Raw genomic sequence first — 57,671 nt, forward strand, 5'->3', positions numbered from 1 at the left:
AAATCGGTTGATATCGTAGAAAAAAGTCAGCTAAAAGCTGATCTACCAGTATTTTCTCAAGGGGATACTGTCTTGGTTGATTACCTTGTTAAAGAGGGGACAAGAGAGAGATCTCAACCTTTCGAAGGGGTTGTAATTGGAATCAAAAACAGAGGCCTTAATTCTTCATTTATAGTTAGAAAAATTTCTAATGGAGTGGGGGTGGAGAGGACTTTTCAATCACATAGTCCATTGATTAAATCAATTAAGGTAAAAAGAAAAGGTAAAGTAAGACAATCGAAACTCTTTTATCTAAGAGAAAGATCGGGAAGATCAGCTCGTATTAAAGAAAAAATTTGAAGAGTCATGAATAGAGATGAAAGGCAAATTCTTGATGCCTTTATAGATACTATTTGGATAGAAAAAGGTCTCAGTACTAATACTCTTAACTCATATAAAACTGACGTTGAAAAATATCTAAACTGGATAAGCAAGAATGCGTTGTCTTATAAAAATTTAACGCGATCAAATATCCTAGAGTATTTAGCATTTCTCTTTGGGCAAAAAAAAGAAGGCAAGACAGTTGCAAGAAATTTATCTTCTCTAAAAGCTTTTCACACTTATTTGTTACAAAAAGGTCTAGTTAAAAACAATCCTTGTGAAAAAATCGAAAGCCCAAAATTTGTAAAATCACTCCCTAAATCTTTGTCTGAGAGTCAAGTTGAAAACCTACTCGAAGCACCTGATATAGATTCATTTATAGGGTTAAGAGATAAAACAATGATAGAAACTCTCTACTCCTGTGGTTTGAGAATTTCTGAACTAGTAAATCTTGAATTAATTCATGTAAATTTAAGACAAGGCGTAATAAGAGTTCTTGGAAAGGGTCAAAAAGAGAGATTAGTTCCAATGGGACAAAGATTAGTTACTTTGATTGAAATGTATAGCAATAAATTGAAAGAAGAAAAAATTGGAGAAACCTCCAATTATCTTTTTTTGTCAAAAAATGGAAACAAAATATCAAGACAGGCGTTTTGGCATAGAATAAAAATTTATGCTGACAAAATTGGTCTTAATCAATCAAAAATATCCCCGCACGTTTTGAGACATGCATTCGCGACCCATCTTTTAAATAATGGCGCTGATTTAAGAGTAGTTCAACTTTTACTTGGCCATAGTGACCTTAATACGACGCAAATTTATACTGAAGTTGCAAAACAAAGGCTACAGAATTTACATTCATCACATCACCCAAGAGGATAAATGCGATATTTATTAATTTTATTTTTAATTCTTGCATCTTGCAGCAAGACACTTCAAGGTCAAGAGTCTTTGATCATTAATCTAGAAAAAGTCATTCCAGAAGAATTATCTATAACTTCCTTCATTAAATCTGACTTAGAAAGTTTCTATGAAGTCGAATTATCCGACGGAACATTCTTTTATTACAGTAACGATGGGGAACATTTATTCCTTGGTGACTTATTCCGTATCGAAAATGATAATTTATTAAATTTATCTTATGCTCGTGAGAAAGAAAAAGTATTTTCAGCTTTAAGTGATCTTGATAAAAATTCCGCAATTAAATTTCCTTCTCAAGACAAGAAGTATGAAGTTTTTATATTCACGGATGTTGATTGTGGTTACTGTAGAAAATTTCATAGTCAAATTCAGAGTTACTTAGATTTAGGAATAGAAGTTAATTACCTCTCTTTTCCTAGAGAGGGACTTAATAGTGAAACAGCTAAAAAACTTGTAACTGCTTGGTGCTCAGACGACAAACAAGCTGCGATAACAGAGTTAAAAAATGGAAAAGAACTGCCTTTTCAAAATTGCGATTCAAATCCTATAGAAGAGCATTATAATCTTGCAAGGAGAATAGGTATTACTGGAACACCAACTATTATTACTAAAACTGGAATCAGTATACCCGGACTTATGGAAGCAAATGAATTAATGGAATACTTAAAATAAGTTATGAATGAGTTAGATAAAACTTTTGCATCAATTGACAGGCTTCCACCTTACATTTTTGAGCAAATTAATGCTTTGAAAATGGAGGCAAGAAGAAAGGGGGAGGATATCATTGATTTCAGTATGGGCAATCCAGATGGAGAGACTCCCAAATCTATCGTTGATAAAATGACTGAGACTGTTCAAAGAGTTGATACACATAGATATTCTCAATCAATAGGTATACCCAAATTGAGATTAGCAATTACCGATTGGTATAAAAGAAAATTCGGAGTTACTTTAAATCACGATACCGAAGCTATAGTAACTATTGGCTCCAAAGAAGGTCTAGGGCACTTAGCAATGGCAACTGTTGATAAAGGAGACATAATTTTAGTTCCTAATCCTGCATATCCAATTCATCCATTTGGATTCGTAATATCGGGTGCAGATATAAGGCATGTGCCTATAGGACCTAATATAAATTTTTTTGAAAATTTAGAAGAAGCAATTAAAACTTCTTTTCCTAAACCAAAAATGCTTTTGTTGAATTTTCCAAGCAATCCTACTGCATTGTGTGTTGAGAAAGATTTCTTTGAAAAAGTTATTGAGATAGCTAAAGAACATGGTATTTGGGTAGTTCATGATTTAGCTTATGCTGATTTATGTTTTGACGGATATAAAGCTCCCTCTATTTTAGAAGTTGAAGGTGCTAAAGAGATTGCCGTTGAGTTTTTTACTCTTTCTAAAAGTTACAATATGCCGGGATGGAGAATAGGCTTTTGCTGTGGGAATTCAGAATTGATCAAGGCACTAGCCAGATTAAAATCTTATTTCGATTACGGGCACTTTACTCCTATACAAGTTGCTGGAATTGAAGCACTCAATAATGGCGACGATTATGTTAAAGAGATATGCAAGACTTATGAAGTAAGAAGAAACGTTCTTTGTGACGGATTAAATGCGCTTGGCTGGGAGGTTGACAAACCAAAAGCTACAATGTTCGTTTGGGCAAAAATACCGAAAAAATTTGATATGAAATCAATGGAGTTTTCCGAACTTCTTTTAAAAGAATCAAAAATAGCAGTATCACCAGGACTAGGTTTTGGTGTTTACGGAGATGATTATGTTAGATTTTCCCTAATTGAAAACGAACATAGAACTAAACAAGCTTTAAAAAATCTAAAGAAGATATTTTAGTTAGATGGAAAAAATAAATATCGCTCTATGTGGGACAGGGAATGTTGGCTCATCATTTATTGATTTAATTTTACAAAGTAAAGAAAAAATCAAATCTAACTACAATGTTGAACTCAATCTGAATTTAATAGGATCTCGTAAAGGCAAAATAAATAATTCAGATTTCAAAGGAAAAATTGAAACGGACATTTTAAAAGTTCCAACGTCACATGAAGTAGATATTATTGTCGAGTTGATCGGTGGAACAGAAATTTCTTATGAACTCGCAAAGCTGAGTTTGAAAAACGACAAGCACTTTGTTACTGCAAATAAGTCTTTGATTGCCGAGAAAGGTCAAGATTTGTTTAAATTAGCTTCAGATAGGAATCTACATATAGGTTTTGAAGCCTCTGTGGGAGGGGGTATACCAATACTGAGGACCATTAGAGACGGTTTAATATCCAGCAAAATTAATTGGTTCAAAGGAATACTTAATGGAACTTCAAATTATATTTTGTCCAAAATGTATTTAGAAAAACAAACCTACGAGGATGCTTTACAATCGGCTCAAAAACTAGGTTTCGCCGAACCTGATCCATCATTTGATATAAATGGAACAGATGCTGCCCAGAAAACAGCTATTTTATCGTTCCTATCTTTCAGCGGGAAAATTTCTCCTCAGGATATTTATTTTGACGGAATAAAACATATCGAGCCCATTGATATGGAATATGGGAAAGAACTTGGATATGTGATTAAACCAATATCAATTGGATTTAACGAAGAAGAAAAATTGCTTTTAGGCTCTTTCCCCGCGTTTATTCAACAGGATGAAATTATTGCGAATGTAAATTTTGAAACAAACGTAATAGAAGTTAATTCAAAAAATACTAACTCTACAGCTTTTCAAGGACCCGGCGCAGGAGGGTATCCTACTTCAAGCTCTGTGATGAATGACATTTTAGATATAGCTAATGGAAAAGTTTTTGATTATACAAACCTTATGAGAAATGTCGAAGTTAATAGTTTCGATGAATTTATAACGAAAAGATATTTGAGATTAATGGTTAAAGATGAACCTGGAGTAGTTGCTGAAATATCAAAACTGATAGCTGAAAAAGATCTATCAATTGATAATTTAATTCAGAAAGAAAAAAACAAGACTGAAGATATAATTCCAATAGTCATTATGTTGGGAGAATGTAAAGAAAGCCTTGTAAGTTCGCTTATTAACGAATTAGAGAATTTGAATCAGGTAAAAGGCTCTATTCAACACATTAGATTTATTGAATAAATATGTTGTATTCCAGCACAAGAGGAAGCTCTCCTTCTGTCAATTTTCTTGAAGTTCTTACCTCAGGAGTTGCTCCAGATGGAGGATTATATTTGCCTGAAGAAATTCCTCTATTCAATAAAGATGAATTGAAAAGCTACAAAAGTCTTACTTACAATCAGCTTGCTTTAAAACTTCTTCATCCTTACATGGATGATTTCTTAGAAATAAATGAATTAGAAAAAATAATTGAGGACGCTTATTCTACTTTTCGCATTGAAAACGTAGTGAGAATAAATAATCAAAATAAGTTTGGAAATATTCTTGAGTTATTTCATGGACCAACTTTTGCTTTCAAGGACGTTGCGATGCAACTTCTGGCAGGACTTCTAAATAAAGCTTCCGAAAAAATCGATAAAAAAGTTGTAATTCTTGGGGCTACTTCAGGTGATACGGGCTCAGCTGCTATAGAAGCATGTAAAAGATATTCAGATTTAGACATATTTATTTTTTTCCCAAATAAGAAAATTTCAGAAGTTCAGCAAAGACAAATGACAACATCAGGAGCAAAAAATGTTAATACAATTGCATTGGACGGAGATTTCGACGATTGTCAAAAATATGTGAAACAACTTTTTTTGGATCAAGAAAACTTCCCAGGCTTAAGGTTCGTTTCAATAAATTCAATTAATTGGACAAGAATAATTTCTCAAAGTGTTTATTTTTTTTACGCTACCTATCTCTTAAATAATAATTACATAGCCTCAATTCCATCAGGTAATTTTGGACATGCTTATGCCGGTTGGCTAGCATCCAAAATGGGTTTGGATTTGCAAGGCATTCACATAGCTACTAATAAAAATGACATTCTGCACAGATTAATTTCTTCTGGTATATATCAAAAAAATGAAACCATGAAATCTTTGGCTCCGAGCATGGATATTTCAGTCGCAAGTAATTTTGAAAGACTGATGGTTGAGGTTTTAAATAACGACAGAGATGTTGTTTATGACTTAATGAAGAAATTTCCAGAAAATTCCATAGATTTTAACGAATTCCAAAAATGGAAAGAAGTTAAAAATTTTTTCCTAAGCAGTTCAACAACAGACGATGACATAAAGAAATGTATAAAAAAAATAGTTTCAGAAGCGCATTATTTTTTAGATCCTCATACAGCTACAGCCATAGATGGAAAAAGTTCATTGAAAGTAAATCAAAAAGAGATTCTTACTTTTGCTACAGCACATCCAGCCAAATTTCCAGAGGCCTTTGAGGGCATTCATGGCTTTAGTGAAAATATTCCTGATTCTTTAAAAGAGATTTTTCAAAAAGAAGAGAAATTAATTAATATTAAAAATGACTACCAAGAAGTAAGTGATTATATTTCATCAAATTTTTCAATTTAAACGATATGAGCGATAAGTCCTTACAAGAAAGATTAAGCACGGCAAGAGATGAACTTAGCGATCTCAGGGGGTTTCTTTGACTACGATGCAAAAAATCTTAGGCTTCAGGAACTCAAAAAAGAGTTTGAAAATCCTGAGTTATGGAAGAATCAAGAAAAAAGCCAAACTTTAGGAAAAGAAAAGGCTAGTTTAGAAAAATTAATTGATGCTATTGATGACCTTGATTCTGCTTTGAATGATTTAAGTGAGCTTCATGTAATTCTAGATAAAGAAAACGACATAGATGAATTAACTTCTATTTCTGAGGATTTGAAAGATTTAGAAAGAAAAATTTCAAGTCTTCAATTTCAGAGAATGTTTTCAGGAAAAAATGATTCCAATAACGCTTTCTTGGATATTCAGGCTGGTTCAGGAGGCACAGAGGCCCAAGATTGGGCTGAAATGTTATTAAGGATGTATTTAATGTGGGGCGAAAAGAAAAAATTCAAAACAGAATTAGTAGAGGTCTCTCCTGGAGAGGTAGCAGGTATAAAGAGTGCTACGATAAGATTTGAAGGAGAGTTTAGTTATGGTTGGCTTAGAACTGAAACTGGAGTTCATAGATTAGTTAGAAAGTCTCCTTTTGATTCAGGAAGTAGAAGGCATACTTCTTTTGCATCTATTTTTATTTCTCCTGAGATAGAAGATAGCATTGAGATAAATATTGATCCATCTGATATTAGAATCGATACTTATAGAGCTAGTGGAGCCGGAGGCCAGCATGTTAATAAAACAGATTCAGCAGTTAGACTGACTCATGAACCGACTGGAGTGGTAGTCCAATGTCAATCAGATAGATCGCAGCATAAAAATAAAGATAAGGCCATGAAACAGCTTAGAGCTAAACTATATGAGTTAGAATTAAATAAGCAGGATGAAGAAATGAAGAATTTAGAAGATAGTAAAGCTGACATTTCCTGGGGCAGTCAAATAAGGTCGTACGTTTTAGATTCAGGAAGAATTAAAGATTTAAGAACAGGTACGGAAACAGGAAACTGTTCAGCAGTTTTAGATGGAGAGATAGATATCTTTATAGAGGAAAGCTTAAAAGCTGGAGTTTAAAATGTCAGATATTCAAGACGAAAATCATTTAATTGAAGAAAGAAAAAAGAAACTAAAAGAACTTAAAAAAAGTGGCATAAATTATCCAAATTCTTTTAGAAGATCAAATCTATCTATCTCTTTGATTGAAGATTACTCAGAGTTTAGCAAAGAGGAATTGACCGAAAAAAACATATCTGTTTCTGTGGCAGGAAGAATTATGTTGAGACGAGTTATGGGCAAAGCCAGTTTTTCTACCATCCAAGACATGACCGGCAGAATTCAACTTTATTTACGACAAGACGCTATCGATAATTATGAGCTTTTTATAGACTGCGACCTTGGAGATATTGTCGGAGCAAAAGGAGTTTTATTTAAAACCAATACTGGCGAACTCTCCATTCAAGTCAATGAATTTAATTTATTAACTAAATCTTTAAGACCGCTGCCGGAAAAACATCTTGGATTGTCTGATGTAGAGACAAAGTATAGGAAACGATATTTAGATCTTTTAACAAATTCAGAGTCTCAAGAAGTCTTTGAAATTAGAAGTAAAGTGGTAAATGAAATCAGACAATTCTTGATAAAAGATAATTTTATAGAAGTCGAAACTCCGATGATGCATCCAATACCAGGAGGCGCAACAGCCAAACCCTTCGTCACTCATCACAATGCTCTTGATATGGAGCTATTTTTAAGGGTAGCTCCTGAGCTTTACCTAAAGAGACTTGTAATCGGAGGCATGGAAAAAGTTTTTGAAATCAATAGAAATTTCAGAAATGAGGGCCTTTCAACAAAACATAATCCAGAGTTTACTATGCTAGAGTTTTATACCGCTTATGTGGATTATAAATTTCAAATGGATTTTGTCGAAAATATGCTCCGAACCATAGAGAAAAATTTAAACGCTAGTAATTCAATTTTTTCAAATAAATTTCACAGGTTTTCTATGGATGAATCAATCGCTAATCATAATACAATCGATATTGAGGAATTAGCTAATAAAGAAACTTTAGTTAGTTTTTGTGAAAAGAAGAAAATAAAAATAAACAAGTCCGATCAAATTGGAAATATAAAAAATGAAATTTTTGAAGCAACTGTAGAAGATAAACTAATTGAACCTACATTTATTTATAATTATCCAATTGAGATATCTCCTTTATCAAGATCTCTGGATGAAGATAATTCAGTTGCAGAAAGGTTTGAGCTTTTTGTGAACGGGAAAGAATTAGGAAATTCTTTTTCAGAGTTAAATGACCCGGAAGAACAAGCAGCACGTTTCGAGTCACAGGTTAAAGAGAAGGATGCAGGAGATGAAGAAGCTATGCATTTTGATAAAGACTACATAGAGGCTTTGGAGTATGGCTTGGCACCATGTGCTGGAGTAGGAATTGGAATAGATAGGTTAGTAATGCTCTTTACAGGACAAGAAAGCATTAGAGATGTTGTCTTGTTTCCTCAACTAAGAAATAAGTAATTCTAATCTAGGCCTATCCAGCTACCATGAAATCCAAAAGGCACTCTTGAAGGCAATATGACCCTTGCTAAAGGGGCTTCTGAAAAATTTTCCGCGTCTAAAATAATAAATTCACTTTTATCCTTTTCTTGATCATAAACAAAAGCAACAACAAAACCTTCATCCTCTGAAGCAGCATTCATTTTTGGAATGAATACCGGCTCAGCACCTTTTCTCAAATCTCCTAAATCATGTACTTCGTTAGTGTCATTCAAGAAATCGTATTTGAATAGATTATTCAATTGACCGTCGTTCAAAACATAACCGAATTGGTGTTTTTTACCTTCTAATTTGGGATGAATCCTGGCAAATTCCATAGGCCTGTCGTCAAGAATTTTTTCACTGCAGGTTCCCTTGCTGACATCAATTTCCCATCGGGTAAGATAAGGTTTTTTCCCAAAGGGTAGAGGATTATTAAAATCAAAAAGTTTTTCGTAACGACAAAAATCTAAAATCACTTTCCCAGTATCGTCTTCATAGGAATTGACTACGTGGAAAAGAAAACACTTGGGTACATCTATCCAGTTAACTTCAAAAGAATTCCTATTTAAAAGTCCAACCCTTGGTTGATAGTTATCGTCCCATATTACTGGATAATCTGACCCATTTTCTTGTCCTTCTCTTCTTCCAGTATTAAAAGTTACGGGCAAATCAAAAATGAGAACATAATTTTTTGTGATAGCACAATCATGAATCATAGGGCTAGATTGCAATTCTATTGGTAGATCGGTTGATATCTCACCTAGATTGTTAACAACACGATAATGAACTTGATTTGCCCCAGCAATATATTCTGAAAAGTCATAATTAATAGAATGTAATTCATTTTTGGAGGCATCAAATTTTGGATGAGCAGTGAATCTTTTTGTTTCTGTTCCAGGGAAAGGAACTTCATCGGTAAAATTTAAATCCGAATCGAGTATTACTGGAGATGAGCCTCCTTCAACTAAGGCATAGATTTTTTCGGCATGTTTCAGCACATGAGTATTTGGCCCAAAGCCAAATGGAGATAAAACGTATTTATTTTTGTACCATAAGGCTTTACCGTCCTGAATTTTCAGTCCATGAATCATTCCGTCACCGAAGAAAGGGTGATAATTTTTATGATCTATTGGTTCTTTGGGATTAGGTCCGTTTCTGAGAAACAAACCATTTAAATCTTTTGGAATTTCGCCAATAACATCCAGATTTTCAGAAGCAGACTCCTCGACAGGATACCAGTTGCCTTTTAAAAAAACGTTTTCACTCTCTCTTAGATTTCTCATAATAGTTCCTTAACTGCTTCTTTTTCTTCTAACAACTCTTTAGTAGTAATTTCTAATTTTTCTATTGCATAAGAATTTAATTCTATGTTTTTAACAATTTCAATTTTACCATCTTCTTTTGTTTTTAAGGGAAATCCATAAATTATTCCTTCCGGGACTTTATAACTTCCATCACTTAAAATTGCAGCGCTAAAACAATCTCCTTCTTTTGTCGGAGTTGATGAGGCGATAACAGTTTCTATTGCAGCGTTAGCTGCAGAAGCTGCTGAAGAAGCACCTCTTGCGTCGATTATAGCCTTTCCACGTTGTTGGACTGTTTCGATAAAGTCTTTTTCAATCCATTGTTTATCTTTGATAAGCGATGAAACTTTTTCTTCGCCTACTTTAGCGTTATCTAAATCAGGATACATTGTGGGACTGTGGTTCCCCCAGATTATCATTTGACTTATTTCTGATATCGAAATATTTAATTTAGATGAAACTTGAGCCTTAGCTCGGTTTGCATCGAGAGCAGTCATCGCCATCCACGTTTGGGATTCTTTTTTTGCATGAGTCATTCCAATTAGAGCATTTGTATTGGCAGGATTTCCTACGACTAAAATTTTTGCATCAGGTTTACCATTTTCACCTATAGCTTTTCCTTGTTCTGTAAAAATTCCACCATTTATCTTTAAAAGATCACCGCGTTCTTCTATTTTTTTACCATTTATAGTTATGCCTCGAGGAATACTTCCAACTAGCAAAGCCCAGTCCACATTTTCTGCAGCTTCATAAATATCTGAATATGCTTCAACTTGGCCAAGAGTGTCGAAACCACAATCCTCGAGCTCCATTATGGTACCTTTTAATTTCTCAACCACTTGAGGAATTTCAACTAATCTCAAATTAACAATAGTGTCGCCACCAAAGGTCTCACCACTAGCTAGCCTGGGAAGGAGTGCATAGCCAATTTGTCCAGCAGCACCCGTAACTAAAACATTAATTTCTTTTTTCATAATATATTTGGTTTAAAAACGTTTTTGCCCGAAATACTAGTTACCACTCCCTTTTGTCCTAGCATTTCTTTTTTAATCATCATTTTTAGAAGATTCTCATCTTTTGGTGTATTTGCAATAAACCTGGATTTATCCTCCAATTCGCCGACGACAATACCATATTCTAAGTTTTTTCTCCCCTGAATAATTGTGTAAGACAAAATTTTACCAATTCCATCAGGACAAAAGTTTAAATTTTGAATTTCTCTCGAATTAATTTCTTTTTGAATATTTTCAAAGCTTTCACTCCAATTTATTTCTTTCGGAGATTTTGTTGAAAAAATGTTGATTGCATGCTTTGTTAAAAACCAACTATTTGCAGTAATCATTCCATATTTATTTGGATTCTCTCTTAATTTCCTCACCATTTCGATAGTAGAAAACATTGTGTAAGCATTACCTGGACCACCAAAGTAGGGAAGTCCTCCGGTTACCGTCAAAGGACGCTTGTCATTTAAATCAATATTTAGTTCTTTCAAAGCAATTTGTACTGCTGATGGAAAACAAGAATATATATCAAAATAAGAAATATCAGATATTGAAATATCCGCTTGAGATAACACTTCACTTCCACATTTTCTAATTGCAGGGGACTCATCTAGCTTAGGTCGTTTAGATACATTCCAGACATCGTTTAATATACAAGAGCCATGAATATAAATTTTTTTATTTTTAGGAATTTTTAATTCATTTGAGAGTTTTTCAGACATTATCACAATCGCAGAACCCATATTTACTCTGATCATTGAATTTAAATACTTTGTGTAAGGAAATCCTACAAGCCTGTTTGACTCGGTTACGGTTTCAATTTCCATTGGCGACCTGAATTTGGGAAACCAAGAACTAGGATTTTCAGATGCTACCTTAGAGAACTTACTGAACAATTTTGCGCATTCACTTAGATGATCTTCGCTAGTTTGAGATTTACTTGCTCTCAAAGAGTTGGCAAAAAGAGGATATACATTTGAGGGTAAGTCCATGTGATGATCTTTTTCCATCTTTGAAAATCCCTCTTTATTTATGCCTATTAATTCTGGTTCTCCACCCTGTGTATCTTTCCAATCCAATGACCTTCCAGCTTTCAGCTTTGAAATCATCGTATCAAGCACTTCACCTCCAGAAATGAGAGCGCAATTACATTGATTTTCATAAATTTTTTTTGATATTTCTTGAATAAGCACTTGAGGAGCATTACCTCCCATTCCAGAGTAAAGTTCGTCGATATTCTTTTTTACTCCAAGCTTCTTTGCAAGAGAACGAGGAAAATTGTTGTATTCGAAGCTCGATTGATTTGTAGCTGTTGAAAAATCTACTGAAAATCTAATTACAGCAATTGAGTCAATATAATCTTTAATGTTTTCAATGCCCGTATCATTAAGAGCGAGTTCACTGGCATGGGTTAGAAAAGATAATGGATCAGGTCCGTCTTCCTTATTTCTATCAATAATATCGGCTACACCAACTATTACTGGTGTATTATCTGATACTTTTAAACTACTCATTTTTGATTTATTAAATTAAAAAATAGAAGTAATATTACTCTTTTAAAAAATCAATTGAAAAAAATAAACCTAATTAGGAGAAAATTATGTCTATAAGATTTGATGGGAAAGTTGCGATCGTAACAGGAGCCGGCGGAGGTTTAGGAAGGTGTCACGCTTTAGATTTAGCCTCAAGAGGGGCGAAGGTAGTTGTAAATGATTTAGGTGGATCTGTTGATGGAACCGGAGGGTCTTTGTCAGCAGCTGAAAAAGTCGTTGAGGAAATTAAAGCTGCAGGGGGCGAAGCCATTTCAAATGGAGCAAGTGTTACAGATATGAGCCAAGTTGAAGAAATGGTTAAGCAAACTATGGACACTTGGGGAAGAATAGATATTTTGGTAAATAATGCTGGAATACTTCGCGATAAAAGCTTTTCTAAAGTTACCGATGAAGACTTCAGACTAGTTTTGGAAGTTCATTTAATGGGGACTGTCAATTGTACAAAAGCAGTTTGGGACATTATGAAAGAACAAAGTTATGGAAGAATTTTAGTTACGTCCTCATCTAGTGGCGTGTATGGAAATTTTGGCCAAACAAATTATGGTGCAGCTAAAATGGGAGTTCTTGGTTTGATAAACACACTAAAACTAGAAGGAGCAAAATATAATATCAAGTGTAATGGGCTTACCCCAGTTGCGGGAACAAGAATGACAGAAGATCTAATGCCACCAGAAGTTTTAGAGAAACTTCAACCCGATTGTGTAAGTCCAGCAGTAACTTTTATGGTTTCTGAAGATGCTCCAACCGGAGTTGTTATGGCTGCTGGGGCTGGGGTTTTTGCAAGAATAATGACTTTTGAAACAATGGGTATAAACTTAGGAACTGGCGATGAAATGAACGCCGAGAATATTGCTGAAAATTGGGAAAAAATTTCAGATATGGCAGATGCTAGGCCTTGCACTGAAGGTAATAGTCAAACTGTGAAAATCTTTGAATTGATAGGCAAATCTTAAGATTTTTAGATCTTAGGGCCACATTTTGTTGATCGATTTCTTTTCAGAACGTCTGTCCATGTTGGCTCACTAATTTTGCTAGTTTTTTAGGAAAATCGGTAATGATTCCATCAACTCCTATTTTTAATAATTTTTTCATAAATCTTTTGTCATTTACTGTCCAAGTAAGGACGAAAATGTCTTCATTTTTTAGATTTTCTACTAATTTGATAGATTGCTTTGAGTCAATGTGCAAACTTATTCCATCAGATAGAGATCTAAAAATTTCTTTTTTTATTTTTACTGGATCATAATTAAATAAAGAGGGGATCAAATTTAGAGTGGCTTTGTAGTCAGGAAACTTTGTTTTTAATTTTTTTATCATCGACGGAAGATAGCACAAAAAATGTATTTGGTTTTTTTCAAGATTAATGTCCTCTATTAAAGTTATTAAGTTCTGAATTTTTTTTAAGACTCCTTTTACTTCAATAAATACCAGCTTCCCTTCGGGAACATTAGATAGAACTTGTTCTAATCTTGGTACTCTTTCTTCCTTGAATTTTTTTGATTTCCAAGATCCTATATCTATTTCTGATAAGTCTTTGAATTTAGTTTCAGATATATTTCTTTTGGAACCGGATACTCTATTTAAATTATTGTCATGTGCGCAGATAAATATTCCATCTTTAGTTTTTCTAAGATCTATTTCGATCGCATCTGCCTCTTGCATCCAAGCCAATTTATAAGAAGCAAGAGAGTTCTCCGGTCCTACGGAAGACGCCCCTCTGTGGGCTATGATGAGAGGGTTTTTAGTCCCAGTTGAGCGCTCCACCTGTTTGATACTCGATTACCCTGGTTTCGAAGAAGTTTTTCTCTTTTCTCAAGTCCATTATTTCTGACATCCATGGAAAAGGATTTGATGCGTTAGGGAATGCTTCCTCTAAACCAATTTGAGTCAATCTTCTGTTTGCGATAAATCTTAAATATTCAGCCATCATTTCCGAATTCATACCTAGAATTCCTTTTGGCATAGTATCTTCTGCATATTCTATTTCTAGCTGAGTTCCCTGAAGAATCATTGTTTGGGCTTCTTTTTGCATTTCTTCATCCCATAAGTGGGGGTTTTCAAGTTTTATTTGATTAATCATGTCTATGCCAAAATTAACGTGCATCGATTCATCTCTTAAAATGTATTGAAATTGTTCGGCTGTTCCAGTCATTTTATTTCTATTACCCATAGAAAGAATTTGAGTGAAACCACAGTAAAAGAAAATACCTTCTAATACACAATAAAAGGCAATAAGATTTCTTAGAAGAATTTTATCGTTCTCCTCTGTTCCAGTTTCAAAACTTTGATCCGAAAGTGATTTTGTAAAAGGAAGCGCCCAGGCAGCCTTCTTTGCTACTGAGGGAATCTCTTTATACATGTTAAATATTTCGCCTTCATCCATACCTAAAGACTCAATCACATATTGGTAAGCATGAGTATGTATAGCTTCTTCTAAAGCTTGACGAAGCAAATATTGTCTACATTCAGGATTTGTTATGTGTTTATAAACTGAAAGAACGATATTGTTAGCAACGAGCGAATCTGCGGTTGAGAAAAATCCTAGATTTCTCATGACTATCCTTCTTTCGTCTTCTGTTAAGCCGTTTTGGTTCTTCCAAAGCGCTACATCAGCAGTCATATTTATTTCTTGAGGCATCCAGTGATTTGCACTGCCATCAAGGTATTTCTGCCAAGCCCAATCGTATTTGAAAGGAACTAATTGATTAACATCAGCTCTCGAATTTATCATTTTCTTTTCACTAACATCAACTCTGGCAGAAGCTCCTTCCAATTCTGCTCTACCTGCTTCTAAATCCAAGGAATCCAAGTCAGAAAGCATCGATTTTTCTTGTGATGCTTTTCCCACTTTGGGTGGCTCTAAGACGTGGTCTGTCTTTTTTTCAGCAAGATTTTTTTCAGCCAATACCGGCTCTTTTATTTTTTCTTTATCATCGAAATCATCCCAAGATAACATTTTTACACCTCATTTTTATTGACAAGCCTCACAGTCAGGGTCGAGGATAGAGCAGGCTTCTGGAGCCTCCGATCCTTGATTTGCATTAACTGCATTAAGCTCTAAGTTAGTTATTGTTGATTTTTCAGAAGTTGTTGCACTCCTTGAACGTAAATAGTAAGTAGTTTTTAGGCCTCTTAACCAAGCCATTTTGTACATTACATCTAATTTTTTTCCATTTGGCTCTGATACATATAAATTTAGAGATTGACTTTGGTCAATCCATTTCTGTCTTCTAGATGCAGCCTCGATTAACCATTTTGGTTCTACTTCAAAAGATGTAGCGAAAATCTTTTTTAATTGATCTGGAACTCTGCTTATTTCTTCTAAGCTTCCGTTGAGATTCTTTAAATCGTAAACCATTACTTCATCCCACATGTCTACTTTTTTAAGAGCGTCAACCAAGTGCATATTAATAATTGTAAATTCGCCTGATAAGTTCGATTTAACGAATAGATTTGAATAGGTGGGCTCAATTGATTGAGTTAAGCCCGTTATATTAGCTATTGTTGCGGTAGGCGCTATTGCCATGACATTTGAGTTCCTCATTCCTTGAGTTTTTACAATTTTTCTTAACCCGTCCCAGTCTAATCTTGAAGAAGTATCTACTTCAATAAATTCTTCCCCTCTGTCTTTTTTTAAGATTTCTATCGAATCTAAAGGAAGAATTCCTTTGCTCCATAGAGATCCTTCGTAAGAAGAGTAAGATTTTCTTTCAACTGCTAAATCAGATGACGCTTTAATTGCATAGTAGCTAACCATTTCCATTGATTCGTCAGCAAAAGAAATAGCTTCTTCTGATGAATATGGGAGTTCTTTTATATAAAGAGCATCTTGGAAGCCCATAATTCCCAATCCAATAGGCCTATGTTTTAGATTTGAATTTTTTGCTTGAGGTACTGCGTAATAATTTATGTCAATAACGTTATCGAGCATTCTAATAGCGGTATTTATTGTTTTTTCTATTTTCTTTTCATCTAAGTTACCTTCTTCATTTAAGTGATTCGGTAAATTTATAGACCCTAGATTGCAGACAGCAATTTCATCCGGAGAGGTGTTTAAGGTAATTTCGGTACAAAGATTAGATGAATGAATCACTCCAGTATGTTGCTGTGGCGATCTCAAATTGCAAGCATCTTTGAAAGTTATCCATGGATGACCTGTCTCGAATAACATTGAAATGATTTTCCTCCACAATTCTTCTGCTTCCACTTCTTTTGAAACGTCAATTTTTCCTTCTTTTGCCTCCTTTTCGTATTCTTCGTATCTTTTTTTGAAAGCTGCTCCGGTTAAATCATGTAAGTCGGGAGTTTCGTTCGGAGTGAACAAAGTCCATTTTTCACCATTCATTACTCTTTGCATGAATAAGTCTGGTATCCAATTTGCCGTATTCATGTCATGAGTTCTTCTTCTGTCGTCACCTGTATTCTTTCGAAGCTCCACAAATTCCTCTATGTCAAGATGCCAAGTCTCTAAATAGGAACAAACAGCTCCCTTCCTTTTTCCACCCTGATTAACAGCAACGGCAGTATCGTTGACTACCTTCAAAAAGGGTACAACTCCTTGAGATTTGCCGTTAGTACCCTTGATATGGGCTCCCATACCTCGAACTGGAGTCCAATCATTGCCGAGGCCTCCTGCCCACTTTGAAAGCATTGCATTGTCACCGAGGGCATCATAAATTCCTTTTAAATCGTCTGGCACAGTAGTTAAGTAACACGAAGATAGTTGAGAATGAATCGTTCCTGAATTAAAGAGGGTAGGAGTAGAGCTCATGTAATCAAAAGATGAAAGAAGATCGTAAAATTCTATTGCTTTTTCTTCTCTATCTTTTTCTTCAATGGCCAGCCCCATAGCCACTCTCATAAAGAATATTTGAGGCAATTCAAATCTTATTTCGTTTTTGTGAATGAAGTACCTGTCATAAAGAGTTTGAAGTCCAAGATAAGAAAATTGGAGATCTCTTTCAGGCTTTAAATTTTTTCCTAGTTTTTTAAGATCCATTTTTCCTAATTCAGGATTAACTAGTTCTAGCGTGACGGCTTTTTTTATAAAGGCTTCAAGAGATTTGGGGTATAGTTTTTCCATTTCCTTTTGCGTTGCATTCTGGGAAATATCTAGAAAGGATAAAGCCTCTGTTCTTAAATTATCCAATAGAATTCTTGAAGTCGCGAAAGTGTAGTTTGGCTCTATCTCGACTAATGATCTTGACGACAGAATTAGAGCTTCCTTTATTTCATTTTCCGAGGCTCCTTCGTATAAATTCTTATTTGCTTCTTTTAAAATTGTTTCAGCATCTGTTCCAGCTAGACCCTCACAAGCCTCTTTAGCAATAGTTTCTGTCCTTTCAGAGGGACTCAATTTTGGCTCATCCTGTGAAATACTTGACTCTTCTTGCCTAACTTTTGTTCTTTCCGCTCTATACAATACATAAGCTCTAGCTACTTTTAGCTCTTCCGACCTCATAAGAGCCAATTCAACTTGGTCTTGTATTTCTTCTATATGGATCGTTCCTCCTGATGGCATTCTCGAAGAAAAGGTGTCGTAAACATTTTGGGAGAGCTGAGCAACCTTTTGTTGAACACTCGAGGAAGCAGCTGCAGCACTGGTATGAACCGCAAGAAATGCCTTGGTTATGGCTACTTCTATTTTTGATTTATCAAAGTCGACAACTGAACCATTTCTCTTAATAACTCTTAGCGTTCCAGGCTCAACAGCACTGGTAAGCTTATCTTTGCTTAAATCTATGTTTTTTTCTTGTTCTTTTCTTTCAGAAACGTCCATACTCTTTCAACTAAATAATTAGTTAATAACCCTAGATATTGTGGATTAAATTCTTAACTACACAAGATACGGTGTTTTAAAAGAAAAAGCAATAGAATATTTTATGAAATTTAGGTGGATTAAGTGTGGATAACTGTATATAAAATGATGTAGATGGGAAATTACTTTTTAGCTATCGACCAAGGCACAACAAGCACAAGAACGGTGCTTTACGGTTCAAATTTTACCGCACTAGACCAAAACCAAATTGAGATAAGACAATACTATCCAAGACCAGGGTATGTCGAACATGATGCCCAAGAAATATGGGATAAAACATTTTCCACAGTCTCCTCACTGTTAGAGAAGAATGGACTGGATGCATCACAGATAATATCAATTGGTATTACCAACCAAAGAGAAACGATTGTCGGTTGGGACCAAAAAACGGGCAAACCGATCGGGAGAGCAATAGTTTGGCAAGATAAAAGGACAACAGATTATTGTAAGACTCTTCAAAATCAAGGCGTTGAGAAGGAAGTAATTGAAAAAACCGGATTGTTACTTGACCCATATTTTTCTGCTTCAAAATTAAGATGGCTAAACGACAACTTTAAAGAAGAAATTGTTAATAAAAATATTTTATTTGGAACCATTGATACTTTCCTCTTATGGAAATTAACGAAGGGAGATGTTTATGCTACTGATGTCTCAAATGCGGCGAGAACTTCTTTGTTCAATATATCAACCCTAGACTGGGACCAAGACCTGATCAAACTATTTGAATTAGAAAAGATTAACTTACCTGAAATTAAAAAAAACGCAGATGACTTTGGATCAACAACATTATTTGGCGGTGATATAAAGATTTCGGGTATGGCAGGAGATCAACAAGCAGCCTTATTTGGCCAGACATGTTTTGAGGCAGGAGATATAAAAAGCACTTATGGGACCGGATGTTTCTTAATTCTTAACACTGGTAACCAAATATTGAGGTCTCAAAATAAGCTTCTTACTACTATAGGCTATAAAATTGATCAAGAAGTTGTATATGCGTTGGAAGGAAGTATTTTTATTGCGGGTGCATTAATTCAATGGTTGAGAGATAAAATGAAGTTTTTTATATCCGCGCCTGAATCCGAAGGTTTAGCAAAAATTGCAAACGAAAATTCTGAATTAATTATCGTACCTTCATTTACTGGTTTAGGAGCTCCTTTTTGGAATCCCGACATTAAAGGCTCAATCCACGGAATTTCTTTAGATACGACTCAGCAAGATATTATCTTAGCCAGTTTAGAGGCGATAGCTTTTCAGTCAAAGGATCTTATAGAAGCTATCAAACAAGACGGAGCAGAGATTAATTCGATAAAAATTGATGGCGGCATGGCTAATAATGATTTTTTTGTTCAAATTCTGTCCGATGTTCTTGACTTAAGCGTGCAACGTCCAAAAAACATAGAAAGCACAGCACTGGGAGCTGCATTTTTTGCGGGAATAGGATCAGGCCATGTTAAATTTAATGAATTACCCGACATTTGGAAAAGGGATAAAATTTTCAATTCCGAGAAATCTTACGATGCCAAATACGCTTCTTACCTGAAAGCTCTTAATGCCTCAATTAATAAGTAAATACTCGAGTAATGCTTGCTGTACGTGGAGTCTGTTCTCTGCTTGAGACCATACTTTACTTTTATCATGGTCTAACATATCAATTGACACTTCTTCTCCTCGATGGGCAGGGAGACAATGAAGAAAAATAGCTTTTGAATCAGCTAATTCCATGCAGGATGGGTCGATAGAATAGCCTTCAAATATTTTTAGTTTTTCACGAGTTTGTTTCTCAGAGTGCATAGACGTCCATACATCTGTGGTAACAATTTTTGCTCCTTTTAGAGCTTCCTCTTTAGTTTTTGTTAGGGTTAAGTTGTTTTTTTGTTTTTTTATAATTTCTGGATTTGGTTCAAAGCCTTTTGGACAAAAGATATTTAACGAAAAGTTAAATAAACTCGCAGCTTCTATATAAGAATTGCAAACGTTGTTGCTATCACCTATCCATGCCACTTTTGAAACATCTAGGTTTCCCAGACATTCCTTAAAAGTCATTAGGTCAGCTAAAATTTGACAAGGATGATAGAGGTCGCTGAGACCATTAATAACTGGCACAGAGGAGTTTTGGCTAAAAATCTCAAGCAATTCATGGCTGGCTGTTCTGATAACAATTGCGTCAAGCATCGAAGATAGGACTTTAGCTGTATCTGAAACTGGTTCGCCTCTGGACATTTGCAACTCTGAATTAGATAGAAAAATAGAATTTCCTCCAAGCTTTTGCATACCAATTTCAAATGAGACTCTAGTGCGAGTAGAGGGTTTCTCAAAAACTAAACCAAGGGACTTGTTGTCCAAAGAATTAGGTAATTTGTCCAAAGATTTTAATTCCAAACCTCTATTAATAATTGAAGTGAGCTCTTCCTTTGAAAAGTTATGGAAATTTAAAAAATGTTTTGGTGACATTGTAGATGCGTTATAGAATTGTCTCTCTTCTGAATTTAATTAGATGAATTTTAAAGTAAAAACATACAATGCAATAGCTGAAACTGGCATTTCTCTTTTAAATGAATCTAAATTTGACGTCTCAGAAGAGCTTAAATCGCCGGACGCATTATTACTAAGAAGTTTTAAATTGACTGAAGAAGATATAGAAAGTTCGCTCAAAGCTATTGCGAGAGCCGGGGCGGGAGTAAATAATGTTCCTGTTCAGCAGTGTTCAAAAAATGGTGTTGTTGTCTTTAATACACCTGGTGCGAATGCAAATGCAGTAAAAGAGATTGTCTTAGCTGCTTTGCTACTATCTTCTAGAGGCATCTATAGCGGAGCAAATTATATAAATGCTATTGACGGAGTAGATGCAACGAATTTAAAAGGCCATATAGAACAAGGAAAGAAAAATTTTAAGGGAAGAGAGCTTAAAGACGCTACTCTGGGTGTAATTGGTATGGGTGCAATTGGAGCTAAGGTTGCGGACATGGGGGTTATGTTGGGAATGGAAGTTATTGGCTACGATCCTGCAATATCGGTAGAAGCGGCATGGAAACTACCAAATTTAGTCGCAAGAAGAGAAGATATTGAAACGGTTTTTTCGGAATCTGATTACTTAACTCTTCATATACCTGCCATTGAAGAAACCAAAAACTTGGTTAATGAAGATCTACTAATTAAAGCTAAAAAAGGTTTAAAATTAATCAACTTTGCTAGAGATGAAATTGTTGACTCAACTGCAGTTATAAAGTCTCTTGATGCAGGAAAATTGGGGGGCTATGTTACTGATTTTGCTGATTTGGATTTAATTGATAGGGCTAAATCTCATGGCGACGTGATAATTCTTCCACATATCGGAGCTAGCACTCGTCAAGCGGAAGAAAATTGCTCTTTAATGGCAGCAGAACAACTTATTGATTTTTTAGAAAACGGAAATATAAAAAATTCCGTTAATTTTCCCGAGTTAATTGAACCAAGAAGGTCCAAGTTTCGAATTACTCTTTCAAACAATAATATTGCAGGAATGATTGGACAGATGACAACGATTCTTGCTGAAAATAACTTAAATATCTTAAATATGGTGAATAAAAGTAAAGGGGAGATCGCCTACAATGTCATAGATGTAGATTCTGAGCCTTCAAAAAGTGTAATAGAAGGTTTATCAAAACTAGACGGAGTCATTACAGTGAGGATTCTCAGTGATGGATAAACCAGTTGCCATAGTTACGGGTGCCAGCAGAGGGGTAGGCGAAGCAGTTGCAATTTTACTTGCAGAAAAAGGATGGAACCTAACTTTGACTTGCTCAAGTTCACTGAAAGAGGCAAAAAAAGTAGCAGAAAAATGTAATGAATTAGGTTCAGAGACTTTAGTTATCGCAGCCGACGTATCAAACGAAGAAAAGTGTAAAGATACAGTGCAAAGTACTTTGGAAAAATGGGATAGATTGGATTCCTTAATTAATAATGCTGGCACAACAGTCTTTAATCCCCACGATAAACTTGATGGGCTGAGCACCGAAGACTTTATAAAAATTTATAAAACCAATACTGTTGGTCCTTATATGATGATTAAAGAATCAGAAGAATATTTAAGGAAAAGTTCTATCGCATCAGTTGTAAATATTGCTTCAATAGCTGGAGTAATTGGTGTGGGAAGTTCAGTAGCATATGTAGCTTCTAAAGGCGCTTTGGTTATGATGACGAAGTCTCTTGCAAAGGCACTTGGTCCAATCAGAATTAATGCAATTTGCCCTGGATTCATTGAAGGTGAGTGGCTGAGATCAGGTCTTGGAGACGAAGCCTATGATTTTACAAAAAATGCTATTGAGGCTAGCACACCTTTAAGCATGGTTTGTAATCCTGAGAAGGTAGCCAAGGGTGTTTGGTTTTTTATAGAAGACGCAGTTGCAACCACAGGTGAAACTTTGGTTCTGGATGGTGGATTCCACTTGAAATAAGTTTAAAGTTGTCTAAAAGAATCATATTGAAAAAAAATAATATTTTAAAAAAAAAATCAATCAAATTTTTTATTTTTTTAGATTAAATGTTGATAAAAAATTTTCTCTTTAGAAATTATCAACCAATTCTTTTTAAAAGTTACACACAAATAAATGCTTTTGTTCCAAACGAATAAATAAATAAAAGAGAATTGCACTTTTATTGAACATAATATTATAAACATTGTAAAGTACTGATTTTATTGACTTTTTTATATTGATCAATTTTTAACCAATTTATTAAAACCCTTTTTATATTAAGCATTTAGAAGAATTAAATGATTTTATCCAAAGAGTTATCCACAGAAACTGTGGATAAAAAAAATGCTTTTGTTAGCATAATTTAATGGTTTTAAATCTGCCAAAAAATTGGGAATACTTTTTGAAAGGAAGAGATGTAGAAAAGTCACTGCTATCAATTAAATCCTTATTAGAGAAAGAAAAAAAATTAGGAAAGGAAATTTATCCAAGCACTGAAAATATATTTCGAGCTTTGGAGTTAGTAAGCCCAGGAGATGTCAAAGTAGTTGTTGTAGGTCAAGATCCTTATCATGATATTAATCAAGCAAATGGGCTGGCCTTTTCAGTTAATAAAAATAATACGATTCCACCCTCACTGAAAAATATTTATAGTGAAATCAAAAGAGATCTTAACTCTGAGACATTGCAAACTGGAGATCTAACTCAAATTGCAAAACAAGGCGTCTTATTTTTGAATTCCGTGTTAACAGTAGAGGCTCATAAACCTGGTTCACATGTAAATATAGGATGGCAAGAAATTACTGACTCTATAATTTCTCTTTTGAGTTCAGAAAAAAATATTGTATTTATGCTTTGGGGAAATTTTGCCCAGTTAAAAGAAAAATTTATAGATTTAAATTCTAATCTTGTTCTTAAAACATCCCATCCTTCACCCTTATCGGCTTATCGAGGCTTTACAGGGTCTCGACCTTTTAGCAAAAGTAATAAATTTTTAAAATCCAAAGGAAAAAGGATCATTGACTGGAGTTTGTAGCTTAAAATTGACGAGAAATAGAAATTGCTTCTCCTTCTTTAGTATATATTTGGTCCAAAGAAAGATTTTTATTCTTTAAAAAAATTAAACTTTCAATATCTGTTCTTGAAGCGAGTTTACCAATAATATTTTTTTCTAAGTCATATAAATTATCTCCTTCTTCAATATTTTTTAATGCAATTGATTCGGTCAAAAACATGGCTGATTTTAATTTTGCTCTGTAATGCATCCTTGCTACAACTTCTTGGCCCGTATAACAACCTTTGTCAAAATTTATTATGTCTTGATTCTGATAATTCAGGTCGTGAGGAGTAAAGGTTTCAGATGTGTAATTAGTAATTTCACAAAGACCGGACAGAATACAATTTTTTCTCCAAACGCCTAATTCGACTAAATTAATTTTTTCAGATACCTTTTCTGGGAGTGACATCTCGGACTTGTAAAAAACTTTGAATTTTTCAAGAGTTTCCAAAGTTTTTTTAAGTAAACTTTCATCAACATATAACTCAAAACAAGAATCTTCTGGTCTTCTGATCCAAATTAATGAAATAACTCTTCCTTTGACGTTACAAAGAGCGTTCTTTTGAAAAGTGCTGTCATTAGATAATTCTAAGTCGTTAGAAAGTTGACCTTGCAGGAATGTAAAAGCATCATTTCCTTGAATTCTTATTAGTTTGTGACTTGAAGATATTTCCATACTCTTATATTTTAACAATGTTAAGTTAATAAACCCATGAGGAGATCAATAGAAGAAGCTAAATTTAGAAGTCGGCGAGGACTTAATGAGCTAGATTTGGTGCTTGAGCCTTTTTCTAAGCAGGCGCTGAATAACTTGTCTGAGGATGAGCTGGATCTTTATCTAGAGCTAATGTCTTGGGAAGACAATGATCTAGCAGATGTAATATTGTATGGAAAAAGGTGTGAAAGCGAGAAACTTCAGTCTATAACTTTAAAAATAATTAATTTTTTTGATGAAATTTAGCTGAACTTATGCAAAATGCACTTGTCAAATGATGAAAGGAAGAGATGAACTCAGAAAAAAGCCTTATAAATTTGGTCAAAAAGGGCGACAAAAAGGCCTACAACGTACTTGTTTTGCAGTATCAAGACAGGTTGGTATATTCTGTATTTAAATTTTTAAAAGATTTCGAATTATCTCAAGACATTGCACAAGAAGCTTTCGTAAAAGCTTTTAAAAATATAGATAAATTCCGCGGGGATAGTTCTTTCTATACTTGGATTTATAGAATCGCTATAAACACAGCTAAGAATTCTCTGTCTTCTAAAGCTAGAAGTTCTGAAATCTATGACGATGACTTAATGGACTTAAAACTTTCAGAGTCTGCTATTACAGTTGATAATCCAGAGAACATTTTAGAAGCTGACCAGTTACGTACTCTTATGATGGATGCCATTCAAAACCTTCCAGATGATATAAGAACGACTTTGAGTCTTAGAGAATTTGATGGATTAAGTTATGAGGAAATTGCTGATGTGCAAAATTGCCCCATTGGAACTGTTCGATCTAGAATCCACAAAGGTCGAGAGATACTTGATAAAACTTTTTTTAAATATAACCTGTCTAACTTGGAGACAAATCTACTATGAGCGAAATCTTTGAACATAAACTATCTTTGTTAATGGATGGTGAAATTACACCTTTTGAAACCAAGAGGCTGGTTGATGAGATGCATTCTAATGCAAATTTTAAAAGCCTTTGGCTTAGGATGAACAAGCATAGGGCTGCCATGCATGGCGAACTTCTTGATCCGAATCTAGATCTCTCACAAAATATAATGTCTCAAATTAATAACCTCCCTTCCTCAGAAACAAACAACATCAATAAATGGCCAAATTTAAACCTCTTTTCACTTAACTATATGAAGGTGTGTTGTTATCTAATAGGTTTTTTCTTTATTTTATCTCTTCCTCTGCTCAACATTTCTTCTCCTTCAAATCAAATTTCTTCCACTCCCAAAAATTTCTTACCTTTAAACGAATCTCTTTTAGTCGACCTAGGCTCAAATTTTAATGGTAGCTTAAAAGACTACAGAATTACGTCTGCATCAAGCATGGAAGCAAATTATTTAATGCCAGGAAATGACGAATTAGTTAAATTAAAAGTTTTTTTCGACAATATTCCTGAAAAAGACTGGCTCGGAACAATTAATCAAGGAGTAACAGTCCACACTAGATCAGGATCAAGACCTTTAATCTTAAATCTTACCAGTGACAACCTTCCCAACCAAAAACTCATAACAATCTCAAATAGCTTCCACAATAAAAAATAAAATGAAAAAAACTTTTTATTTTATTTTATTTCTTTTCTCAAGCAGCTTTCTTTTCGGTAATTTAGATAATCAGTATCTTCCCAATATTGCCGAGTTAGTAGACGAAACCTCTGCGGCAGTGGTAAATGTAAGTGTTACTAAAACTATTAAATCTCAAGGAAGGCATAGTCCGTTCCCTGGCGCACCTAGAGGTTTTCCCTTTGATGATTTTTTTAACTCTCCCTTTGAAGAGCCTAGAGAACAAAGAGAGAGAAAGGTAAGCTCCGGAGGTTCAGGTTTTATAATTTCTAATGATGGTTATATCCTCACCAATCATCACGTAGTTGCAGAAGCAACTGAAATTGTTGTGAGCTTAACTGACAGAAGGGAATTTAAAGCTCAGCTGATTGGTAGTGACGAAAAATCTGATGTTGCTTTGTTAAAGGTTGATACTGATGAAGACCTCCCTTTTTTAATTTTAGGGGACTCGGATCAAATAAGAGTAGGTGATTGGGTGGTAGCTATAGGCTCCCCCTACAGGCTAAATTTTTCAGTAACGGCTGGCATAGTAAGTGCAAAATCTAGAAGCATTGCAGATCAAGGAACCTCTTATATACCTTTTATTCAATCCGACGTTGCGATTAATCCCGGTAACTCAGGAGGGCCTTTATTTAACTTGAAAGGGGAAGTGATAGGTATAAATGCCATGATTTATTCAAGCGGAGGAGGTTATATGGGAATTTCTTTTACAATTCCTATTAATTACGCATCGGAAATAGTAGACCAGTTAAAAACGGAAGGAATTGTATCAAGAGGGTGGCTTGGAGTAAGTGTGCAAGAAGTCACAAAAGACCTTGCTGATTCATTTAAATTAGGAACCCCACGAGGAGCTTTAATTGGGAGCGTTTTGAAAGGAAGCCCAGCTGAAAAATCGGGATTAAAAAACGGCGATGTTATTTTAAGCTTCAATGGTCAAAACATAGTTTACTCAGGCGATCTCCCATTGATTGTAGGAAGAATAAAACCCGAAACCTCAGTGAATGCGGTAATTTTCAGGTCTGGCATAGAAAAAAAAATAAGAGTTAAAGTAGGTGTCTTAGAAGAGGCTACTAAAAATAAAGTAATTCCAGCTTCAATAAATAAAAATGACGATATGCTGGGATTAAAGCTTTCGTCTTTGGAAAATTTCTCGAAGGAAAAAAAGGAACAACTTCAAGTTGAAAACGGAATCTTCGTTGAAGAAGTTCTTGACGGACCTGCAAAAGAAGCGGGAATCCGAAAGGGAGATGTTATCACCACAATGGCTTTTCAAGAGGTATTTAACTTAGCTGATTATAGGTCTATTGTCGAAAACTTGAATCCTGGGGCTAGCCTTGCGGTTAGAATCGTTAGAAACGGAAATGGTTCTTTTATAACGATAAAACTAAAAAAATAAGCGATAATCCTTTCATGAAGGATGCTTCCCTAGCAAATACAAGAAATTTTTCTATCATTGCCCACATAGACCATGGTAAATCTACCCTTGCTGATCGAATCATAGAGTTTTGTGGCGGTCTGAGTAATAGAGAAATGCAAAATCAAGTTTTAGATTCTCTTGAGATTGAGAGGGAAAGAGGCATTACCGTTAAAGCCCAATCTGTTTCATTAAAATTTAGGAAAGACGAAGCAGAATTTAATCTGAATTTGATAGATACACCAGGTCATGTAGATTTCGCCTATGAAGTTTCTCGATCACTAGCTGCGTGCGATGGAGCGATATTATTAATTGATGCTTCTCAAGGAGTCGAAGCACAAACTCTATCAACTTGTTACAACGCCATTGAGCAAGGATTAACTATTTTGCCAGTTTTGAACAAAATAGATCTACCTCAAGCGGACCCAGAGAGAGTAAAAAAGGAAATTGAAGAAATAATTGGCATAGATGCTTCAAATGCTCCTTGCATTAGTGCAAAAAATGGAGAGGGCATTGAAGAATTATTAAATATCATTGTTGAAGAAATACCTTCGCCTCAAGGAAACATCGATTCTCCTTTAGAAGCTTTGATAATAGATTCTTGGTTTGATCAATATCTAGGTGTTGTCTCGCTTGTGAAAGTTATGAACGGAAAATTAATGCAAGGCGAGAAAATAAAACTTAATTCTACTGGAAATACTCATTTAGCAGAAAGACTTGGATTTTTTACTCCCAAAAGACAAGAAATAGTTGAGTTAAGCGCTGGGGATGTTGGTTTCATATGTGCTGGAGTAAGAGATATTAGGGGCGCACCGGTAGGCGATACGCTTACGCATCAAAACCATACCGCTTCTTTACCAGGATTTAAACCAGTTAAGCCTCAAGTTTTTGCTGCTTTGTATCCTCTTGATTCTTCTGAATTTGAATTGTTTAGAGAGTCACTTGAAAGGCTTTCGCTGAATGACGCAGCATTAAGTTATCAGCCAGAACAGTCGTCTGCACTTGGATCAGGCTTTAGATGCGGGTTTTTGGGAACGCTTCATATGGAAATTGTCATCGAACGTCTGCAAGGCGAACATGGAATTGAACTATTGGCTACAGCTCCTACAGTGGCTTATCAAATCTTAGATTCGTCAAATAATTTATTAGAGATTGAGAATCCAAGTAAGTATCCAGAGCCAAACCATATTAACGAAGTAAAAGAACCAATAGCTAAAGCCACAATTTTAGTTCCAGAAAATTTCATAGGAAATGTAATTTCATTGTGTGAAGAAAAAAGGGGTGCTCAAAAATCTTTGAGGTATGTTGGAGGTCAAATAGAGCTTATTTATGAGATGCCAATGAACGAGATAGTTCTTGATTTTTTTGACCGTTTAAAATCTTGTAGTAAAGGCTACGCTTCTCTAGATTACGATTTTGTCAGATTTGATCTAAGTGACATGGTAAAAGTCGACATACTATTGAATGGAGAAAAAGTAGATGCACTCAATTTTATGGTGCATCGCTCCAAAGCAGATCAAAAAGGAAGAGAACTCGCAAAATCTCTAAGAGAAGTTATTCCAAGACAAATGTATGACATTGCCATTCAAGCAGCGATCGGAGGAAAAATTTTAGCCCGAGAAACCGTTAAAGCCTTCAGGAAAGACGTAACCGCAAAATTGTATGGCGGAGATGTTACAAGAAAGATGAAGCTTCTAGAAAAACAAAAAAAAGGAAAGAAAAAAATGAGGCAGATTGGAAAGGTTGAAGTTCCACAAGAGGCTTTTTTGTCGATTCTTAAAGTATCTAAATGAACTATTTTTCAATTCTATACTTTGTTATTTTTCTTTCGGTTTTACTTTTAGGTATATGGATTTATTCAGAAAAGAACTTGAAAGGAAAATACAATAAATTAATTAATTATCTTTCATTCCCTTTAGCCCTTTTGGGTTTATATTCGGTATTTAGACTCAATATAGATTTTAGTTACGTTCTTGTAAGTCTAATTATCGCATCTTTGTTTTTATGGATTTTGGGGAGAAGTATTTCGCTTAAGAAACTTGCCAAAGAATCGAGATCTTTTTTCATAATTCTTAGTTTAATTACTATTTTTAGATCATTTATCTTTGAGCCTTTCCAAATTCCTTCCGAATCGATGATTCCAGGTTTAGAGATAGGAGATTTTGTTTTGGTAAATAAGTATGAATACGGTTTAAAAAATCCAATTGGGAATCAAACTTTAATTTCAAACAAATCACCTGACAGAGGTGATGTTATTGTTTTTACTCCTCCTCATACAAAATGTAATTCCAAAATAATTAAATCTTATCCAAAAGATAGTTTACAAACTATTTCTAGAGACATTGAAAAATCTTGGGGAGAATTAAAGAAAAGTTGCTCAAGTCTTGGACTAAAGTATGTCAAAAGAGTAATTGGAATTCCTGGCGACGTTTTAGAAATCAAAGGAAAAGATTTTCTAATTAATGGAATAAAAGTAGTAAAGAGTATTTTAAATTCAAATTCGAGAGAAACGTTTTATGAAGAAAGTTTTGGAAAAGAAAACTACTTGATAAGACAGTCAAAACTTAGAGAATTATCTTTTTATCAAAGTTGGAAGGTCCCTGAAGGCTTCTATTTTGTCATGGGGGACAATAGAGACAATAGCTTAGACAGCAGAAGCTGGGGATTAGTCCCGGAAAACAACATTACAGGTAAAGCACAGCTTATTTGGCTAAGTTGGAGTTCTTATGGAAGTTTTCCAAGTTTTGGCAGAAACAAGATCATCAAATGATAAATTCATTAGAAAATCTTGAAAAAAAATTAGGTTATGCATTTGATAAGAAAGATTTATTAAAAAAGGCACTGACTCATATAAGTAAATCAAATGAAAATAATGAAACTTTAGAGTTTTTAGGCGACGCTGTTATTAATTTAAGTATTTCTGATTTGATAATAAAAAATTTTCCAAATGTTGATGAGGGAATTTTAAGTTTAATGCGATCAAAGTTAGTAAGCAGAGACACTTTGAATAAGATTGGTAAAGAAATTAAGTTAAATGAATTTATAATCTGCGGGGAATCCTTCAAAAATCAAGCCCTTCCAGAAAATATTCTTGGAAATGCTCTAGAAGCTATTTTTGGAGCAATTTATCAAGAAAAAGGTTTCGAGACATCAAAAAAAATTGTTGCAAATTTATTTACCAAAAAAATTGAATTAATAATTCCTGAGGATTTAAAAAATACTAAAAATATCCTACAAGAATATTGCCAAAAAAATGGATTAGGATTGCCCTCTTATAATCAGATCTTGAAAATTGAAAAAAAAGATTCTTTCTCAGTTGTTTGTAAGATGAATGAAGACTTATATTCTATAGGTTATGGAAAAAAACTTAAATTAGCTGAACAAGATGCTGCTTTAAAGCTCATAAACCAAATCGGTATTTTAGATGAATAAAAAATTTGGTTTTGTATCTTTGACCGGAAGAACTAATGTAGGAAAGTCAACATTATTAAATTCCCTCTTTGGTAAGAAAATTGCCATTACATCAAGAAAACCTCAAACCACAAGAAATAGAATAATAGGAATTTTTTCTGAAAATAATAACCAAATTGTTTTCCTCGATACGCCAGGTGTTCATTCGGGATTTAAAAGGGCTTTGAACAAATATATGAATAGAGTAGCAAGAAATTGTTACGAAGAAGTTGATTTAGTAATTTTCGTTGTTGATCGAGGAAAGTGGCAAAAAGAAGAAGAGAATATTTTAAAAAATCTTAAGGAGTTAAATAAACCTATCTTTTTAGTAATTAATAAAATTGATAGGCTCAAAAGTAAAAATAATCTATTACCTATCATGACTGATTTGAATTCAAAACATGATTTCGAAGGAATCATTCCAGTATCTGCTTTGAGAAAAGATAATATTACAGAACTGTTAATGAGGGTTTTTGAAAAATTACCTTTAGGAGAATTCCATTATTCAATTTCAAGTGAAAAAGAATTCAGTGAAGCTTTTTTCATTTCAGAAATCATTAGAGAAAAGGCAATTAATCGGTTAGGCGATGAATTACCCTATCGGATAAATGTTCAGATTGAAAAAGTAGAAGAAGGTAAAAATATTCGACATATTTTTGCAAATATCTTTGTAGAATCCACAAGTCAAAAAGCTATTTTGTTGGGGAGAAAGGGGTCTATGATTAAAGCGATAGGGACGTCTGCTAGAAAAGAATTGGAAAAAGAATTTACCTCTAAAGTAAATTTACAGTTAAGAGTAAAAGTAAAAAGAAATTGGACCAATGATGTTAATCTCCTTTCAAAATATGGATACAACTAAAACTTGCTTTTTTTAGGGCTTTGTACTAATATTGCACAATAATCGTTCATCTTTTGCACTAACTTAATGCAAAAGACGGAAGTAGGAAGATAGGAAAACCTCTTTCTTCCCAAGGGAGGAAAGGTTAGCAAGTACCCAATGTGGGAACGAGACCGAATATCTAACGAAGGAACGCGTTGAGAAGGGTGTACGTCGGGAGACGTATGTACGAAATCGAAACGAAAACTGGAGGCATGATATGACTACTTACTATAGAGGCGTCAAAGTCAACTCTGATAATTCTTCTTCAAGTAAAGCTTCGAAAGCAGGAATTTACAGAGGAGTCAAACACGACGGACAAAACAAGAAGTCAGCTAAAACACCTGGTATTTACCGCGGTGTAGAAACAGCTGCATAACTTTTTTTAAGTTAGAATTAGGGAGGCTTAACAGCCTCCCTTTTTTTTTGATAAATTAACTAACAAAAATTGAAAAATCCTCGTCTTTCTTCTAAAGCAGTACTTTTGCACTCAACTAATTTTAGAGAATCTAGTTTAATTGTTACCTTTTTTTCTCAAGATTTTGGCCTTATAAAATTGGTTGCTAAGGGCGCAAAATTAAAAAATAGCAAGTTTTCTAACATAAAAGTCCCAGGTGCAACTTTTAAGATAGAGTTTGGAGGAAGAAGCGAATTAAAAAATCTCTACACATGCGAAACTATCGGTTCACTAATAATTAAAGAATCGAACTTCAAAATTTATTTATATTTGAATGAGCTGATATTAAAAACTTTAGAACTCGAAGCGCCTATGAAACTGATTTTTGACGATTTAATTAATTTATTCAAAGAATTAGAAACCGTTAAAGATCCTTTGGAGAAAGAGTTAAAACTCAGAAGATTTGAATACGGTTTAATCGTAGAGCTTGGTTACGAATTTAGTTTAATGGATGACAACATAGGAAGAAAAATTGAAGGATCTAAATTTTATGAATTTGTCCCAAATAGAGGGTTTCAAGAAACATACAAAAAGGGAAATAATACGTGTTCAGGAATTACCATAATTAATTTTAATAACGGAATTATTGAAAATGATCAGGCAAAACAATATTTAAAATATATAATGAAATCCTCGTTAGATAGCATATCGAATAAACCTTTAAATTCTTCTAAATTTTTTAAATTAAAAAAAGATGCAAGTTAAAAACGGAATAGACTTAATTGAAATCAGTAGGCTGCAAAAGTCTCTTGATACCTTTGGCGATCGATTTCTTAATAGGGTCTATGACCCATCTGAAATAAGTCTTTTTTTAAAAAAGAGCCCACTTGCACAAGCACCTTTTTTAGCTAAAAATTTTGCTGCAAAAGAAGCTGTATCAAAAGTCCTAGGAACAGGTTTTTCCAAAGGAATTAGACCAAAAGACATAGTTATTCATAGAAGGTATGGAGGCCCAAAAGTTGAGCTAAAAGGGAAAGCTGCCAAACACGCAAAAGAAATTGGTTTGGAGCAAATTAGCCTCAGTTTAACTGATACTAAAAGTAATGCTGCTGCTGTAGCTACAGGTATATTCAATTAAATGAAGATTATTTTACTTGGTCCTCCAGGAGCTGGGAAAGGAACTCAAGCAGAAGTGATATCTAAAAAGTTAGAAATTCCACACATTTCTACAGGAGATATTTTGCGAGAATCCATTAAGAATAAAACTTATCTAGGAGAGAGAGCAAAAAAAATTATGGATGCGGGTGAGTTAGTATCAGATGAGATTATATTAGGAGTTATCCAAGAAAGAATCTCTCAGGCGGACTGTTCAGATGGGTATTTATTTGATGGATTTCCTAGAACTATAGGCCAGGCAGATGGCCTGATTAATATGGGAATTGATGTAGATTTAGTGATAGAGATAGCTTTGCTGGATAAAATCATAATATCAAGAATGTCAGGCAGAAGAATTCATTTAGCTTCTGGTAGAAGTTATCATGTAGAGTTTAATCCCCCAAAAGTAGACGGAAAAGACGATCTAACAGGCGAAGACCTTATTCAAAGGGATGACGATAAGCCCGAAACTGTCTTAGCGAGGATTGAAGTTTATAAAAATCAAACTGATCCTTTAATAGATTATTACCAGAATTTAGAAGACTCGACTAATTTACGTTACTTAAAAATAGATGGATCAGATTCTCCCGACGCTGTAAGCAAAGAAATCCTAAAGAATATTGAAAACTTTTAACAATATTTTAGCCATTGAAACCTCTGGACCCATTTGCTCCATAGCTTTAAGGTCTGAAAAAAGGATTGAATCAGCTTGTTCAGAAAATGAAAATGAGCATGGTCTCGTCATTCTAAATTTTATAGAAAAACTTTTAAAAAAATCAGGATTAAAAAAAAATGATTTAGATTTAATAGCAATTAGTAATGGTCCAGGATCTTTTACAGGGCTAAGGGTCGCTAATTCTGTTGCTCAGGCATTAGCTTTTGCTAATGACATTCCACTATTACCAATTTCTAGTTTGGCAGTTTTAGCCAATCAAGCCAGTATTAAATTGAAAAAAAATAGAATTTTTGTGATCGTGAATGCTCATATGAAAGAGTTATACGTTGCAGACTATTTTTGTAAAAAAGATGTAATAGATGTATTGAAAAAAGAAGCTATCATAAAAGTAGATGATCTTTCTGATAGTATAGAAAAAAATAATTATGAAATTTGTTACGTTGGAAACGGAGTTTCATTTTTAAAAAAAATAGTAAAAGATTTTCAAATTTCAGAAGTTATTCATTCGGATGCTTCTTCAATGTTTAACCTCATTGATAAAGCAATAAAAGATAAATTGTATTCTTCTGCAGAAAAAATTAGTCCAAATTATCTATCCGGCGAAGATCATTGGAAGAAGGTAGATTAAATGAGTTTTTCTGAACTTTTTTTCCTTTCACTTATACAAGGAATTACTGAGTTTCTACCAATATCAAGTTCAGCACATTTAATTTTATTTACAGAGTATTTTGGAAGCTCAAAGCAAAGCATTACAGTAGATGTCTTTGCTCATTTTGGAACTCTTATAGCAGTTCTAATTTATTTTCGTAAAGATTTAGAGGTCATTTTCAGGACCTATCAGGTCAAAGAACTCAACGGTCTTGGAAATTGTCTAATCATCGCCACTTTACCAATTTTAATAATCGGTTTTTTTCTTAGAGATTTTGTTGAAATTTATTTAAGAAATCAAAATGTAATTATTTTTTCTACGATCTTTTTTGGCGTTTTGTTGCTTCTGTTTGATTTTTTAAAAAAAGATCGAGAATTAAATGAATTAAATTGGAAGGATTCCTTAATTATTGGGTGTTTTCAGATATTTGCTTTACTTCCCGGTGCCTCAAGATCGGCAGTAACAATAATGGGGGCATTTTATTTAGGGTTTAAAAATACGACCGCCTTAAAAATTAGCTTTTTATTAGCAATTCCTACTTTATGCTTTATCTTCATTGGCGAAAATCTTGCGATAAATTTTCAATATGAAATAGGTTTGACCAATTTAATATTGACTTCCTTAACATCTTTTTTAACAGCTTTTTTTACGATTCATTTCTTTCTAAAATTGGTTGATAAAATTGGCTTCTTACCTTTTGTGTTTTATAGGATTTTGCTAGGTTTATTATTATTTTTTATCTAGATATTTTTTCAAGCTTTCTCCAGTAAAACTTAAATAGAATTTATAAATTGAAGAAATTATTGTAAGCGGAAGAGGAAGTAGTGTTTCATTATAAAAATTTTTATTTTTTTTTAATTTCATGAACCATTTATTTAGATTTGGATACTCCATCTCAAATCGAAAACCCATGGTTTCTAGTCTCCTAAGATAAATGAACCAAGCTATATCTACGATGGTTAATTCGTCGCAGATTATGTATTTGTTTTTGACGAGTTCATTTTCAATTGCTTTCAATTTGTTCTTAAACACTTCAATAGAAGAGGTGACAGATTCAGAAAGAACCCCATTATTTTTTATAAATTTTTCGTGATAATTAACTTGGACATCCTTTCCAAGATCTCTTTTATTTTCAATGAGGCTTGAGGCTTTCTTAAAATTCTCTATGTCTTTCTCTTTTTTCTTCATTAGGAAAGTAGGCGCAACAAATTTCATGGTTAAGTTTCTTAGATCAAGATGTATTTCATTTTCTTCTGTAAGAAACTTTTCTATTTTTTCTTTTTGCTCTTTAGGCCAAAGAGAATTTGTAGGAAACTTCTCATCTAGATATTTTATGATGTCATTACTTTCAATATGAACTTCTCCCTCGTCAATAAGCACCGGTACCACTCCTCTGGGATTAATACCTAAAAACCAATCTGAAAAATTATCTCCTTTGACTAAGTTAATGTGATGACTTTCCCAAGATATATTTTTTTCTTTTAGAAAAATTCTTAGTTTTTGAGAGCAACTTGAGCCTTGAAAATGTAAAACATGAAGTCCTTTCCATTTAATTACTTCTTTTGTCTTGATATCAGTTTCGAAAAGTTTGACCATATTATCTTTTGAAAGAATATATTAATTTGAAGGATATGAAAATAATCCAAAAACCACTAGTCTCTTATCTTGATGCAGAATTGAGAGAAGCTGCAAAAAATTTTTCTAAACGACACAATCTAAGATTTTGCACACCAAGAGAAATAAGAAAGTCTTTCAGTTCTAATTTAATAATCTTGGTCACAGATAAAGGTATATTTTTACAAGATTTATCATTAAAAAATTCAAAACCATTTGATTTAAATTTTATTAGCTTCAGAGAAAGATTAAATAACAAGAATTTAATCGAGAAGTGTTTTTTAAAATTTGACAAAAAATATCGCGTTTATGACTTATCTGCGGGTTTTTGTTTTGATGCTTTCATAATAAGTTCTCTCGGATTTGATGTGCAGGCTTATGAAAAGGAGTCCTGGCTTTTTGAATTTACAAGTGAAAACTTAAAAAAAGATAGAGTCAAAAATATAAATTTAATTAATAAAAACTCTTTAGACATTCTTAAAACGATTCAAGCTCAATCTATTATTTATTTAGACCCAATGTTTGGCGTAGATAATAAATCTTTTGCTAAAAAGGAAATGCATTTTTTAAGAAAATCATTACAAGACGATTCGGAGAATCTTTTGGAGAATGCATTGAATTCTAAAGCAGAGCTTGTTGTTTTAAAAAAACATAAATTAGATGATCTTAAAACTGAAAAAAAACCATCTTTTAAATTAACTGGAAAAGTAGTGAGTCTAAACATCTTTGATAGAAGAAATTAGAGCCACCTTCTTGTCCTCTTTGAATATTCTTCCCACTCCGAATCGAATATATCCTCAAGTTTTCTTTCTTCGTGTTTTATCCAAGTGAAATTTATGATTAGACCAAAAATAATAGAAATTATTAGTGATGAAAAGGATTGTAACGATATTGAAACTCCAATTAAAATAAAAAGCATACCTAAGTAAGTAGGGTTTCTAGAAAATCTAAAAGGACCGTCCATTACAAGCTTTTCTGGTTTTCCGTCAGGGATAAAAGTGGTCTTCATTTTTGAAAGTTTTCTTAAAGAAATATAAACCAACGAAATGCCTATTACTAAAATCAAAATTCCAAGAAGGATGCTTAAGTTTACTAAAACAGGGAAAGTAAAATACAAGACAACTTGCGCAATAAGCCCACATAGGAGAATGACGGGAGGGTAGGTAATTTTCATAATTGAATTATCTTATCAAATTTTTTAAGAAGGAAGATTTTCTAACCAAATCGTTGAGAACATTTTTGCAACATCATGTTCTTCTTCATTTTGATTCCACGAAATCATATTCATCTTATCAATCTTAAGTAAATCTAAATTTATGAGTCCTTCTAAAACTAACAAGATTTTCTCATTGTTATCTTGAAAAGGCATATCTAGGAAGAAATCCTTTCTTAATTGAGGCAATAATTCTTCTATCTTTTCTAAAAGAGATTCTTTTGTAATTGCTTTTCTGCTTTTATAAAAAATAAAAGATTGAAGAATCAATAAATGTAAAACGTTGTTTTTATAAAATTCAAGAGATTTTTTATCATTAGCTTTCATAAGTATGCGATTTTTCGAATTTGAAGATATGAATTTAAGTTTTTCCATCTTTTCAACTATCTCTCTAGAATTTAACTCAGGAAGTTTTACCAATTTGGAATATTCCGAGACTTCTACTACCTTTTTTAGAAACTCGATTCGATTGAATACTTTATCTAAGCTAATTTTATTTTTATCGAGCCCAGAAATTGAAGAAGCGAATAAACTCGTTGAACTAACAACAGTGGCTTTATTAATATTCGACATTATTTTGTCCCCCAATAGAGGGGTTACTTCAAAAAGCCAAGAGCTTTTATCCATTTCATCACTCAAATCTATTGTTTCTTTTCGCCAATTAGGAGCGTGCTCATCCAAGAAGGACCTTAGATCAATAGGCTCTCCAAATTGAAGATAAGCATTTCCTAGATATCCTCTAAAATCACTAATCGTAGAAAAGATTGAAAAAATACTTTCTTTTTCCTTGATACGTCTCTTCGATTCTCTTAGATATGATTTGCCTTCTAAAACTTTTTCATAAGTTATGGAAATTGGTAAAAATTTAACATCTCTTTCGTCCATATCTTGAAATGATTTAATAATCATCGAAATAATTCCTGGTCTCGGACTTAGGAGCCTGCCAGTTCTCGTTCTGCCTCCTTCTGGGAAAAACTCGATTGAGTATCCTCTTTGAAAAAGCTTTCTAAGGTGTTCAAAAAATACTTTTGAGTAAAGCTTATTAGCTCCAAAAGATCTTCTCATGAAAAATGCTCCCCCGTTTCTTAAAATTCTTCCCAAAACTGGCAAATTAAGATTTTTACCGGCAACAATTTGTGGAAGCATAAGATTATTAGTGTAGAGCTTAAAAGAAAGAGCAAGATAATCAATGTGGCTCCTATGAGAAGGGGTGTAAATTAAAGAATTGCCAACCGCAAGATCACTGATTTTTTCGATGCCAATAATCTCTAAGCCATCGTATCTGTTGTTCCAAAACCAATTAAGGGCTTTATCATACAAATAAATAACTGGATAAGAGATATCGGAGCAAATTTCTAAAGCGTATTTGTAAGCTCTCTTATTTTGGGCAGCTTCAACTTTTTTTGATCCTTTTGAAAAGTTACTTATCTCTTTTTTAACCGAGGATGAATTCAAGATAGAGTGAATTAGGGTTCTTCTATTAGATATGTCCGGACCAAGTTTTGCTTGTCTATTTCTTCTAAATCTAGCTCTCAAGAGCCTATCGGTCTTTAAAACAAGATGGGAAGAAGATTTTTTTTGAGTAAAAATCTCTTCTGATTCTAAGGGTTTGTGGAAAAAAACATTAGCTTGTCTACCATTAAATATTACCTTTAAAAGGTTTCTAAGAAATGAACCACCTTCCCATGAATCGCGGAAAATAAGTTTTACCCAATGATCTTGTCTATCTGGCGATTTTCCCCAAAAAATATCAACAGGAATAATAATTTTTTTTGCTGCGTCAGGATCCTTAATTAGCTCATGAAGTTCTCTCGGATTTCTTCTTCTTGGGGTCTGCCAAGGAAAAAGTCTTCTTGCCCCCTTGAGTTGGAAAAAATTCTTTTTATTTTTTTTGGGAATTGGAAAATTATTAGTCTTTGCAGCTTTTTTTAGGGTATTTAGATCAAAATTAGATCCAGTGGAAATAGCATAAATTACATTATTTGTTTCAATAATATTTTTGACTTCTTCTGTTTCAAATTCAATATCTGGGCTGATTAGAAAGTTAAGCATTTTCTTTGAATTTCCTTCTTAGGTGGTATTATCCACAAAATAATTTATCTATTTAACATTGAAATCAATGTAGTATTAGATTTTACAATTAATTAAGCCGAAGTGGCGGAATTGGTAGACGCGCTCGATTCAAAATCGAGTGCCCAAAAGGCGTGAGAGTTCGAGTCTCTCCTTCGGTACCAGAGAAGAATATGAATGAGATACAAATCATAACAGCGCAGTCGTCCTCTTTTTTAGGGCCTCAATTAATTTTAATTGGAGGGTTTTTCCTTTTCATTTATTTTTTGATAATCAGACCGCAAAATAAAAGAATGAAAGCACAAAGAGAAATGATAGAAAACCTTTCGGTTGGAGATGAAATCGTTGCTTCTGGCGGACTGGTTGGGTCTATATTGAAGATATCAGATAATTTTTTAACTATTCGAGCTAACAATTCCGAGTTGATTATTCAAAGATCTTCTGTAAGCAGCGTACTACCTAAAGGGACTATTAAATCTTTATAAAAAGTGCGATTTCAAGTCTGGAAAACTTTACTAGTCTTTTTTATAGTTTCATTTGGAATCGTTTTCTTCCTGCCTAACATTTTTCCGCCTGATCCTTCTGTTCAAATTACCACCTCAAGTGTAAACGATGGATTCTCTGACGAATTCTTAAACAACCTAGAAGAAAATATAAATAGGTCAGGACTTAATTCAAAGTCTTTCGAGAAAAATGAAAAATCCATCTTGATAAGAACAAATAGTTATCAGGATCAACTAGAGTTAAAGGACTATTTGCAGGATGAATTAAATGAAAATTTTATTGTTGCTCTTAATTTGGCAGCAAATACTCCAAATTGGCTTAAATCTTTAAATGCAAAGCCTATGAAACTAGGTCTTGATTTAAGAGGCGGGGTGAATTTTCTAATGGAAGTAGATACAAACTTATTGATTGAAACTAAGCTGGAGTCAGCTGCTGCAGTTTTAAGAAACAATTTGAGAGAAGAGAGAATAAAGACCGATCTTTTCAAGTTAAGCTCTAAAGAGATTCAAGTTGTTCTAAGAAATGAAAATAGCGCAGAGGATTTAGAAGAGATAATAAGTGAAATAGGCTCGCTAGATATTGAACTTAAGGAGCCATTAACTTATTCACTAAGTTTTTCTAGTGAAGAAATTGAAGAAACTATTGATTATGCTGTTTTACAAAATTTAACCACCTTAAGAAATAGGGTAAATGAATTAGGGGTTTCAGAGCCGGTAGTGCAAAGAGAAGGAGAAAAAAGAATTTCCGTTCAGCTTCCAGGTATTCAAGATACTGCAGAAGCAAAAAAAATAATAGGTAAAACCGCCAATCTAGAATTTCGTCTTGAAGCAAAAGATAATGCATTGGCGTCAAGAACTGATAATTTTTTATACCGTGGCATACAAACGAGGCTAGATAAGAAGATTATTATCTCAGGAGACAGAGTTTCAGACGCAAGTGTTGGCTTCGACGAAAATGGATTTCCTCAAGTAAATATTTCTCTTGATTCAGATGGTGGGGCCCAAATGCATCGCGCGACGCGAAATAATGTGGGAACTAGAATGGCTGTGTTGTTTGTGGAAAAAAAATCTTCAGCAGGCCAAGAGGGTGGCGTAGTTTCTGTCGAAAATTATTATGAAAAAAGAGTAATTAGTTTAGCGACTATTCAATCAGCTTTGGCTAATCAATTTAGAATTACAGGTTTAGATTCTCCAGCAGAAGCATCAGAATTAGCTCTTCTTTTAAGAGCAGGTGCTCTTGCCGCTCCGATGAATTTTGTTGAAGAGGGAACCATAGGGCCTTCGTTAGGGGCCGATAACATTGAGCTTGGAATTAATTCTTTGATTTTGGGTCTCTCACTCGTACTTATTTTTATGATTTTTTATTACAAAGTATTTGGATTTCTCGCCAATCTAGCAGTGGTATTAAATTTGATTTTGATTGCTTCAATAATGTCAATTTTATCAGCTACTTTAACTTTACCTGGAATAGCTGGAATAGTATTAACTATCGGTATGGCAGTAGACGCAAATGTATTGATATTTTCTAGGATTAGAGAAGAATTAAAACGTAACGTAAAACCTTTAGAGGCAATTTCGTCAGGGTATGATAGAGCGTTCATTACAATTGTTGATGCTAATTTAACAACATTGATAGTTGCGTTAATTTTATACATCGTCGGTACAGGTCCAGTGCAAGGTTTTGCAATTACTTTATCTGTGGGAATTTTAACCTCAATGTTTACTGCAATACTATTTACTAGAATGTTGGTTTTTTTCATTTACGGAAAAAGGAAAAACTTAGAGAAAATATGGATTTAGTCTTATGAATATAGAATTTATGAGATTTAGAAAGATAGCTTCAACTCTTTCTATTATCTTATTAATTATTTCAATTGGTTCTTTGGCTATAAAAAATTTAGAACTAGGTTTAGATTTTACTGGTGGAATTTTATTAGAAATTAAATTAGATCAAGATATAGAAAACCTTGAAGAAGTAAGAAATCTATTGGCAGAAGAAGGTATTGAAAACTTCGTTTTAAATTTTTCTGGATCTCAAAATGACTTGAGCATAAAAATTCCTGGTGGAGAGGATAGTTCTAATAATGAGTCACTAAAAAAAATTCTAAAAGACAATTTTTCTTACAATTTAAGGAAAGAAGAATTTATTGGTCCACAAGTAGGAGAAGAGTTGAGAGATCAAGGCGGGTTAGGGCTTTTGATTGCTTTGCTAATAATGACTATTTATATAATGTTTAGATTTCAATACAAATTTGCTGTTGGAGCTATTTTAGCTTTAGCTCACGATGTTTTAATTGTGCTGGGGTTTTTCTCTCTTTTATCTATAGATTTTGATTTGACAGTATTAGCAGCATTGCTTGCGGTGATTGGTTATTCTCTTAATGATACGATTGTTGTATCCGATAGGATTAGAGAAAACTTTAGAAAAAAAAGAAGAGCAGAAGCTACACAATTAATCGATAGGTCTTTAAATCAGATGCTTGGCAGAACTCTCATCACATCACTTACAACACTTTTGGTACTTTTTGCATTATTTATTTTTGGCGGAGATGCAATTCAAAATTTTTCTTTGGCTTTAATAATTGGAGTGCTAGCTGGAACTTATTCTTCTATTTATATCGTGTGCAATGTTTTAATTTCGATGAATATCATTGCAGATGACTTAGCGGTGAGGAAGGCTGAAAGTTATGACGATGGTATGCCCTAAGTTATTTGAAGGATTCCTTGATGTCCTGAAGGATTAATTCTACGCAATTTTTATTTCCGGCGATCAGATGGTGTGAGTTGTCTACTGTCGCTTCACCAAAAAAATTAGATACATATCCTCCTGCTTCCTGCACAAGTAGGTTCCCAGCAGCAAAATCCCAATGCTTCATTCCATAGCCAACAAAAGCATCTAATCTTCCCGCGGCAACATAGGCAAGATCTATTGCCGTTGACCCGGTTCTTCTAAGTGTCAAATTATGACTATAAAGCTTTCTAATAACATCTAGGGTGTTAAGTTCGGGCTCGATCTTTCCTGAATGAAAGGAATTGCATAAAAGAGAGTTTTTTAAAGATTTAATCTTGGAAACTCTAAGGCGCTCTTGATTTAGGTAAGCTCCTTTTCCCTTTGAAGCATAGTATTCATCATCTCGAGTGATATCGTATATGATCCCATGCGATAGGATTTCTTTTTCATAACAAGCTATAGAAATAGAATAGTATGGAAAGCCATGAATGAAATTAGTGGTACCATCAATAGGATCGATTACCCAAACCAATTCAGCATTTTCAGGACCTGATCTTCCAGATTCCTCACAAATAAAAGAACTCTCTGGAAAAGAATCGTTAATGGTTGAGATTATTATTTTTTCTGCTATTTCGTCTACTTGAGTGACAAAATCAGTTGGACCTTTTTCATAAATCTTTACTTTGTCCATTCGACGAGCAAATTTATGGATTTCTTTAGCCGCTAATCTTGCAGCTTTTATGGCTATGTTAACTTTGGGTTCTTTTGATTGCACTCTACAATTGTAAACTATTGCCTAATATTAATAAGAATGAATAAAAAAAATAATATCGATATCGAATTTATTTTAGTTGAGCCTTCTCATCCAGGAAATATAGGCGCTTGTGCAAGAGCTATTAAAAATATGAGTTTCAAAAAACTTGCCTTGGTAAACCCAAGAAAAGAGATAAGCGAAGAAGCTTTTCATAGAGCTAAAGGAGCTAAAGATATTTTAGAAAATGCTACGATTTATGATTCTTTTGAGGAAGCCCTAAAAGAAAAAAATCTCATCTTTGCAACTAGTGCAAGAGAAAGAACAATCTCTTGGCCAACATTTTCTGTTCATAAAATTGACGACGAAGTAAAAAACGAAATTCGTTCTCTTAAGTCTAAAACAGCAGTGGTTTTTGGGCGTGAAGACAATGGATTGTCTAATAAAGAACTTCAAAAATGTCACTATCATTTGATAATCCCTGCAAACGATGAATACTCTTCATTAAATTTATCACATGCACTTCAAATAGTTTCTTTTGAATTAATGAAGATAGTTACTTCTGAAAGTAAATTTATGCCAGACGAAAAAGAATTTGTAACTTCTGAAGAGAATGAACAATTGATTTTACACCTGATGGAAGTATTAAAAAAAATTGATTTTTATGATCCAAAGAGTTCAAAGCAAGTTAAAGTTAGAATAGAAAGATTGATCAAAAAATCTAGATTAGATAAATTAGAAATGGGCATTCTTAGAGGATTTCTTTCTAAGATTATGGACTTTGAAAAATGACTGTTTCTGATACAATCGTTTTTTCGTTGAGTCCCCTTCGTCTAGCGGTTAGGACACCGGGTTTTCATCTCGGCAACAGGGGTTCGATCCCCCTAGGGGACGCCACAAAGTCGCTCTTTTAGAGTGCAATTCGGAATTCTTTTATCGGAAACTGGTCAATTTATTACCTTTTTAGGCTTCTTTTCATATTTTTGAGTAAATTCGTTCCCCTTTAACGAACCTTTAAAATAATGCTGTAAATTAAATAAACCTAGTTGGTTTATCTAAAATTTATGAAACTTATGTCAATTGTTGTAAAACCTTCTAAAGTCGAAGCAGTTAAAAGTGCTATATCATCTGTTGGTGTTAGCGGTGCAACTATCTTGGATGCAAGAGGTTTTGGTTCAACTAAAGGGCACACGGACTCTTATAGAGGAGCTCAATACCAAGTGGATACTAATCCCAAGGCTATGTTGCAGGTCGCTTGTAAGGACGAGAGTGTTAATGACATTGTTGAAGCGGTTCGAAGTGTTGCTAATACCAACACTATTGGTGATGGAAAGATTTTCATCACAGAACTTTTAGATGTAATACGCATTAGAACTGGTGAAACTGGTGAAGGTGCAATTAACGGAGAATATTAATGGAAGAAATTAAATTTTCATTAGACACATTCTATGCCTTGATGTCAGGTGCACTAGTTATGTGGATGGCTGCTGGTTTCACAATGCTTGAAGCCGGTTTAGTTCAGAAAAAAGATGTTTCAGAGATTGTCACAAAGAATTTGGGACTTTATTCCATCGCTTGTGTCATGTATTTAGCGTGCGGATTCATACTTATGTATCCTGGATCTGCTTTGGTAGATGGGGTACTTCCTGCAATCGGAACATCATGGGGGCTTTCAACAGCATTACCTAACGAAGAAATAGGCATACCTTACGGCATGGATTATTCTCAACAGGCTGACTTCTTTTTCCAAGTTGTCTTTGTTGCTACTGCTATGTCCATCGTTTCAGGAGCTGTAGCAGGTAGAATGAAACTTTTACCTTTCTACCTTTTTGCAATCATATTGACTGCATTCATCTACCCAATTCAAGGTTATTGGAACTGGGGTGGAGGATTCTTAAGTTCTGGAGGTTATTCTGATTATGCTGGATCTGGAACAGTTCATTTATGTGGTGCTGCTGCAGCATTAGCTGTAGTTACAATCCTTGGTCCTAGAAAAGGTAAATATAATGTTGACGGTTCAGTTAACCCAATGCCAGGATCTAACATTCCTCTTGCTGCATTAGGAGCTTGGATTTTATGGTTAGGTTGGTTTGGTTTTAATGGTGGATCAGAACTTATTGTAAGTGATGAAGCTAGTGCAATTGCAGTTAGTCAGGTGTTTTTGAACACTAACATGGCTGCAGCTGGTGGGGTAATTGCAGCATTGTTAACTAGTTTATTCGCAACTGGAAAAATGGACGTTACCATGGCGATCAACGGAGCAATTGCTGGTTTAGTAGCAATTACCGCTGGTCCAAGTGCGCCAAGTGGAGGAGAGGCTGTATTTATCGGTGCCGCCGGTGGAGTATTGGTGTACTTCTCAATACTTTTCTTTGATAAAACTTTGAAAGTTGACGATCCAGTAGGAGCGATTTCTGCTCACGGAACTGTGGGAATCTTAGGTGTAATGGTTGTTCCATTCACTTCAGATGCTTCTTTCTTGTGGCAGCTTTATGGAGTATTAGCTATTGGTGGTTTTACTTACATAGCAAGTTTAATAGTTACATTTATTATTAATGTAATTATGCCAATCAGAGCAACTGACGAAGAGCAAGACGCAGGTCTTGATTCAACAGAAGTTGGGGTATCAGCTTACCCAGAATTCTCGGATTAATTTCTCCCTAATAAAAAGCAGGCAAGCCTCCCTTGCCTGCTTTTTTCATTTACTTATACCCTTAAAACCAAGGATATAATCCTTCCATGAGATGTGTTTTAGGATTTTTAATAATTCTTTCTTTATCTATATTTTCTCAAGAAGAAGAAATTATTGTCATTGCTGAGAGGGGTTGGGTATTTACTCCTTCCGTAGACAATCTTTCAGAAGAAGATATCAGTGAAATAAATTCTCACCATTTTAAAGAATTACTAAATTTATCTTCTGGAACTTGGATCAGCAGAGGGTCTGGTCAGGAAAGTTTAATCTCAATTAGATCGCCAGTCTTAACTGGTTCAGGTGCCTGTGGATCTTTTTTGATAATTGAAGACGAAATACCTATTCGACCTTTAGGTTTTTGCAATGTAAATAATCTGTTTGAGGTTTCAGGAAATCTTTCTTCCGAAATACAGGTCATCAAGGGAGCATCTAGTGCAGTATTTGGAGGCAACGCATTACATGGATTAATTAATTTAAAATCTATTACATTTGAAGGTCAAAATTCAATTGGTTTTGAAATAGATAAAAATAATTCCTTAAGATCAAAATTTATCAATAGAAAAAATAATATTTTGGCCTTTGGCTTGGAGTTAGATAGCGATAAAGGATTTAGAAAAGGTTCTGGTTATGACCAACAAAAGTTTGTGCTTAAAACGGAAAATCGTTACAACGATTGGTCGATGGAAAGTCTAATAAGTATCACAAACTTAAATCAAGAAACTGCAGGTTATATTGATTCTTACGAGCACCCTAGGAGACTTGAAAATCAAAATCTTGAAGCTTACAGAGATGCAAATTCTATAAGATTGAATACAAAATTTTCAAAACAATTTGACGAAGTAACGCTCACACTTAATCCTTATGTTAGAAAAAGTTCTATGGAATTTATTCAACATTATCTTCCTGGAAAACCAATCGAAAAAAATGGTCAACAAAGTTTAGGCTTATTTTTTAAAACTTTAGGATATGAAATCAAAAAAAATACCTTCAATTTTGGAGCACAATTTGAAGTTGCTGATATAAACCTTGATGAATTCCAGCCCAATAAACTTACCACTAGCTCTGCTTTCAATAACGCTGTTCGTCCAAAAGGATTTCATTACAATTTTGAAGTACTAACTAGTTTGGTTGCTGTCTTCTTGAATCATAACTACAAATTAAATGACGAAATATCTTTTTTTTCTGACTTGAGAATTGAATTACTAAATTACAATTACGATAACTTAATGAATGATGGCCGTCTGAGAGACGATGGCACTTCTTGTGGATTTGGCGGTTGTTTCTACTCCAGACCTTCGGATACAGATTTAAATTTTCTTGACAATTCTTATAGGTTTGGAGTTGAGCGAAAATTAATCAATGGAAGTCTTTTTTTTCAATTTAGCACTGGACATAGACCTCCACAAATCAATGAATTATTCAGATTGCAAAAAGGCCAAACCTTGGCTGATTTAGACTCTGAAGAAATGGATTCATTAGAAATTGCTTTTATTAATGAAGGTGAGACTTCTAGAAATCAAATAGTTTTTTACTATTCAAAAAAGAATAATTACATTTTTAAGGATGCATCTTCCAATATGATTTTAGGGGGTCGTTCTCGACATAGGGGATTGGAATTAAAGGGATCAAAATTTTTGAACTCTAAATTTTCTTTGAAATATGCTTTTAACTTGACAGAGCATCTTTACGATTTTACTAATTCCAGCATAGGAATTTATTCAGGAAACGATATAGATACGTCTCCAAATTTTTTTGGAAGCGTTTTTTTTAATTACGAATTAAATGAGCAAATTAATTTTCAAATTGAGCAAGAATTTATGGACGAATATTATATGGAACCTTCAAATCTCTATATTTATAAGGGGCATAATTTGACAAACGTAAGATCTTCTTACGAAGTAAATAAAAATCTAAGCCTTAATTTTAGTGTTATTAATCTTTTTGATAAAGCTTATGCTGAGCGCGCGGACTACTCGTCTTTTTCAGGAGAAAGATTTTTTCCAGGAATTCCTTTAAAGTGGCGCTTTGCCATAAATTATAAATACAATTAAAAACACCCGTGAATTATCAAACAGACTCCGAAGAGTTATCGGAAAATATTGAAACAGTATCTAGTCCTGAGACTTTGTCTATCTGGGGACTGGCTTGGCCTTCGATACTGGCTAATATTTTATTTGCCGCTGCAGGAGTAGTTTCTATAAAAGCAGTCGGCATCTTAGGCACAGAAGCAGTGGCGGCTGTAGGAACTGGGCAAAGAATCCTCTTTGTAATTCAATCAATTATTATGGCTGTCTCTACTGGAACAGCTGCTTTAGTAGCTAGAGCTTTTGGTTCTGCTAACTACAAAGAAGCAGCACAAGTACTTCTAGATTCTCTATGGATTGGAGTAATTTTGAGTATTTTAGCTGCTGCCTCTATGTGGCTATATGGGGAATCAATAATCTCTTTCTTTGGATTAGACCCTGAATCTAAAAAATTAGCCGTTATATATATCAAGTACACGATGTTATTTTCTGCAGCTTTTTCAAGTTCCTTTATATTTAGTTCGGCGCTAAGAGCGGCTGGAGATGCAAAAACACCTTTAGCAATAATGATTTTTCAAAATCTTTTGAATATTTATCTTTTGATAGGTCTCGTTAACGGACAATTCGGATTTCCCGAAATGGGCGTTGTAGGCGCTTCCTACGCTTGGGGGATATCTTTTACTGTAGGTACCGGAGTATATGTAATTATGTGGCTTTCAAAAATGACCTTAATTCCCTTGCCATCTTTAAAAAATATTATTTACGATAGATTAAGGAAAATTTTTAAAATTTCTTTGCCCGCAACTCTTGAGTCAGGAGTTTTTCAGTCAGGACTTTTATTTTATTTTTGGATAATTTCCTTATATGGAACTGAGCCCAGTGCTGCTTACAATATTGGGATAAACATCCTGATGCTTTCCTTTATGATAGGCCAGGGATTTTCAGTAGCTGGCGCGACATTAACTGGACAATTTTTAGGAGCTAATAATCCAAGAGAAGCAAAGCGAAGTGGTTGGAGATCTGCAGGATTATCGATCATTTCTATGGGCTTTGTAGGACTTTTAATTGCTATATTTTCTAATGAAATATCAAGATTTCTTGTCGATGACGATGAAGTTGTAAGATTGACAGTAATATTTGTATGGTTTTTAGGCTCTATGCAACCTTTGATGGCAATCGAGTTTGCAATAGGTGGAGCTTTGAGAGGAGCTGGGGATACAAAATCACCATTAGTCATAACTTTAATAGGATTAGTATTCTTTAGGTTATCTATCGCTTTGTTATTTTTGTTGTTTAATTTACCCGTTGAATATATCTTTGCTAGTTTAATGATTGATTATCTTGTTAAAGCAATTTTATTTGCCTACAGGTTTAATTCTGGTAAATGGATAAAAATTAATATATAGCTAATTATTTATATTTTTTGCTTTTTTAATGTATTATCTATGTAATTATTAATAATTATCTGGGAGAGATATTATGGAATATGTTCTAGCTACTAACGATTATGTTGGTATATCTTTTTGGCTAGCCACAGCTATTATGCTTGCATCAACTGTATTTTTCTTTGTTGAAAGAGCAGACGTTAAAGGTAAGTGGAAAACTTCTTTAACTGTTGCAGGTCTAGTTACTGGTATAGCTTTCTGGCACTACTTATACATGAGAGATATTTGGGTAATGGTAGGTGACACTCCTACTGTCTACAGATACATTGATTGGTTAATTACAGTGCCTTTACAAATAATTGAATTCTATTTGATTGTTGCTGCGGTAACGACAATTAGTGCAATTATTTTCTGGAAGCTTTTAACTGCTTCTATATTAATGTTAGTTTTCGGTTACCTAGGAGAAACTGGTCTTATGGACGTCACGATCGGTTGGATTTTAGGAATGATTGCTTGGCTTTACATTATTTATGAAATATTCTTCGGCGAAACTGCTGCTGCAAATGCGGGAAGTGGTAATGCTGCAAGTCAACAAGCTTTTACAACCATTAAATGGATTGTGACTGTTGGTTGGGCTATTTACCCACTGGGATATGCAATTGGATATTTCGGCGGTGGTGTAGATGCGAATTCATTGAATATCATCTACAACTTAGCAGATTTAATTAATAAGACCTTGTTTGGTTTAGCTATCTGGGCTGCTGCTAAAGCAGACTCGGAAAGTTCTTCAGAGAGTTCTTACTAATTTCATAAAAAAAAACTCCAGCTTTTTTAGCTGGAGTTTTTTTTTGGAGCTTCTTGTGAATCTCCCCCTTACACAAGAAGCAATATAAGATATAAAAAAAAACCTTATAGGTCAAAACTTTTTATTTATTTCAATTTCATATTTTTTTTTAGATGTAAAGGTTGATTCAAATTTTTATAGTATGTAAATTAGATATTCTGCGATTGTAGCTCAGTTGGTAGAGCGCGACCTTGCCAAGGTCGAGGCCACGGGTTCGAACCCCGTCAATCGCTCCATTTTTCAAAATAGATTTTTAAGTTTATGAAAAGATTAAAAAATTGATTGAAAGATAGGGATTTACGAATTTTGTCCGTCAATCTCATCCGCAATGTAATGGTTTTTGTCTCTGTGACCAGCTTCATCGTTTCTAACTGCTATTACAACATCTCTTAATCTTGCGTCTATGTTTAAGTTCCAATAATTAATTGCTATTTTAGGAGCAGGAGAATTAGCGATTTCGCCTTTATCTATTTCCTCAAGATATTCTGTATACGAGGTAACGGCTTCTTCTTCGAAATATCCTATCATTCTATGAGCAGTTCTATTGAAAAAAATGTATAGAAAAGTATAAAAAGTTCCAAAACCTATCTGAGCTAAGAAAATTAAGAATCTTTCAAAAGTAGAAGGTTGTGCAATTTCTATGAAAGTCATCAAATGCATTCTCTCATTTTCTGCTTCTTCTAACATTTCACGGATTAAACCGTTGTCATCTTTCATTCTTCTTAAAGAGCGTAAATGATGCACTACTCCTGCAACCATACCAGGAACAGCAGCAACAGTTTCTAAAACGACAGCTCTGTGACCGTATCTTTTCTTAAAAAGAAAATCAGCTGAATTTCTGAGAAATTTTGTAATACTTAGAGCAACGGAATCACTCAGTGTGTTAGGAAGTTTGTGACCTGCTACTTCATTTTGCATATTTGGAGGTAGATCTTGATTTAACATGTATCGATATTATAGAAATAAGAATTGAATTAAATGATTTCAATCATTTATGTAGGTTCATATATCTTTAAGCTATATATAAAATATTTGTCCTGTTAAAAAGATATATAAAAAAAATCGTTCCTTCAGATAATATTAACAGAGGAGATATAAATATGAATGATGAAGTTAAAAAAGAAATAGATGATTCTGGCGTTATGACGATAATACTTAATAGACCCAAGAGTCTAAATAGCCTCAATTACGGGTTGGTTACTGGAGTTATTGAAGCCTTTGATGAGGCCGCTTCAAATAAAAAAGTAAGGTCTGTAATCTTGACTGGTGAAGGAAGAGGTTTTTGTTCCGGTGCTGACCTAAGTGGAGGAGGGTGGCCAACCAAACCCGAATGGACTAGTGGCGAAATTTCAGCAAATAATATGGAATTTTTTTTAAATCCGATGATAAAGAAAATAGTTGCTTGTCCTAAACCCGTCATTAACGCAATAAATGGAATTGCAGCTGGAGGCGGAGTTGGCCTAGCATTAAGCGGTGATATTTTAATAGCTGCCAAGTCAGCTAAATTTAAATTAGTTTTTGGAAAACAACTTGGAATTATTTCAGATGTAGGCGCATCTTGGTTTGTTCCTAAATTAATCTCTAGAGCTAGAGCTAATGCTCTTGCCTTATTAGGAGAAGACCTCTCGGCCGATCAAGCAGAAGATTGGGGGCTGATCTGGAAGACTTTTGATGATGAATCACTTTTAGACGAAGCGATGAAAATTGCTCTACAAATTTCAGACAGCGCAATAGAAGGACTTAAGGCTTGTGTGCATGCACATGATCATGCCGTCAATGTTTCTTTAGACGAACAATTAGATTACGAGACAAAAACTCAAAGAGTTCTTTGCGACGGACCAGCTTTTAAAGAAGGAGTAGTAGCATTTTTAGAAAAAAGAAAACCAAATTTTAGGAATTTGAAGTAGCGATCTTTTTTAATATCTCTAAATAAATTTTACTTAGATCATTCAAATCTTTTAAAGACACATTTTCATCAATTTTATGGATTGTTTCATTTAAAGGGCCAAGTTCTACTATTTCAGCATCCATAACGGGCATAAATCTGCCATCAGAAGTACCGCCTCCATTATTAATTACCGGCTCTCTACCTAATACATTTTTTATCGAATCAATAACTAAATCAACAAAATAGGTTTTTGTTGTTAAGAAAGGAAGCCCGCTAAGATTCCATTCAACTTTGTAATCAACATTATGAGAATTTAAAATTTTTTCAAATTCTTCAATTAAACCTTCACTCGTAGATTCTGAGCAAAATCTAAAATTGAAATCCATTTCCAATTCTCCTGGAACAATGTTTCCAGCACCAGTACCAGAATTAATATTAGAAACTTGAAAAGAGGTTGGTTGAAAATGATCATTGCCAACGTCCCATTTTTTTTCTTTCAATTCAGTAATAATGTTTGAAGCAAGAAATATTGGATTGATAATTTTTTCTGGATAGGCGATGTGACCCTGCTTGCCTAAAATCTTAAGTTTTCCGTTAAGTGATCCTCTTCTTCCAATTCTAATAGTATCCCCAATAATTTCTGAAGATGATGGCTCGCCTACCAAACAATAGTCAATTTTTTCTCCTCTCTCTAATAATTTATCTAATAAAATATCTATAAATCCATCATCTGATTCTCCTTCTTCATTACTAGTCAAAAGGACAGCTATTTTGAAGTTTAGATTTTTTTCACAATTAACAAATTCAGAAAGAGCTTTCAAAAAAGCACAGATGTTTCCTTTCATGTCTGCAGCTCCTCTTCCATAAATTTTATCGTCTACTTTTTTTGCTGAAAAAGGAGGATGTGTCCATAAATTTTCAGGACCTGTCGGCACAACGTCTGTGTGGCCTAGAAAGCAAAAAGTTGGTCCGCTATTTCCATAAACTGAATAAAGATTTTCAACGTTTTTGTAGTTTATCCTCTCGGATACAAATCCAAGTTCATTAAGGATTGGTTCAATAAGATCAAAACAACCTTTATCTTTTGGAGATATAGATTCGATTTTAATTAAATCAGTAACAAGGTTTTCTAGGTTCATTTTCGTTAAGTCTAAAACATTTTAACTATTTATTATAAAAATTTTTTTTCACTGGTAGAATAAATTTCTGCATTTAAAAAATAAGGATTTTTATGAGTACATACATTGATAAAGGTAATTTAAAAGTTTCAAAGAGTTTAGACGTATTAATAAATGAAAAGGTTTGCGACTCTATTAAAGTCACTCCGCAAATTTTTTGGGATAAGTTTGAAGAAATATTAAATGAATTTACCCCTAGGAATAAAGCCTTGCTTGAGAAAAGGGAGAGTCTTCAAAAGCAAATCGATGAATGGCACATTTCTAAAAAAGGAACAGATTTTGATAAAGAAGCTTATAAAGGTTTTTTAAAAGAAATTGGGTATTTATTAGAAGAAGGTGACGACTTTTCAATAGAAACTGAGAATGTAGATCCTGAAATATCAGAGATTGCTGGACCTCAATTAGTAGTGCCAGTGATGAATGCAAGGTTCGCTTTAAATGCTGCAAATGCAAGATGGGGAAGTCTTTATGATGCCCTTTATGGAACAGATGTTATCTCAGAAGAAAATGGAGCTGAAAAAGGCGGATCTTACAATCCAGTAAGGGGAGATAAAGTAATTGAATTTTCAAAAAAATTTCTAGATGAAACCTTTCCTTTAGTTTCAGGAAGTTTTACAGATGTAACCGCTTTTCAAATAAAAGCAGGAAAGTTACAAATTACTCTTGCCGATCAAAGTCAAGTTTCTTTATCTGATGAATCAAAATTTGAGGGGTACTCTGGGTCAGAAGATAATCCTAAAGGAATTTTGTTAAAAAATAATAATTTGCATATGGAAATCCAAATAGACCGTTCTGATTCAATCGGCTCACAAGACCCTGCTGGAATAAAGGATGTTTTAGTAGAAAGCGCAATAACTACAATTCAAGATTGCGAAGATTCAGTCGCTGCAGTTGACGGAGATGATAAAGCTCAAGTTTATGAAAATTGGTTAGGATTGATGAAAGGCGACTTGGCTGAGACTTTTCTAAAAAATGATCAACAGATGACAAGAGTGCTTAATGAAGACAGAGATTATATTAAGCCTAAAGGAGAATCTTTCTCTTTACCCGGAAGAAGTACTCTTCTTGTCAGGAATGTGGGCCATCTCATGACCAATCCAGCAATTTTAGATAAAGACGATAATGAAGTATTTGAAGGAATTATGGACGCGATGTTTACCATTGCAATTGCAAAGCATGATATTTTGAATACTGGATCAAAAGTTAATAGTAAAACTAAAAGTATTTATATTGTTAAACCAAAAATGCATGGTCCTGAAGAAGTAAAATTTACCTGTGATCTTTTTGCAGCAGTTGAATCAGCGTTAGGTTTAGAACCTCTTACAGCAAAAATTGGAATCATGGATGAAGAAAGGAGAACTACGGTTAATCTTAAAGAATGTATAAGAATTGCAAAAGATAGAGTTATTTTTATCAATACAGGTTTTTTGGATAGAACTGGTGATGAAATTCATACTAGTATCGAAGCAGGTCCAATGATAAAAAAATCTGAGATGAAACAACAAACTTGGATTAACGCATATGAAAATTGGAACGTTGATACTGGCCTTGGAACCGGATTCAAGGGTAAAGCTCAGATAGGCAAAGGAATGTGGGCTATGCCAGATGAAATGTTGGGAATGTATGAAGGAAAAACCAATCATCCAGAGGCTGGAGCAAATTGCGCTTGGGTTCCTTCACCGACTGCTGCTACAATCCATGCTCTGCATTATCATCAAATAAACGTTTCAAAAGTACAAGAAAATTTGCTGACTCAAGAAAAAGCAGATTTAGATGACATACTAGAGATTCCACTTCTTAAAAATCCTAGTTCACTTTCCACTGAGGAAATTCAAAGTGAATTAGATAATAATGCTCAAGGTATTTTAGGTTATGTAGTCAGATGGGTAGATCAAGGAGTTGGTTGTTCAAAAGTACCTGACATAAATAATGTTGGTCTTATGGAAGACCGAGCTACATGTCGAATCTCCAGTCAACATATTGCAAATTGGTTACACCATGGATTATGTGATGAAACTCAGGTTATTGATACGATGAAAAAAATGGCGGTTGTAGTGGACGAACAAAATTCAGGAGACCCCAATTATATTCCAATGGCTCCAAGTTACAACGGTCATGCTTTCAAAGCCGCCTGTGCACTTGTACTTGAGGGCAGAAATCAGCCAAGTGGTTATACTGAGCCAATTTTGCATTCAAAACGATTAGATTTTAAAGCTTAGTGAGCTTATTAGAAGATCACCTAAATTGGCTTAATCTTTACCAAGAAGCAACCCTAGAGCCGGAAAGACCTATAGTTGATCCCCATCATCATTTTTGGCCCGGTGAACAACATTACCTGCTTGAAGATCTATGGTTAGATACTCATAGCGGTCACAATATTAAAAAAACAGTTTTTATTGAATGTTCTCAGGAGTTTTTAAAAACTGGAGATAAAGATTTTGCTCCAGTTGGCGAGACAATCTTCGTAAAAAAAATCAGCGACGAAGCTAAAAAAGAAAAGCATAAAACTCAAATTGAAGGAATAGTTGGACACGTAAATTTACTGATAGGACCAGAGAAAACTCATGAGGTTCTAATAAGTCATTTGAAAGAGGGCGGAAATTTATTTAAAGGCATAAGGCATGCGGGAGGATGGGATCACCATTCTGAATTATCTAATTCTCATCACAGTCCTCCTAAAAATATGTATTCAAACGAAATATTTATAGAAAGCCTTAATGAACTAATTAACTTGAACTTATCTTTCGAAGCTTGGCAATATCATCACCAAATAAATCAGGTTGCAAAAATGGCTGAAACTTTGCCTGATTTAAAAATTGTTTTAAATCATTTTAGCGGCCCTATTGGCATCGGTCCCTACGCAAACAAAAAAGATGAAATTTTCGAGATATGGAAAAAAGATATTACCCAATTGGCAAAGCATACAAATGTATACGCTAAATTAGGTGGCTTAGCGATGCCAATAAACGGATATGAGTTTCATAAACAAAAATTGCCCCCAACCTCCGACCAAATTGTAAATTCTCAAAGACGTTATTACGATTATTTAATATCTTGTTTTGGGCCAGAGAGATGTATGTTCGAAAGTAATTTTCCTGTAGACAAACAATCAGTTTCATACAACATCATTTGGAACGCATTTAAAAAAATGTCTTCAGGCCATACAAATTCAGACAAGGATTTGATGTTTTTTAATACTGCAAAGTCTTTTTACAAGCTTTGATTATTGGTTAAAACCTTGGAGTTCTGCTGCTTCTTCTCTTACGATTTCAGGCGCGCCTAAGATTTGACGATTCAATCCTATCCTTTTGAACCAATAATGAAGGCCTAGAAGATCGGTAAAACCCATCCCACCATGAACCTCTGTTGCTTTTTTTGAAATCATCTTCGCTACTTCAGAAATGTGCGATTTAGACTGACAAGCTAAAAGTCTTGATGATGAAATCTCTTCTGTGTCATATGAATGAGCAGCTTGCCACACAAGGGAGTAACAAGGCTCTAAATCCGCAGCCATTTCAGCACACATATGTTTTACTGCTTGAAATGAGCCGATAGTTCGATTGAATTGCTTTCTCTCTTTTGAATAAGTTACGGCTTTTTCTACCATGGCTTCTGACGCTCCCAAGGTATCTGCAGATAAAATTATTCTTCCAGCATCAATAACTTTTTTAGCAATTTCATTATTGTCTAAAGTTTTTTCTAAAATTTCAGCCTCAACATTTTTTAATAAAATTTCATGAAATGTGCGAGTTTTATCGACTGTAGTTAATTTATTCATAACGACCCCCTTTGCATTTGAGTCAATTACAAATAGTCCTCCCGATTTGTCAGAGAGTATCAAGAAATCAGATTTTTCTGCATCTAGTACGAATAGCGAACGTCCATTAAGTTTATTTTTAGAGAATTCTATTCCTGCATCTTCTCTTGCCCCCACAAATTCACTCATCCCAACTCCAAATCTAATTTCATTCTCAGCAATTTTAGGTAGGTAATTTTTTTTCTGATCTTCACTCCCTCCTAAATTAATCGCTATTGGTGCCATTACATAAGATCCAACAAATGGAATGGGACCAATTCCTGAACCAAGAGACTGTGCAACTGCTACGGCATGCAACAATCCAGCTCCAAGGCCACTGTGTTCTTCAGGAACTAAAAGTGTATTTATTCCAAGGTTTAAAATGCCCTCAAAAATATTATTTTCAATTTCTTCCCCTTCACCATTGGCAATTTTTCTAATTTCGTCCACCGTGGCGTTGTCATCAAGAAATTTCTTTACAAAATCTTGAATCGATTCTTGCTCTTCTGATAATCCAAAATACA

Annotated in this window: 54 protein-coding genes, 3 tRNA genes, 1 pseudogene and 1 riboswitch (2 of these 59 running past the window's edge); of the genes and pseudogenes, 43 read left to right on the forward strand and 15 right to left on the reverse strand. The window is 34.1% G+C overall.

From position 1 onward, the window contains the following. The 8 genes and pseudogenes from rplS to lysS all read left to right on the forward strand — a co-directional run. Window positions 1-339, forward strand: partial view of a 50S ribosomal protein L19 gene (gene rplS, locus M9C82_01435; protein ID URQ73823.1) — the 3' portion only. Its footprint begins 15 nt before the window's first position; the window shows 339 of its 354 coding nt (coding positions 16-354); its start codon lies off the left edge, out of view; its stop codon occupies window positions 337-339. A 6-nt stretch (window positions 340-345) separates the two neighbouring features. Further along, on the forward strand, window positions 346-1,242 hold the full coding sequence (xerD, locus tag M9C82_01440) for a site-specific tyrosine recombinase XerD (protein URQ73824.1): 897 nt from the start codon (window positions 346-348) through the stop codon (window positions 1,240-1,242). After that, window positions 1,243-1,953 carry a DsbC family protein gene (locus M9C82_01445; GenBank protein ID URQ73825.1) on the forward strand — a complete coding sequence of 237 codons (711 nt, stop codon included), beginning with the start codon at window positions 1,243-1,245 and terminating at the stop codon, window positions 1,951-1,953. A 3-nt stretch (window positions 1,954-1,956) separates the two neighbouring features. Then, window positions 1,957-3,132 (forward strand): alanine transaminase, encoded by a 1,176-nt coding sequence (gene alaC, locus M9C82_01450; GenBank protein ID URQ73826.1) that lies wholly within the window; start codon window positions 1,957-1,959, stop codon window positions 3,130-3,132. A 4-nt stretch (window positions 3,133-3,136) separates the two neighbouring features. Further along, entirely contained in the window at window positions 3,137-4,405 is a 1,269-nt protein-coding gene (locus M9C82_01455; GenBank protein ID URQ73827.1) for a homoserine dehydrogenase, read from the forward strand. Window positions 4,406-4,407: 2 nt separating this feature from the next. Continuing rightward, entirely contained in the window at window positions 4,408-5,790 is a 1,383-nt protein-coding gene (thrC, locus tag M9C82_01460; GenBank protein ID URQ73828.1) for a threonine synthase, read from the forward strand. A 69-nt stretch (window positions 5,791-5,859) separates the two neighbouring features. After that, window positions 5,860-6,891 (forward strand): annotated as a pseudogene (prfB, locus tag M9C82_01465) (peptide chain release factor 2). A gap of 1 nt (window position 6,892) precedes the next feature. Continuing rightward, window positions 6,893-8,347 carry a lysine--tRNA ligase gene (gene lysS / locus M9C82_01470; protein URQ73829.1) on the forward strand — a complete coding sequence of 485 codons (1,455 nt, stop codon included), beginning with the start codon at window positions 6,893-6,895 and terminating at the stop codon, window positions 8,345-8,347. 2 nt (window positions 8,348-8,349) lie between these two features. Here lysS and M9C82_01475 read toward each other — a convergent pair whose 3' ends face one another. From M9C82_01475 to M9C82_01485, 3 genes are read right to left on the reverse strand one after another with little or no spacing between them, the layout of a single operon-like run. Then, the gene (locus tag M9C82_01475; GenBank protein ID URQ73830.1) at window positions 8,350-9,651 is read right to left on the reverse strand and encodes a carotenoid oxygenase family protein; all 1,302 of its coding nucleotides are present in this window, start codon (window positions 9,649-9,651) and stop codon (window positions 8,350-8,352) included. Beyond that, window positions 9,648-10,646 carry a malate dehydrogenase gene (locus M9C82_01480; GenBank protein ID URQ73831.1) on the reverse strand — a complete coding sequence of 333 codons (999 nt, stop codon included), beginning with the start codon at window positions 10,644-10,646 and terminating at the stop codon, window positions 9,648-9,650. Before M9C82_01480 ends, M9C82_01475 begins: the two co-directional genes overlap by 4 nt. Then, window positions 10,643-12,187 (reverse strand): acetyl-CoA acetyltransferase, encoded by a 1,545-nt coding sequence (locus tag M9C82_01485; protein ID URQ73832.1) that lies wholly within the window; start codon window positions 12,185-12,187, stop codon window positions 10,643-10,645. The genes M9C82_01480 and M9C82_01485 overlap by 4 nt, the downstream gene beginning before the upstream one ends. A gap of 86 nt (window positions 12,188-12,273) precedes the next feature. Here M9C82_01485 and M9C82_01490 point away from each other — a divergent pair, with 86 nt between their 5' ends. Continuing rightward, window positions 12,274-13,179, forward strand: coding sequence for an SDR family oxidoreductase (locus M9C82_01490; GenBank protein URQ73833.1), 906 nt, complete (start codon window positions 12,274-12,276; stop codon window positions 13,177-13,179). 43 nt (window positions 13,180-13,222) lie between these two features. Here the strand turns inward: M9C82_01490 and M9C82_01495 are convergent, their stop codons facing one another. From M9C82_01495 to M9C82_01505, 3 genes are read right to left on the reverse strand one after another with little or no spacing between them, the layout of a single operon-like run. Further along, window positions 13,223-13,990 carry a hypothetical protein gene (locus M9C82_01495; GenBank protein ID URQ73834.1) on the reverse strand — a complete coding sequence of 256 codons (768 nt, stop codon included), beginning with the start codon at window positions 13,988-13,990 and terminating at the stop codon, window positions 13,223-13,225. Further along, on the reverse strand, window positions 13,968-15,182 hold the full coding sequence (locus tag M9C82_01500) for a ribonucleotide-diphosphate reductase subunit beta (GenBank protein URQ73835.1): 1,215 nt from the start codon (window positions 15,180-15,182) through the stop codon (window positions 13,968-13,970). Before M9C82_01500 ends, M9C82_01495 begins: the two co-directional genes overlap by 23 nt. Before the next feature lie 15 nt (window positions 15,183-15,197). After that, a complete protein-coding gene (locus M9C82_01505; GenBank protein ID URQ73836.1) occupies window positions 15,198-18,005 on the reverse strand; it encodes a ribonucleoside-diphosphate reductase subunit alpha in 2,808 nt (935 codons plus the stop codon). A 153-nt stretch (window positions 18,006-18,158) separates the two neighbouring features. On the opposite strand from M9C82_01505, the gene glpK reads away from it, so the two are divergent. Continuing rightward, window positions 18,159-19,613: a glycerol kinase GlpK gene (gene glpK, locus M9C82_01510; protein URQ73837.1), complete on the forward strand. Its 1,455-nt coding sequence runs from the start codon at window positions 18,159-18,161 to the stop codon at window positions 19,611-19,613. On the opposite strand, the gene argF is transcribed toward glpK, so the two are convergent. After that, window positions 19,599-20,495 carry an ornithine carbamoyltransferase gene (gene argF, locus M9C82_01515; protein URQ73838.1) on the reverse strand — a complete coding sequence of 299 codons (897 nt, stop codon included), beginning with the start codon at window positions 20,493-20,495 and terminating at the stop codon, window positions 19,599-19,601. The genes glpK and argF overlap by 15 nt on opposite strands. A 43-nt stretch (window positions 20,496-20,538) precedes the next feature. Here argF and M9C82_01520 point away from each other — a divergent pair, with 43 nt between their 5' ends. The 3 genes from M9C82_01520 to M9C82_01530 all read left to right on the forward strand — a co-directional run bounded on the left by M9C82_01520 (window position 20,539) and on the right by M9C82_01530 (window position 23,531). After that, the gene (locus M9C82_01520; protein URQ73839.1) at window positions 20,539-21,729 is read left to right on the forward strand and encodes a phosphoglycerate dehydrogenase; all 1,191 of its coding nucleotides are present in this window, start codon (window positions 20,539-20,541) and stop codon (window positions 21,727-21,729) included. Beyond that, entirely contained in the window at window positions 21,722-22,477 is a 756-nt protein-coding gene (locus tag M9C82_01525) for an SDR family oxidoreductase (GenBank protein ID URQ73840.1), read from the forward strand. The genes M9C82_01520 and M9C82_01525 overlap by 8 nt, the downstream gene beginning before the upstream one ends. A gap of 385 nt (window positions 22,478-22,862) precedes the next feature. Next, window positions 22,863-23,531 carry a uracil-DNA glycosylase gene (locus M9C82_01530; protein ID URQ73841.1) on the forward strand — a complete coding sequence of 223 codons (669 nt, stop codon included), beginning with the start codon at window positions 22,863-22,865 and terminating at the stop codon, window positions 23,529-23,531. Between the two features lies 1 nt (window position 23,532). On the opposite strand, the gene M9C82_01535 is transcribed toward M9C82_01530, so the two are convergent. Next, window positions 23,533-24,228, reverse strand: a complete 696-nt coding sequence (locus M9C82_01535; protein ID URQ73842.1) for a hypothetical protein — start codon at window positions 24,226-24,228, stop codon at window positions 23,533-23,535. A gap of 36 nt (window positions 24,229-24,264) precedes the next feature. Between M9C82_01535 and M9C82_01540 the strand changes: the two genes are divergently transcribed. From M9C82_01540 to M9C82_01605, 14 genes are all read left to right on the forward strand, one after another. Then, a complete protein-coding gene (locus tag M9C82_01540; GenBank protein ID URQ73843.1) occupies window positions 24,265-24,513 on the forward strand; it encodes a succinate dehydrogenase assembly factor 2 in 249 nt (82 codons plus the stop codon). A 44-nt stretch (window positions 24,514-24,557) separates the two neighbouring features. After that, a complete protein-coding gene (locus M9C82_01545; protein ID URQ73844.1) occupies window positions 24,558-25,139 on the forward strand; it encodes a sigma-70 family RNA polymerase sigma factor in 582 nt (193 codons plus the stop codon). Beyond that, window positions 25,136-25,822 (forward strand): sigma-E factor negative regulatory protein, encoded by a 687-nt coding sequence (locus M9C82_01550; protein ID URQ73845.1) that lies wholly within the window; start codon window positions 25,136-25,138, stop codon window positions 25,820-25,822. The genes M9C82_01545 and M9C82_01550 overlap by 4 nt, the downstream gene beginning before the upstream one ends. 1 nt (window position 25,823) lies before the next feature. After that, the gene (locus tag M9C82_01555) at window positions 25,824-27,236 is read left to right on the forward strand and encodes a DegQ family serine endoprotease (protein ID URQ73846.1); all 1,413 of its coding nucleotides are present in this window, start codon (window positions 25,824-25,826) and stop codon (window positions 27,234-27,236) included. A gap of 14 nt (window positions 27,237-27,250) precedes the next feature. Next, window positions 27,251-29,047 carry a translation elongation factor 4 gene (gene lepA / locus M9C82_01560; protein URQ73847.1) on the forward strand — a complete coding sequence of 599 codons (1,797 nt, stop codon included), beginning with the start codon at window positions 27,251-27,253 and terminating at the stop codon, window positions 29,045-29,047. Next, complete coding sequence (lepB, locus tag M9C82_01565; protein ID URQ73848.1) at window positions 29,044-30,024, forward strand: signal peptidase I; 981 nt, start codon at window positions 29,044-29,046, stop codon at window positions 30,022-30,024. The genes lepA and lepB overlap by 4 nt, the downstream gene beginning before the upstream one ends. After that, a complete protein-coding gene (rnc, locus tag M9C82_01570; GenBank protein ID URQ73849.1) occupies window positions 30,021-30,686 on the forward strand; it encodes a ribonuclease III in 666 nt (221 codons plus the stop codon). The genes lepB and rnc overlap by 4 nt, the downstream gene beginning before the upstream one ends. Beyond that, complete coding sequence (gene era / locus M9C82_01575) at window positions 30,679-31,563, forward strand: GTPase Era (GenBank protein URQ73850.1); 885 nt, start codon at window positions 30,679-30,681, stop codon at window positions 31,561-31,563. The genes rnc and era overlap by 8 nt, the downstream gene beginning before the upstream one ends. Window positions 31,564-31,604: 41 nt before the next feature. Then, window positions 31,605-31,741: riboswitch (Glutamine riboswitch) on the forward strand. Window positions 31,742-31,801: 60 nt separating this feature from the next. Then, complete coding sequence (locus tag M9C82_01580) at window positions 31,802-31,960, forward strand: hypothetical protein (GenBank protein URQ73851.1); 159 nt, start codon at window positions 31,802-31,804, stop codon at window positions 31,958-31,960. Between the two features lie 69 nt (window positions 31,961-32,029). Then, window positions 32,030-32,743: a DNA repair protein RecO gene (recO, locus tag M9C82_01585; GenBank protein URQ73852.1), complete on the forward strand. Its 714-nt coding sequence runs from the start codon at window positions 32,030-32,032 to the stop codon at window positions 32,741-32,743. Further along, complete coding sequence (gene acpS / locus M9C82_01590) at window positions 32,733-33,116, forward strand: holo-ACP synthase (protein ID URQ73853.1); 384 nt, start codon at window positions 32,733-32,735, stop codon at window positions 33,114-33,116. The genes recO and acpS overlap by 11 nt, the downstream gene beginning before the upstream one ends. After that, entirely contained in the window at window positions 33,117-33,767 is a 651-nt protein-coding gene (gene adk, locus M9C82_01595) for an adenylate kinase (protein URQ73854.1), read from the forward strand. Then, window positions 33,754-34,437 (forward strand): tRNA (adenosine(37)-N6)-threonylcarbamoyltransferase complex dimerization subunit type 1 TsaB, encoded by a 684-nt coding sequence (tsaB, locus tag M9C82_01600; protein ID URQ73855.1) that lies wholly within the window; start codon window positions 33,754-33,756, stop codon window positions 34,435-34,437. Before adk ends, tsaB begins: the two co-directional genes overlap by 14 nt. Next, on the forward strand, window positions 34,438-35,202 hold the full coding sequence (locus M9C82_01605) for an undecaprenyl-diphosphate phosphatase (protein URQ73856.1): 765 nt from the start codon (window positions 34,438-34,440) through the stop codon (window positions 35,200-35,202). Here the strand turns inward: M9C82_01605 and M9C82_01610 are convergent. Then, complete coding sequence (locus M9C82_01610; GenBank protein ID URQ73857.1) at window positions 35,188-36,054, reverse strand: glutathione S-transferase family protein; 867 nt, start codon at window positions 36,052-36,054, stop codon at window positions 35,188-35,190. The genes M9C82_01605 and M9C82_01610 overlap by 15 nt on opposite strands. 35 nt (window positions 36,055-36,089) lie before the next feature. Here M9C82_01610 and M9C82_01615 point away from each other — a divergent pair, with 35 nt between their 5' ends. Further along, window positions 36,090-36,815: a class I SAM-dependent methyltransferase gene (locus tag M9C82_01615; protein URQ73858.1), complete on the forward strand. Its 726-nt coding sequence runs from the start codon at window positions 36,090-36,092 to the stop codon at window positions 36,813-36,815. On the opposite strand, the gene M9C82_01620 is transcribed toward M9C82_01615, so the two are convergent. Together M9C82_01620 and M9C82_01625 are read right to left on the reverse strand one after the other, a co-directional pair. After that, a complete protein-coding gene (locus tag M9C82_01620) occupies window positions 36,812-37,246 on the reverse strand; it encodes an isoprenylcysteine carboxylmethyltransferase family protein (GenBank protein URQ73859.1) in 435 nt (144 codons plus the stop codon). The two genes, M9C82_01615 and M9C82_01620, sit on opposite strands and share 4 nt — an antisense overlap. Window positions 37,247-37,270: 24 nt before the next feature. Further along, window positions 37,271-39,337, reverse strand: a complete 2,067-nt coding sequence (locus M9C82_01625) for a 1-acyl-sn-glycerol-3-phosphate acyltransferase (protein ID URQ73860.1) — start codon at window positions 39,335-39,337, stop codon at window positions 37,271-37,273. A gap of 96 nt (window positions 39,338-39,433) precedes the next feature. Here M9C82_01625 and M9C82_01630 point away from each other — a divergent pair. The 4 genes from M9C82_01630 to secF all read left to right on the forward strand — a co-directional run bounded on the left by M9C82_01630 (window position 39,434) and on the right by secF (window position 42,565). After that, a tRNA-Leu gene (locus M9C82_01630) sits at window positions 39,434-39,519 on the forward strand. Window positions 39,520-39,528: 9 nt separating this feature from the next. Beyond that, complete coding sequence (gene yajC, locus M9C82_01635) at window positions 39,529-39,840, forward strand: preprotein translocase subunit YajC (GenBank protein ID URQ73861.1); 312 nt, start codon at window positions 39,529-39,531, stop codon at window positions 39,838-39,840. 3 nt (window positions 39,841-39,843) lie between these two features. Further along, complete coding sequence (gene secD, locus M9C82_01640) at window positions 39,844-41,658, forward strand: protein translocase subunit SecD (protein ID URQ73862.1); 1,815 nt, start codon at window positions 39,844-39,846, stop codon at window positions 41,656-41,658. A gap of 4 nt (window positions 41,659-41,662) precedes the next feature. After that, on the forward strand, window positions 41,663-42,565 hold the full coding sequence (gene secF / locus M9C82_01645; GenBank protein URQ73863.1) for a protein translocase subunit SecF: 903 nt from the start codon (window positions 41,663-41,665) through the stop codon (window positions 42,563-42,565). A 1-nt stretch (window position 42,566) separates the two neighbouring features. Here the strand turns inward: secF and M9C82_01650 are convergent, their stop codons facing one another. Next, entirely contained in the window at window positions 42,567-43,364 is a 798-nt protein-coding gene (locus M9C82_01650; GenBank protein ID URQ73864.1) for an inositol monophosphatase, read from the reverse strand. A 36-nt stretch (window positions 43,365-43,400) separates the two neighbouring features. Here M9C82_01650 and M9C82_01655 point away from each other — a divergent pair, with 36 nt between their 5' ends. From M9C82_01655 to M9C82_01690, 8 genes are all read left to right on the forward strand, one after another. Next, a complete protein-coding gene (locus tag M9C82_01655) occupies window positions 43,401-44,132 on the forward strand; it encodes an RNA methyltransferase (GenBank protein ID URQ73865.1) in 732 nt (243 codons plus the stop codon). A 30-nt stretch (window positions 44,133-44,162) separates the two neighbouring features. Then, window positions 44,163-44,237 (forward strand) — tRNA-Glu (locus M9C82_01660). 167 nt (window positions 44,238-44,404) lie between these two features. Continuing rightward, entirely contained in the window at window positions 44,405-44,755 is a 351-nt protein-coding gene (locus M9C82_01665) for a P-II family nitrogen regulator (protein ID URQ73866.1), read from the forward strand. Next, entirely contained in the window at window positions 44,755-45,993 is a 1,239-nt protein-coding gene (locus tag M9C82_01670) for an ammonium transporter (GenBank protein ID URQ73867.1), read from the forward strand. The genes M9C82_01665 and M9C82_01670 overlap by 1 nt, the downstream gene beginning before the upstream one ends. Before the next feature lie 86 nt (window positions 45,994-46,079). Next, the gene (locus M9C82_01675) at window positions 46,080-48,083 is read left to right on the forward strand and encodes a TonB-dependent receptor (protein ID URQ73868.1); all 2,004 of its coding nucleotides are present in this window, start codon (window positions 46,080-46,082) and stop codon (window positions 48,081-48,083) included. 8 nt (window positions 48,084-48,091) lie between these two features. Then, the gene (locus tag M9C82_01680; protein URQ73869.1) at window positions 48,092-49,462 is read left to right on the forward strand and encodes an MATE family efflux transporter; all 1,371 of its coding nucleotides are present in this window, start codon (window positions 48,092-48,094) and stop codon (window positions 49,460-49,462) included. A gap of 73 nt (window positions 49,463-49,535) precedes the next feature. After that, complete coding sequence (locus tag M9C82_01685; protein URQ73870.1) at window positions 49,536-50,246, forward strand: bacteriorhodopsin-like; 711 nt, start codon at window positions 49,536-49,538, stop codon at window positions 50,244-50,246. 199 nt (window positions 50,247-50,445) lie between these two features. Then, window positions 50,446-50,521 (forward strand) — tRNA-Gly (locus M9C82_01690). Between the two features lie 61 nt (window positions 50,522-50,582). Here the strand turns inward: M9C82_01690 and M9C82_01695 are convergent. After that, the gene (locus tag M9C82_01695) at window positions 50,583-51,230 is read right to left on the reverse strand and encodes an alternative oxidase (GenBank protein ID URQ73871.1); all 648 of its coding nucleotides are present in this window, start codon (window positions 51,228-51,230) and stop codon (window positions 50,583-50,585) included. A gap of 155 nt (window positions 51,231-51,385) precedes the next feature. Here M9C82_01695 and M9C82_01700 point away from each other — a divergent pair, with 155 nt between their 5' ends. Beyond that, entirely contained in the window at window positions 51,386-52,192 is an 807-nt protein-coding gene (locus M9C82_01700; GenBank protein ID URQ73872.1) for an enoyl-CoA hydratase-related protein, read from the forward strand. Here M9C82_01700 and dapE read toward each other — a convergent pair. Then, the gene (gene dapE / locus M9C82_01705; protein ID URQ73873.1) at window positions 52,176-53,312 is read right to left on the reverse strand and encodes a succinyl-diaminopimelate desuccinylase; all 1,137 of its coding nucleotides are present in this window, start codon (window positions 53,310-53,312) and stop codon (window positions 52,176-52,178) included. The two genes, M9C82_01700 and dapE, sit on opposite strands and share 17 nt — an antisense overlap. Window positions 53,313-53,404: 92 nt before the next feature. Between dapE and M9C82_01710 the strand changes: the two genes are divergently transcribed. Both M9C82_01710 and M9C82_01715 read left to right on the forward strand, forming a co-directional pair. Continuing rightward, window positions 53,405-55,570: a malate synthase G gene (locus tag M9C82_01710; GenBank protein URQ73874.1), complete on the forward strand. Its 2,166-nt coding sequence runs from the start codon at window positions 53,405-53,407 to the stop codon at window positions 55,568-55,570. After that, window positions 55,570-56,574 (forward strand): amidohydrolase family protein, encoded by a 1,005-nt coding sequence (locus M9C82_01715; protein URQ73875.1) that lies wholly within the window; start codon window positions 55,570-55,572, stop codon window positions 56,572-56,574. Before M9C82_01710 ends, M9C82_01715 begins: the two co-directional genes overlap by 1 nt. Here M9C82_01715 and M9C82_01720 read toward each other — a convergent pair whose 3' ends face one another. Continuing rightward, window positions 56,575-57,671, reverse strand: partial view of an acyl-CoA/acyl-ACP dehydrogenase gene (locus tag M9C82_01720; protein URQ73876.1) — the 3' portion only. 1 nt of this gene lie beyond the right edge of the window; 1,097 of the gene's 1,098 nt are visible here — the last part of the coding sequence; its start codon straddles the right edge of the window (only 2 of its three bases are visible, at window positions 57,670-57,671); it ends in the stop codon at window positions 56,575-56,577.

The organism is SAR86 cluster bacterium, from assembly GCA_023703675.1.
Classification (GTDB): Bacteria; Pseudomonadota; Gammaproteobacteria; order Magnimaribacterales; family AG-339-G14; genus AG-339-G14.

Coding starts and splice junctions, on each gene's coding strand:
- xerD (URQ73824.1), top strand. CDS start 346: ATGAATAGAGATGAAAGGCAAATTCTTGATGCCTTTATAGATACTATT.
- M9C82_01445 (URQ73825.1), top strand. CDS start 1,243: ATGCGATATTTATTAATTTTATTTTTAATTCTTGCATCTTGCAGCAAG.
- alaC (URQ73826.1), top strand. CDS start 1,957: ATGAATGAGTTAGATAAAACTTTTGCATCAATTGACAGGCTTCCACCT.
- M9C82_01455 (URQ73827.1), top strand. CDS start 3,137: ATGGAAAAAATAAATATCGCTCTATGTGGGACAGGGAATGTTGGCTCA.
- thrC (URQ73828.1), top strand. CDS start 4,408: ATGTTGTATTCCAGCACAAGAGGAAGCTCTCCTTCTGTCAATTTTCTT.
- lysS (URQ73829.1), top strand. CDS start 6,893: ATGTCAGATATTCAAGACGAAAATCATTTAATTGAAGAAAGAAAAAAG.
- M9C82_01475 (URQ73830.1), bottom strand. CDS start 9,651: ATGAGAAATCTAAGAGAGAGTGAAAACGTTTTTTTAAAAGGCAACTGG.
- M9C82_01480 (URQ73831.1), bottom strand. CDS start 10,646: ATGAAAAAAGAAATTAATGTTTTAGTTACGGGTGCTGCTGGACAAATT.
- M9C82_01485 (URQ73832.1), bottom strand. CDS start 12,187: ATGAGTAGTTTAAAAGTATCAGATAATACACCAGTAATAGTTGGTGTA.
- M9C82_01490 (URQ73833.1), top strand. CDS start 12,274: ATGTCTATAAGATTTGATGGGAAAGTTGCGATCGTAACAGGAGCCGGC.
- M9C82_01500 (URQ73835.1), bottom strand. CDS start 15,182: ATGTTATCTTGGGATGATTTCGATGATAAAGAAAAAATAAAAGAGCCG.
- M9C82_01505 (URQ73836.1), bottom strand. CDS start 18,005: ATGGACGTTTCTGAAAGAAAAGAACAAGAAAAAAACATAGATTTAAGC.
- glpK (URQ73837.1), top strand. CDS start 18,159: ATGGGAAATTACTTTTTAGCTATCGACCAAGGCACAACAAGCACAAGA.
- argF (URQ73838.1), bottom strand. CDS start 20,495: ATGTCACCAAAACATTTTTTAAATTTCCATAACTTTTCAAAGGAAGAG.
- M9C82_01520 (URQ73839.1), top strand. CDS start 20,539: ATGAATTTTAAAGTAAAAACATACAATGCAATAGCTGAAACTGGCATT.
- M9C82_01525 (URQ73840.1), top strand. CDS start 21,722: ATGGATAAACCAGTTGCCATAGTTACGGGTGCCAGCAGAGGGGTAGGC.
- M9C82_01530 (URQ73841.1), top strand. CDS start 22,863: ATGGTTTTAAATCTGCCAAAAAATTGGGAATACTTTTTGAAAGGAAGA.
- M9C82_01535 (URQ73842.1), bottom strand. CDS start 24,228: ATGGAAATATCTTCAAGTCACAAACTAATAAGAATTCAAGGAAATGAT.
- M9C82_01540 (URQ73843.1), top strand. CDS start 24,265: ATGAGGAGATCAATAGAAGAAGCTAAATTTAGAAGTCGGCGAGGACTT.
- M9C82_01545 (URQ73844.1), top strand. CDS start 24,558: ATGAACTCAGAAAAAAGCCTTATAAATTTGGTCAAAAAGGGCGACAAA.
- M9C82_01550 (URQ73845.1), top strand. CDS start 25,136: ATGAGCGAAATCTTTGAACATAAACTATCTTTGTTAATGGATGGTGAA.
- M9C82_01555 (URQ73846.1), top strand. CDS start 25,824: ATGAAAAAAACTTTTTATTTTATTTTATTTCTTTTCTCAAGCAGCTTT.
- lepA (URQ73847.1), top strand. CDS start 27,251: ATGAAGGATGCTTCCCTAGCAAATACAAGAAATTTTTCTATCATTGCC.
- lepB (URQ73848.1), top strand. CDS start 29,044: ATGAACTATTTTTCAATTCTATACTTTGTTATTTTTCTTTCGGTTTTA.
- rnc (URQ73849.1), top strand. CDS start 30,021: ATGATAAATTCATTAGAAAATCTTGAAAAAAAATTAGGTTATGCATTT.
- era (URQ73850.1), top strand. CDS start 30,679: ATGAATAAAAAATTTGGTTTTGTATCTTTGACCGGAAGAACTAATGTA.
- M9C82_01580 (URQ73851.1), top strand. CDS start 31,802: ATGACTACTTACTATAGAGGCGTCAAAGTCAACTCTGATAATTCTTCT.
- acpS (URQ73853.1), top strand. CDS start 32,733: ATGCAAGTTAAAAACGGAATAGACTTAATTGAAATCAGTAGGCTGCAA.
- adk (URQ73854.1), top strand. CDS start 33,117: ATGAAGATTATTTTACTTGGTCCTCCAGGAGCTGGGAAAGGAACTCAA.
- M9C82_01605 (URQ73856.1), top strand. CDS start 34,438: ATGAGTTTTTCTGAACTTTTTTTCCTTTCACTTATACAAGGAATTACT.
- M9C82_01610 (URQ73857.1), bottom strand. CDS start 36,054: ATGGTCAAACTTTTCGAAACTGATATCAAGACAAAAGAAGTAATTAAA.
- M9C82_01615 (URQ73858.1), top strand. CDS start 36,090: ATGAAAATAATCCAAAAACCACTAGTCTCTTATCTTGATGCAGAATTG.
- M9C82_01620 (URQ73859.1), bottom strand. CDS start 37,246: ATGAAAATTACCTACCCTCCCGTCATTCTCCTATGTGGGCTTATTGCG.
- M9C82_01625 (URQ73860.1), bottom strand. CDS start 39,337: ATGCTTAACTTTCTAATCAGCCCAGATATTGAATTTGAAACAGAAGAA.
- yajC (URQ73861.1), top strand. CDS start 39,529: ATGAATGAGATACAAATCATAACAGCGCAGTCGTCCTCTTTTTTAGGG.
- secF (URQ73863.1), top strand. CDS start 41,663: ATGAATATAGAATTTATGAGATTTAGAAAGATAGCTTCAACTCTTTCT.
- M9C82_01655 (URQ73865.1), top strand. CDS start 43,401: ATGAATAAAAAAAATAATATCGATATCGAATTTATTTTAGTTGAGCCT.
- M9C82_01665 (URQ73866.1), top strand. CDS start 44,405: ATGAAACTTATGTCAATTGTTGTAAAACCTTCTAAAGTCGAAGCAGTT.
- M9C82_01670 (URQ73867.1), top strand. CDS start 44,755: ATGGAAGAAATTAAATTTTCATTAGACACATTCTATGCCTTGATGTCA.
- M9C82_01675 (URQ73868.1), top strand. CDS start 46,080: ATGAGATGTGTTTTAGGATTTTTAATAATTCTTTCTTTATCTATATTT.
- M9C82_01685 (URQ73870.1), top strand. CDS start 49,536: ATGGAATATGTTCTAGCTACTAACGATTATGTTGGTATATCTTTTTGG.
- M9C82_01695 (URQ73871.1), bottom strand. CDS start 51,230: ATGTTAAATCAAGATCTACCTCCAAATATGCAAAATGAAGTAGCAGGT.
- M9C82_01700 (URQ73872.1), top strand. CDS start 51,386: ATGAATGATGAAGTTAAAAAAGAAATAGATGATTCTGGCGTTATGACG.
- dapE (URQ73873.1), bottom strand. CDS start 53,312: ATGAACCTAGAAAACCTTGTTACTGATTTAATTAAAATCGAATCTATA.
- M9C82_01710 (URQ73874.1), top strand. CDS start 53,405: ATGAGTACATACATTGATAAAGGTAATTTAAAAGTTTCAAAGAGTTTA.